This window comes from Campylobacter sp. Cr9, assembly GCF_020138295.1.
Classification (GTDB): domain Bacteria; phylum Campylobacterota; class Campylobacteria; order Campylobacterales; family Campylobacteraceae; genus Campylobacter_E.
The window spans coordinates 1-57,671 of the sequence record NZ_JACGBH010000012.1 but is presented as its reverse complement, the minus strand read 5'-3'; the positions used below and the strand labels follow the sequence as shown (position 1 = coordinate 57,671).

Below are 57,671 nucleotides of genomic sequence, written 5' to 3'. Positions count from 1 at the left end.
GAAGAAATTCCTTTAATATCATTTCGCTTTACTTACCTTACCCATTTCAATATATGGTCCAAATCTATGCTCATTTACATCAAAATCATCATCATAAGGTGGCACATCCATATCAAGTGGCTTTGTTCTTCTATCAGGAAAATCAGCTTCACGATTAGCCTTTATAGGTCTTTGTTTTGAATTAATATATGATGCTACATCAAAGGCTTCTTCATCGCTTAAAGTTGCATCGCCTTTTGGCATATTGCCTTTAATATACTGAGCAGCTTTTATTAATCTATACATACCAGCACCAGTATTATAACTATCATCTCCCCAAAGTGCAGGATATACATAATATCCACCCCTTTGCTCATCATTTACAACACCCTCTCCGTTTTCACCATGACAGGCTGAGCATTTGTCTTCATAGATAGCTTTACCTTTTTTAGGGTCTGCTGCTCTATTTAATAATTTTATTTTAGTAAGTCCTTGCCCTTCAACCTTAGCACCAACAGGAACACCTTGGCTTAAATAGTGCATATAAGTTACCATTGCTTTCATCTCAGGCGAATTAATAGGTAGTGGCTTACCATTCATAGAGCGTTCCATACAGCCATTTATTCTATTTTCAATAGTTGCGATTTGATCGCCTCTTGCTAAATATTGTGGAAATCTAGCATAAATGCCTACATATCCAGCTTCATAAGGCACGGTTCCACCTGCTGCATGACAACTACTGCAAGATAGGTTGTTTCCTGCATATCTTTTGCTCTCATCTTTTGCTTTTGGTCCTATGTAATACGAAGTTTCATTCATTATTTTATTACCTAAGATTACAGCTTCAATGTATTTTGAACCCTTTGGCAATTTGCTCTCATCTAAATATCCATCATCATCCATAGCACTTGGCACTACCCAAGGAACTACTTTTGGCTCTTGTCCGGTGGCTGATTTTATCTTTGCTACACTTGGGTCAATTGCAAATACAGCTGATGATAATAAAAGTATAAAACTTAATTTTGTTTTCATAACTTCTCCTTAAATTGATTTATTAAATCTTAAAAAACCTATGTGAATTTTTTGTGAAAAATGGAGCGAATTTAGAAAATTTATTACAAAGATATTACAATTTTACAAAAAATAAATAAAACAAAAAGAATTTGAAATAGGAATTTGAAATTAAAGTTTTTCATAAATATAACCATATTTATGAAAATAAATTTTAAGCTCTTTTATATTGATATTATGATTATCTTTAAAATACTTTTCAAGCTCGTGATATTTTTCAATGCTTAAGATATTTATAATCTTTTCATCTTGCAATAAAATTACCGAGTCCATTACCTTATAGTGTTTTAGTTTAAGCGTAAATATATAATAAAATAATTTAAGAATAAAATTTATAAAGTATTGCAAGATAGTAGCAGGCAATAAAAAAAGCCATAAAATTTGAATTACTTCATGGGGTTTTGCTAATGAACTACCGAAAAGCTTTTGTATATCTTAAAAGGCTTATATAACTTTCTAAAACTTCGCCATTATTTAGATAATTAATGGTATTTTTAGTAATTATGATTTCTCTTTTACACTTTACAAAAGGTCTTATGTAAGGTAGTGCTAAAAATGGCATAATTATAAAAACATTTCTATGAAGTGAAGCGCTAGGATTATCTGTTAGAAAATATGCAATATAACTTATTATCATACAAACAAAAGCAGGTAAAAAATCAAAAAATGTATTAATATCCTTGATAATTACCGGCTCTTTATCATAATCTCTTTGCATATATTAAATGATTATTCTTTTATTATTTCATCTATTACATATACTTTATAGCCGTCAATTGTTTCCCAAGCACCAGAAAGATTATAAACATCTAATATTTCTTTAAGAAGATTTATTACTTCTTTTTCGCTTAATAATTCATTGTTTTTAATATCAAAAATACTCCAAACTTTATCATATAAAACACCATTTATTGTTATATCAAAATCATAATCAAGTATAACTTCAATCAAATTACCTTTATAATATAAAACCCACAAGCCTTTGCTAAGTCTTGCTCGCTCTAATTCAGGGTCTAAAAAATTATAAGCTTGCATTATAAAACAATCTAATTCTTCATCTATTACTATTCTTTTTTCATCAGGCAACATACGATTTTGCTTATAGTATAAGCTATCTGTATAATTGCAAAAAATATCTGTCATTTTGTATTTTTCATCAAGTTCTTTTGTAACTATTGCGTTCTTAAAAGCCATTGTTTCTCCTTAATTTTAAAATTTATTGATTATATCAACTATCAATTTAAAATAATTTTATACTTATTAAAATATTTCTAATTCCTATTTCAAATTCTCATAATTTTTTAAGGAATTTGAAATAGGAATTAGAAGTTTTATAATTACTTTGTTATGAGATTTATTTTTGTCTATATAATGCTAATATTTATAAAATCACCATTTAAATCTAATCTAAAATTTGCCATGTTTTTTTTAAATTTATTTCACAACCAAAAATTTTAAATTTATTACATCTATTAAGAGTTTTTTCTGAATATGGTTGATAAATTACATTAGATACCATATCTAAAATATCAATAAAAGTTATATTGTAATAATTGTTATATCTAATATGATTTAAATTATTAAATTTATGATAATTTAAAATATAATCACTACCCTTATACTCTATAATAAAAGTTTCTTTTGCTTCTTCGTAATATTTATTTGACATTTTCATTTTATTAGAATTTTTTAAAAGTTCTAATAGATTTTTATTCTTCATAGGATGATTGCAAAAATCTTTTTCTATAAATAATATATTTCCAATTTCACCTGATAAAGCTAAGTAATTTTTATCATCTAAAACTACATCACTTATAGTTATACTTTTATGTTTTTCTATGTATTTTTTACCTTTAATTTTACTTATAATATAAAGCTCATTATTTTTATCAACTTCTATAAAACGATAACTGACATTATCATTGCTATCATCTGAACTATAATCTTTTATATACTTATAAACTTTTCTATCAAGCCCTAAATCCCAGCAGTATTTAAGAGTATCTTTTACTTCTTGGCTTGCGTAAGGCTTAGCATCTACAATTTTTGGCTTTATTTTTATATCCTTATATCTAAAAAAATCTTGCCAAAAATTATTGAGTTTTAGTAATTTTCTACATTTTTCTGGCTCATCAATAAATCGTCCATGCTCATATCGCATATAGTTATATTTGTTGCATTCTATTGAGTTTTCTTGAATTACTTTTATATGTTCTAATAATTCTTTAGGATAGGTTTTTGAATTTTCAAGACTAGTGCTAAGCTCTTTTATTCTAACTTTATAGGCATTTATAATGCAATTATTATCATCTTTGCAATCACTAATGTTTTTTAAAAAATCATCTTGGTCTTGCTTTATTTCTTTGGTAATATAAGGAAAGTTTTTATAAATACTATCTAGCTCTATTTTTAACTTATTTATTTGATATGAATAAATATTTGCGATTAGTAAAATAGCTAGTATATTAAGCATTCAAACTCCTTTATTTTTCATATCATAGCATTTAAAGTATTAAAAATATTTATCAATTTTAATTGTTTTGCTACTTTTTGTAAATATGAAATTCCTATTTCAAATTCCTTGAATTTTAATGGAATTTGAATTAGGAATTAGGAGTTGGTTTAAAGTGTTTTAATCTTTTATAGCTCTTTTAGTTAAGTCATTATAGTGTTCAATTCTTCTATCTCTTAAGAATGGCCACCAGCGTCTTATTTGCTCGCATTTTTTCATGTCAATTTCAATCACAATTTCTAGTTCATCGCTTGTATTGCTTCTAAAGATTTCTTTACCTTGAGCGTCATAAATAAAGCTATTACCCCAAAAATCAATTCCATTTTTAGAGTTTTCTTTGCTTTGTTTGGTGTGAGTTGCTTCATCTTGAGTAATGCTACTTTCTCCGCTTAAAGCTACATCTTCAAAGCCCACACGATTAACCCCAACTACTGGCAAGCAATTTGCTATCGCATGACCTCTTTGAACCCCTAGCCAAGCATTTAATTGATCTTGCATGGTTTCGCTATCATCACTAACGCCGTTTTCATAAAGCCAACCAATAGCCGTAGGATATATTAAAATTTGTGCGCCATCAAGTGCCATAAGTCTTGCAGCTTCAGGATACCACTGATCCCAGCAAACAAGCACGCCTAAGCGACCTACGCTTGTATCTATTGCTTTAAAGCCTAAATCTCCTGGGGTAAAATAAAATTTCTCATAAAAATGCGGATCATCTGGTATGTGCATTTTACGATATTTTCCTGCAATAGAGCCATCACTTTCAAAAACCACTGCTGTATTATGATATAAACCTTCTAGGCGTTTTTCATATAAAGAAGTTACTAAAACCACTTTATTTTGCTTTGCAACTTCGCTCCAAAACTTTAAATCATCTTCATAATTTGCTGCTAAATCAAAATTATTTGTATTTTGAACTTGGCAAAAATAAGCATTTTGGTGTAATTCTTGCAAAATTACTAATTTTGCTCCCTTGTTTGCTACATTTTTTATTTTTTCTTTAGTGATTTCTCTCATATTTTCACTATATTTTTGAGATACAAGTCCGATTTTTAACATAATCAATCCTTAAAAATATTCATACAAGAACAATGAAGCGAGCCATTTTGTCTTACAAATACGAGTGCATTTACCATTATGATTTCGTGATTTGGTAATGCAGCTTGTAATTTTTCTTTTACGATTTCATCGTTTTTATCATCATAACAAGGAATTATTAAAGCATTATTTACAAAAACAAAATTAGCATAAGTGCAGCCTAATCTTTTTCCTTCATAATACTTTTTGCTAGGAATTGGTAAAGAAATTAAATTATATTTTGTTTTCTTAAGCTCATCTTCCATTGCTTTTAAACTTGCGTAATTTTCATCGTTTAAATCTTCGCAAGAACTATAAGCTATGGTGTTTTCATCAATAAATCTTGCTAAAGTATCCACATGAGAATCCGTATCATCTCCTATAATAACGCCATTTTCAAGCCATAAAACTTCGCTAACCTTTAAATGCTCTTTTAAGGTATTTTCAATTTCTTCTTTGCTAAGTTTGTTACGATTATCGTTTAATAAACACTCGCTTGTAGTTAGCAATACCTTGCCATTTGTATCAATACTGCCACCTTCAAGAATAAAATCAATCTTCTTTAAATCCTTTTTAAGATAGTTTTTAAACAAACTTTCATTAAAAGCATTATCAAGATTTGAGCTAAATTTATTTCCCCACGCATTAAAGATAAAATCCAAATTATTATCAATAGGACCAAAATCTCTTATCCAAGTATCATTTGTATTAAAACAATAAAACTCAATATTATTAAGCTTTTTAAACTCAGTTAAATCAGCACTTTCGTGATGAACTAATAACACCTTACAATGTTTAGAAATTGCCTTTGCAAAATCTAAATAAGAGCTTAAAATCTCTTCTAAATAAGGCGACCAATCACTATTTTTGTGAGGTAACGCAAGTAAAATATATTCACATTTTTGCCATTCTGCTCTCATTAACAAAACACCTTTATATAAGCATAAGCTGAAACTATTAGCCAAACGCATAAAATAATAGCCATAATGAATGGTTTAAGACCAGCTTTACTTAACATATCCTTTCTTATATTTACTCCAAGTGCAACCATACTAAGACTTAGTAAAAATGTATCAAATACGGCTATATTTGGTTTTATTACGCTTAATGCAAAATCAGTATTTAAAATAGGCATACTAGATACACCACAAGCTATTAAAAACCATATAGCAAACCAAGGAATTTGATTTAGGAAACTGCCGTTTTTTTCTTCTTTTTTAAAACCAAAACTAAGCATTATCAAAAACGGAACAAGCATTAAAACCCTTACCATTTTTACAACAATACTACTAGTAGCACCCTCAGCACCTATGCTTGAACCAGCTCCAACTACATGTGCAACTTCATGTAAAGTCCCACCTACTAAAAAGCCAAAAAGTCTTTCATCTAAAGCAAAAAAACTTTGTGTTAAAGGCAAAAGAAACATTCCTAAACTACCAAAAACAACAACAGTGCAAACCGCAACGCCAACTCTAGCAGAACCACTTTTAAGCACACTTTCGCTTGCTAAAACTGCAGCAGCTCCGCAAATACTAGAACCACTTGCAATTAATGCTGATTGTAAAAAGTCTATTTTTAAAATTTTTCCAACTAATAAACCAAAAAAGAATGTAGAAAATACAATAAAAGCAGCAAGCCCTACTCCACTTAAACCTATGCTCTCAATATCACTTAAAGATATTCTAAAGCCATATAAAATAATTCCAAGTCTTAAAACTTGCTTAGTGCAAACCCCTAAAGCTCCTGTTTTTTTAAGTAAGCTTACATTATGATGTGCGAAATTTCCAATAACAGCTCCCAAAACAACTGCGATTATTAAAGCTGATATTCCAAATTTCTTAAAAAAACTAAGCTCTCCTATGGCATAAGAACAAAATGCTAAGACTATTAAAACTACATAACTTTCTATTTTTTTACTTTTATAAATTTTATTAATCCCCAAAGCTACTTGCTCTGGGGATTTATTGTGTTTTTTATGGCTCATTCTTTTTCCATTCTTGTTAGTGCATTAATTCCTATTAAATCAAAACCTGTTTTAATACTTAATGCCACTTGAGCAAAAATCTTTAAATATTGCTCTTCATTTTCATGACCTACTACTCTGGTTTCATTGTAGATTTTATGAAATGAGCTTGCAATTTGTTTTAAATAATCACAAACTTTAGAAAGAGTTCTGCTATTAAAAGCATCTTCTAAAACATCATTTAAAGTTAAAGAATCAAACAATAAATTAAGTGCATTTTCATCATTAAAATTACTTAAATCAATATTAATTACATCATCAAAGCTCTTATTCGCTTTTGCAAAAATTTGATGAATTCTAGCGTGTGCGTAGTTTATATAAAATACTGGGTTTGAGCTATCTTGTTTTTTAAACTCATCAACATCAAACTCAAGCGGGCTATCACAACGCTTACTTATAAAAATATAACGCAAAGCGTCTGCTCCAATATCTTCTAAAACATCGCTAAATAAAATTACATTGCCTTTTCTTTTACTCATTTTATAAGGCTGGCCATTTTTTAACAAATTAACCATTTGAGCAAGTATTACTTCAAGATTGTTTGCATCATGACCTAAAGCACTCATTGCAGCTTTTACACGAGCAATATATCCATGATGATCTGCTCCCCAAATATTAATTACCTTATCATAGCCTCTACTTAATTTATCATCATGATAAACAATATCAGCTGCAAGATAAGTGCCTCTTCCATCTTCACGCACAATTACTCTATCTAAATCATCGCCGTATTTAGTAGATGCTAAGAATAATTTACCTTCTTTTTCGTAAGTTGCATTAGCATTTTTAAGCTTGTTTAAAGTTTCATCTAATTTAGAATAATAAGAAGTTTCGCTTACATAATTATCAATTTCAATTCTTGCATTTGCTAATGTTTGCTTTATTTCTTTTAAAACTTCATCTTTAGCTAAACTTGCAATTTCAGCTTTTTTACTCTCGTAATCGTTTTTAAATTCTTCGTAAAATTTAAAAGCAAGCTCTTGCATATATTCGCCACCATAAAAACTTTCTGGATATTCAACTTTTTCTTTTAAAACAAAGTCTTTAATAGCTAAAATTACGCTAGTTCCTAATAAATCTATTTGATTTCCTGCATCATTTACATAATACTCGGTATCAAATGTATAGCCTAAATGTTTTGCAATTCTATTTAAACTATCTCCATATATAGCACCCCTTGCATGACCTATATGAAGTGGTCCTGTTGGGTTTGCGCTTACATATTCAAGTAGTATTTTATAATCTTTCTTAGGACTTTTTGCAAAATCTTTAGGATTATTTAAAGCGTTTTTACATAATTTATCTAAAAATTCATTTGATAATTTGAAATTAACATAAGCATTAACAGCTTCAACACTACTAAAAATATCACAATTTTTAAGCTTGTTTGCAAAATCTTGAGCTATTTGATTTGGAGATTTTCTAAGCTCTTTTGCAAAGCTAAAACACGGCATTGCAAAATGAGCTAAACTTCTGTCTTTTGGACTTTCTAAACTAAAGTTACAATCTAATTCTTTACTTAAATATTCTTTAACACTATCCTTTAGCATTAGGCTTTTTGCTCGCTTTTTATTTCATTAGCCTCTGTTTTTTTTGTATTATCAGCTAATTCATCAACTTCATTAATACTTTTTGCTGGAGTATCATCAGCCATTTCTTTTTTGAAAGTTTTAATTCCTTTTCCTAAGCCTTTTGCAAGTTCAGGTAATTTCTTACCGCCAAATAATAACACTATTACAAGTAAAACTATAATCCAGTGCCATCCGCTACCTATTCCCATTTTATTCTCCTTTTTTCCATTCTGAAATAAATTTTTTGATATCTTTATTTAACACTTTTAAGTTTGCTGCTTGGTAAAGCAATTTAAGTTCTTTATAAGCTTTATCTAAATCATCATTAATTATAAAAAAGTCATATCTTCCGATAGCTTGAACTTCTGCTGTTGCATTATGAAGTCTTTTTGATATTACATCTTCACTTTCTGTCCCACGACAAACCAAACGTTCTTTTAATACTTTTTCATTCTCAGGACTTATGAAAACTGATAAAAAGTCTTTACCTAATTTATCTTTAACAATTCTAAAACCTTGAACATCAATATCTAAAATAACATTTTTACCATTTTCTAAAGCATCATATATTGGTTTTAATGGTGTTCCATAATAATTACCATGAACATTTGCATATTCTAAAAACTCATCATTCTTAATTCCTAATTCAAATTCTTCATGGGTTAAATAATAATAATTTACACCTTCTTTCTCGCCTACTCTAGGAGCTCTAGTAGTAGCTGATATAGAAAAATAAAAGTCATTATAATCTTGTGCTAAACGCTCTAATAGGGTGCTTTTGCCCGCACCACTTGGGCCTGATATTAATAAAATTCCTGCCATAATTAATCTTTAAAACTTATGTTAATTGATATATTTATATCTTTTATACGATTTTTAGTACTCTTAGTGCTATTTATAATAGCTTGATTTACTGCCTTTGTTACATTCTCGCTAACTTCGCTTATATTATCATCTGAACTAACTTCAATATTATTCATTATTTCATTTTGCTTAGCTTCTTCTTTGCTTATTATAGGTTCATCTGAAGATATTTCTTCACCTAAAGCTTTTTTAATTTCAATTTCGTCTAATTCATCAAAATCGCTCACTTGCTCTTCTCCTATTTCATTTTTTTCTTTTAAATCTTCTAATTTTATCTCATCGCTAATTAAATCACTTTCTTGAATATCTAAATCATTAGCTATAATTTCTTCTTCAATATTATTATCATCTTCAAATTCTTTTAATTCGCTATCAAAATCATTTAAATTTTCAAAGCCTTCATTGTTTACATTTTCTTCATCAATATTGGCTAAATCTTCATTGAAATCTAATTCTTCGCTTAATTCTAAATTACTTTCATCTTTTAATAATTCTTCGCTTAAATTATCAAAATCTTCAGCTAAACCAAATTCTCTATTTGCTAAATCTTCATTTAATACTTCTTCATCTAAATTAAATTCATCTTCTAAATTTGATAATTTCATATCTTGATTAACATCTAAATCATCTAAACTTAAATCTTCATCTAAATTAAAATCATTATTTATTAAATCATCTTTTATTTCTAAATCTTCGCTTAAGTCTAAATTATTATCAACATCAAGTAATTCTTCATTTAAATCTAAATTTGTTTCTAAATCATCGCTTAAAATTGTTTCTTCTAATTTATCATCATCTTGCAATAAATCTTCATAATCTCTTCTTAATTCTTCAAAGCTTTCTGGCATTGAAAAATCATCTAAATTATGTAAATCATCTAATTCGTTTGATAATTCTTCATTGCTTAATTCGTTTTCTTCTAAATTATCAAATTCATTATCTAAAGCTAATTCTTCATCGTTAGAAATACCCAAATCATTTTCTAAAATATTTTCTTCTAATTCGTTATTATTTAAATCTTCTTCTAAAAAGTCTAAATTATCATCTAAAGGCTTATCTAAATTCTCTTCATTTAATTCAAAAGAATCATCTTCTGGTTCTTTACCATTATCATCGTCTAAAATATCTTCTAAAGAATCATTTTCTAAATCATCTAAATTTATTGGTTCTTCTTCAAAATTATTTTCTAATTTTTCTTCAATTTCTTCTAAAGTATCTAAATCATTAAATTCAAAATCTAAATCATTTTCTAATTTATTCTCATCTAAAAATGAAATATCTAGCTCATCGTTAATGTCATCAACTTTAAAATCTTCTAAATCAATAGTATCATTTAATAAATCAATATTTTCTAATTCATCATGTATATTTAATTTTTCTTCTTTAAGTTCATCTTTAAAACTATTTATTAAATCTATAAAATCAGTAGGTAAAAATGGCTTATGAATTACTAAAGCTTCATCGCTTGTTTCGTTTTTAGGTAACAATAATATAAGTTTTTTTGATATCTCTTTACATTTATCAATATCAATATCACACTCACTATCAGCTATTATAATATCGCACTCTTCAAGACCCTCAACACTATCTATTTCTTTATAAACAATATTTAATTTTTGCAAACTAAGACTAATCAATCTTGAAATTGCTGGATTTTTGTTTATTAATATAGCTTTCATTTCACCTTCCTAACTAATAAATAATTCAAGTTGTTTAAACACTTTCAATACTAATTCTTTAAAATAAAATAAAATTGTAGCTAAAATTGTCATCAAAACAATAAATGCGACAGTTATTTTTATAGGGTAGCCTACCACTAAAAGGTTAAATTGTGGCATAGTTTTCATAAGTAAGCCAAATACAAAATCACTAAGCATAGATATAGCAATAATAGGAAATGCCAAACTAAGCCCTATTAAATATATATCTTTTACCTCAAGCATAATTTGATTAAACCAAACATTGCTTAACATAAAATCACCTAATAAAACACTATCTAAGCTCTTAGCCCAAAACATTAAAACTAAATGATGTCCATCATAAGCTAAAAATAATAATAACGCTAAAAGTGAAATAAAATGTCCTATAATAGGTGTATTTGCACCAGTATTTGGGTCAAGCACGCTTGCCATAGAAAAACCCATAATAAAACTAATATGCTCTCCGCACATTTGCAAAATAGCAAATGTAAGCTGCAAACATAATCCTGCAATTAAACCAAAGATTAGCTCCATAACAATTGCATAGGTTATTAAATTAGGAGTTATGTTTGTATGGGCTAATGGATAAAAAAAGAAAACTAAAATCATAATAAAACTAGTTTTAATAATCACAGGAATTTGCAAATGTGAATAAAAAGGAAAAAATAAGCAAAGACCACTCATTCTTGCTAATAGCAACATAAACAAAACTATATTTTGTTCGCTAAATAATCTTACGAGTTCCATTCTTGAATAATTTGCTCTAATTCATTAATACATTCATCACAAGATTTGTAAATTACATTAGAAAATAAACTTTCATTTATATATTTATTTTTTTCTAAATTAATTAAAACATTTTTTGATTTTGCAAATCTTAGTAAATAATTAATATTTATAACTGCTCCACTTGTTCCTATAATAATAGCTAAATCATCTTCTTTAAGATTATAAAAAGTTGAATATAAATCAGTATAAAATGGTGCATGTTCTCCAAAAAATACAATGCTTGGTTTCATCATTTTGCTTTGACATTTTTTACAATTTCCGAATTCAAATTCCAAATCATCTTCAAGATTTAATCTAATTTCATCACCACAATTAACACAATGCAATTCTAATAATTTTCCATGCAAATGAATAACGTTTTTACAGCCTGCACGCTCTAATAAATCATCAACATTTTGAGTAAAATTAATAACTTCAAATCTATTTGATAATTCAGCTATTTTTTCATGCATTTTATTAGGTTTTACTTTTTTTAACTCTAGCCTTCTTTTATTGTAAAACTCATGAACTAAATCATAATTTTTAAGCCAAGTTTCATAATTACAAACCACATCTAAATCATACTGCTCCCAAAGACCATTATTATCTCTAAAAGTGCTTAGACCCGATGGAGCACTAAGCCCTGCTCCACTTAAAAACACTAATTTACCCATTACTAATCCTTAGGATATCATCGCACATTAAAGCTAAACTTTCATCATGTGTGATTAAAAATAATGCTGAATTATTATTTTTAACATAATCAATTAGCAACTTCATAGCTATTTTTGCATTGTTTGGATCGAGATTTCCCGTTGGCTCATCTGCAAAAATAATTTTAGGTTTTTTACAAAGAACTCTTGCAATGCTAATTCTTTGCTGTTCTCCACCACTTAATTCATTTGCTTTTTTGTTTAAAATATTTCTAATTCCCAAAAAATCAATAATATTTTCATCTATTTTTTGATTTGATAAAACACTTGCTAGTTCAATATTCTCGTAAGCTAAAAATCCTTTAAAAAGATAATGTTGCTGAAAGATAATTCCAAAATCATTTCTTCTTATTTTTATTCTTTCATCTTCGCTTATTTTATAAATATTATTACCTTTGTAAAAAACTTCGCCTTTATCTGGCTCTAAAAGTGTTGATAAAATATGTAATAAAGTAGATTTACCACAACCACTTCTGCCTAAAACCGCTAAAGTTTGTTGTGGCTTTAAAGTTAAATTTAAATTATCAAACAAAACGGCATCATATTTTTTATAAATGCCGTTTGCTTGTAGCATTAATTACCCATTTGAGCTGCAACTTCTGCTGCAAAATCTTCGTTTTTCTTCTCTAAGCCTTCGCCTACTTCATATTTAACAAAGCTTTCAATTACTAATTCATCTTTTAATTCAGCTGATTTATCAGCAATTACTTGTTCTACAGTTTTTTTATCATCCATTACATAAAATTGTCCCATTAATGTAAGGCGAGAATCAAGTATAGAGTTATCAGCTATAAATCTAGCCATTTGACCAGGAATGATTTTATCCCAAATTTGCTCAGGTTTATTTTGAGCTTTTAATTCAGCTTTAATGTCTTCTTCAGCTTGCTTTAAAACTGCATCAGTGATTTGTAATCTACTTGCAAATTGTGGAATTTTATGAAGTGGCTTTTTAAGGCGAACCAATTCTTCATTTTCTTTTTCAAGTTCAGCACATAAAGCTCTATATTCTGATTCTACGAAATCTTTATCTAATTCTTTATAGCTTAAAACACTTGGTTTCATTGCAGCAATATGCATGCAAAGTTGTTTTAAAAACTCTTCTACTTTTTCTTTATTTGCTGCGTTATTAAATTTAGCTTTTACGATAACACCTACACGACCATTTGTGTGTAAATATCCACTTAAAGCTTCATTTCCGCTAGCTTTTAAAGTAGCAAATCTTCTTACAACTAGGTTTTCTCCTATTGTTGCGATTTGGTTTTTTAAATAATCTTCAAATTTAGCACCATCAATAGAACTATTTAATAAGCCTTCAACATCGCTAACGCCACTTACTTGAACTTGTTCTACTGTTTTATTTACTAAATCCACAAATTTATCATTTTTAGCAACGAAATCTGTTTCTGAGTTGATTTCTACTAAACTAGCTAGATTAGCACTAATTTTAACGCCTACTAATCCTTCAGCTGCTAATCTATCTGCTTTTTTAGCTGCTTTACTTAAGCCTTTTTCTCTTAAGTATTCAACAGCTTTTTGCATATCTCCATCACACTCTTTAAGAGCGTTTTTGCAATCCATCATTCCAGCACCTGTGCTTTCGCGCAGGTCTTTTACCATAGCTGCTGTAATTTCTGCCATTATTCTTCTCCTTCCATCATAGCTTCTTCAAGAACTTCTTGCTTTTCATCTTCGCTAATTTCAGCTTTTTCAACTACTTCACCATCTTGCTCTCTTAAAGCTTTACCTTCTAGAATAGCTTCGCACATTTCTTGACAGAATAATTGAACTGAACGAATAGCATCATCGTTACCTGGGATAGGAAAATCTACAACATCAGGATCACAGTTAGTATCAATTGGTGCAACTACTGGGATTTTTAATCTATTTGCTTCTGCAACTGCAATTCTTTCTTTTACTGTATCAATTACAAAAATCATATCTGGGCGAGTTTTAAGATCTCTAATACCACCTAAATAGTCTAGTAATTTTTCTTTTTTTCTGTTTAACATTAATGCTTCTTTTTTAGTTAAAAGATTAATGCTTCCATCTTCTTGCATACTTTCAATAACTTCAAGTTTTCTGATTGATTGGCGAATAGTTTCAAAGTTTGTCATCATACCGCCTAACCATCTGTGATTTACATATGGCATTCCACATTTAATAGCGTATTCTTTAATAGCATCAGTAGCTTGTTTTTTTGTTCCAACAAATAAAATTGTTTTACCTTCAGCTGCTGCATCACGAACGATATTGTATGTATATCTAAAATATCTAATTGTTTTTTGTAAATCAATTACATAAATACCTTTTCTCTCACCAAAAATGAATTTTTTCATTTTAGGATTCCAGCGTCTTGTTTGATGCCCGAAGTGCACACCACATTCTAATAAATCTCTCATTGTAACCATAGGTTTCTCCTTAAAAAATTGTTTTTACCTCCACACCCAAATACAACTAAAGTTGCAACAAATAAGGATTGGTGTGTGTGAAATAAGCTGTTATTTTAACTATTTAAAAGTAAATATAGAGTTATTTTGTTATTTTTCTTCTTTTATTATACTTGTAAGATTGGTTATTGAAAAAATATTATATCCATTATCATGGCTATAATTTAATTTTAATTTATGAGCTTCTAAGATTGTATTTACAACATAAAGCCCTAAACCGAATGAATTTGAAGCTTTAGTTCCACCTTGCGTAAAAGGCTCAAGATAATATTCTATATTTTTTTCTAATTTTTTACCTTTATTATAAAATTTTATACTCTCTTGACAAATTATAACCTTTACAGCATTATCATCTGAATACTTAATTGCATTATCTAATAAATTTTTTACAGCAGTTGTAAATAATTTAAAATCCACATAAACTAAAAAAGTATTATCTATAATTATATTTATTTTTTCATTTTCTAATAAAAGCATTTCCTTAGCTTCGTTAAAAATATGAGTTATAGAGATTTTTTTTGGGTTTTTTGCTACTCCACTTGTGATTTGTTCTACTGCTGCTAACTCGTCAATTAATATAACCATTCTATCAAATACATTTATTAATCTTTGCTTAAATTTCGTGTCTTCAAGCATTTCAGCAGTAATTCTACCTTTTGTAATAGGAGTTTTTAATTCATGCATTATATTTCTTAAAAAAAACTGCCTTGAAGTATTTAAATCTTTAATTTTTTTAATAGCTTGATAAAAGGCATCGGAAACTTGAGAAATCTCATCGCTACCTTTACTAATATTTTCTATATTATCTAAATCATTATTTGCAAATTTTGTAATCTGTCTTTTTAGTCTTCTAATAGGTCTTAATTTTCCTATAACGAATATATAACTAATCAGTAAAACCAAGATAACAATACATAAAATAATTTGAATGCTCATATATCTATATGAATTAAAATTAGTATCTTCATATAAAAATTCTTTATCATTTGCCATAATATACAAGTAATTCTTTCCATTATTTGTAAGAATTTTACTAGTTCCTAGATTATTACTATCTTCTGCAAGTATAATTGAATCATTAATTATGTTTCTTTTATTGTCTTTACTAATTAGCTTTAATTTAAATTGCTTTTGTTTATTATTAAATTCTTCTTTTGTTATTGAATCGTTTAATTCTTGAAGTTTTAAGTTTGCTAGATAAGAGTATTTTGCATTTAGCTCATTTGAATAATTAATCTTATCATAATTAATAAGCCAAATAAACGCTACTCCTATCGTAGAACTTGCTAGTATAAAAATAAATGTTATTACATAAAAAATACTAGATTTCATTGTGTAAGCTTATAGCCAATTCCTCTAATTGCGTGAATATGAGTTGGAGTTTTGCTATCATCGCTTATTTTTTGGCGAATTCTTGAAATAATTACATCTATACTTTTATTTGAACTCTCTTCATTAATTGATGAACAATTATATATAAGCTCTTCACGGCTTACAACTCCACCTTCTTTTTTAATCAAATAGCTTAATATATCAAACTCTGCATTTGTTAGTACTAATTCTTTACCTTTAAAATAAATAGCATGTTTAAACTCATCGTATTCTAAAGTCTTGTTTGAATGTTCATTTGCACTTATTTGAATTTGCTCAAATCTTCTTAAATGAGAAGTAATTCTTGCTTTTAATTCTTTTGGATCATAAGGCTTTGGTAAATAATCATCAGCCCCTAGTTCTAAAGCCTCTACTTTATCATTTATATCATGTCTTGCTGATGAAACTATTATAGGACTTGTATGTTTTTTTCTAATCTCTTTACATACTTCAAGACCATCCATACCAGGTAAAGTCAAATCTAAAATAATTAAATCATAGGTAGTAAGATTTAATTTAGATAATCCTATATAAGGTTCATCTGCTACATCAACTTTCATATCGTATTGTTCTAAATACTCTTTTAAAATCTCTGCTAATTCTAAATCATCTTCTATCATTAATATTTTAGTCATTTTTGCTCCTTTAAAGAATTACTTTGTTAGAAATTACAATAATTTATATTCTCAAATTCCTATTTCAAATTCCGAGTAATTTTAATAATTAATTTCTAAAATATAAATTGTATAGAACTTAGTTAAATTATTGTAAATTTAAAAAGTTTTTAACCATATATAAATATGGTTAAAAATCAAAATTAGCTCTTAACTGCGCTTCCTAAATCCCACATAGGCATAAAAATACCTAAAGCAAGGAATAAAACCATACCTGCAATAAAAAGCATAAGAATAGGCTCAATATAGCTTGATAAGTTATCAATAATATTATTAAATCTTTCTTTGTAATATGCAGTTACTTTTTCAAGCATTGCATCTAGCTGACCGCTGGCTTCTCCTGCTTTAATCATTTGAATTAGCATATTTTCATATAATTCAGTTTCTTTAAAAGCCTCTGTTAAGCTAAGACCTCTTGAAATTGAAACCTTGGTTGCATTTAATTTATTTTTCATAGTTGTATTCGCTATCGTTCTAAGAGAAGTATCTAAGGCATCTGCAATAGGAATACCTGCTCTTACTAACTCAGTAAAAATTAGATTAAATCTACTCATAGTTGCAAATAAAATAATCTTACCTATTAAATAAGTCTTAAGTGCATATTTATCAACTAAAGCTTTATAATTATCATTAATTCTATAAAATCTTCTACTTGCAAATATCCCGCCTATTAAAACAGCTAAAACATATAAACCATAATTTCTTAAAGTATGTTCTATAAACAATAACGCCTTTGTTGCAGGTGGTAAATTAGCGCCTAATTGTTCAAATATTTCTTTAAATTGCGGAACAACAACAAGCATTAATATAGTAAATGCAATTGCAATTGCTGAAACAACTATAATAGGATATCTTAAAGCTTTTTTAAACTTTTGTTGATTGTCATATAATTCTTGTAAAATTTCTGCAAGTTTTTTTAAGCTCTCACCTAATTTACCAGTGCTTTCACCAAGTTTTACCATAGCTAGAGTAATATCTCCTAATTCGGCTTGAAAAGGTTCTAAAGATAAACTTATACTAAGACCTGCGTTTAAGTCTTCATAAACTTTAGAAAATATTTCTTTTACTCTTTTGTTAGCACTAGAATTTGCAACTTCTCTTACACTGTCATGAATAGAAATACCAGCACCTGCCATAACTCCTAATTGGTTTATAGAAGCTATTAAATCCGGTAGTTTTATTGTAGGTTTAAAAAAAGATAGATTTTTTAACCTATCAACTGCTCCTATAAGAGAAACGGTTTGAACTTCGCCAGCCTTTACAATACGACCTAAATTTCTATTTTTAGCTTGCTCTACTGCACTTGCTTTATTTTGTGCTGTTAGAGTTAAAACTTTCTTTTGTCCTTTACTTATATATTCAACTTGAAATTTCTTCATTTATTACTCTTTCGCAACTCTTAATACTTCATCAACACTAGTAACGCCTTTAGCAGCTCTTACAATGCCATCGTGAAACATATCAACAAAACCTTCTTCATAAGCTACTTTTCTAATCTCTTCTTTAGATGCACCAGCAGCAACCATAGATGATATTCTATCGCTTATAGGAAGAATTTCACTAATCATTTCACGACCTGTATAACCAGTCTGAGAGCATTTAGGACAGCCAACAGGCTTATAAAATTGTGGGCTTTCTACTTCGTGTAAATACTTTTCTATTCTTGAATAAAAATTATCAGGTATTTTAGTAACTTGCTTACAAGCAGGGCAAAGTTTTCTTACAAGTCTTTGCGCTTCAATAGCAGTTAATGCACCACTTACCATGTAAGGCTCAACCCCCATATCAACAATTCTAGTCACAGCTGATACAGCATCGTTTGTGTGAAGAGTTGAAAACACTAAGTGCCCTGTAAGTGCTGCTTGTATAGCAATAGTAAGAGTTTCAGCATCCCTAATCTCACCTATCATGATAATATCAGGGTCTTGTCTTAGAATAGATCTAAGCGCCGCAGCAAATGTAAGTCCTGCTTTTTCATTAACATGAACTTGCTGAATTAAATTAAGTTGATATTCAACAGGGTCTTCAACTGTAATAATCTTAGTTTCTACACTCTTCATATCATTAAGTGCTGCATAAAGTGTTGTTGTTTTACCACTTCCTGTTGGACCGGTTACAAGAATAATACCATAAGGAGCGTGCATTGCAGCTTGAAATCTTTCAAGATTAGTTGGGTGCATACCAAGATTGCCTAAACTAATCAAAATTTTTGATTTATCAAGAATCCTTAAAACTATACTTTCACCATTGATTATAGGCAGTGTTGAAATACGAAAATCATATTCTTTATCTAAAACCCTTGCTGAAAATCTACCGTCTTGTGGTTTTCTTTTTTCTGCAATATCCATATTTGATAATAATTTCATTCTTGAAACCATCGGTGGATAAATATCTTTATCAAATATAAAAATCTCGGTTAACATACCATCAATTCTTCCACGAACAATGCAGTTAGTTTCAGTTGGTTCTATATGAATATCACTTGAACGATTTACTATACAAGTTCTAAGAATTACTTCAATTAGTTTTAAAATACCCGAACTATCCTGATCTCCTCCAGAAGCCATTGTAGGATCAGAACTTAATTCTTTTCTAATATCATTGATAATATCTTTTATACTTTCGTTTAATTGAATTTTACTTAAATATCTCTCTATTTGAGCTGGATTTGCAACATAATTTTTAACTAATTTTCTATTAAATAAATGCTGAACCTTATCTTGTGCTTCTAAATTAAACGGCTCTTTATACGCTACATAAAGATTTATTTCATCTTCTTTGAAAGGTAAAAAACCAAAATTTGATAATACTGAATATTGAATTTTCTCAGAAATCTTATAGTTTATATCTACTGAATCTAAATCTATATATTCAAATCTTAATTTTTGAGCTACTTTTTCTAAAAAATCTCTATTGCTAATCTCAAAATACATAGCAATATCATCTAAACTTATTCCATTTGACCTATATAAATCCATCAATAAAGATTCTAAGGTGCTCTCATCTAATATACTTTTTAAATATTGTAATTTTTCTTCTGGATTTTCATAAGATGAAATAGTATCCTTTAATTCCATCTTTCTTCTATAAACTAAAACTCCTAAACGATCTACAAATTCCATTACCAGTACTCTTTCACATCTAAAATTTCATTATTTAAACTTTTTATTTTAACAACCATTTTTGTAAATGGCTTATCTTCTTTTAAACTTAGTTCATATATTTTATCATTATAGCTAAAAATATATTTATCATCTTGTTTAGTATAATTTTGACTAATATAATCATCGTAAATATCTGATAAAATATAATCACATTTAGGTAATTTAATAGCATTTATATTTAAACCATCTACCAAGGCAGAATGTAATAATTTTTTCTTATACAAAATTGTAGAATAATACACAGCATTAGCTCTTGCTTCTTTAGAATTTCTTAAAGCTATAATTACTGCTGATAATTTATTTATATAATCAGACTTTAAACAAGCAATGGCATATAAATTTAATAAACCATCATCTTTATTTTTTATAGCTATATCATAAATTGAATTATTACACACTTTTGAATATTCTTTATTTGCAATTGCTTTATTAATATCAGCAATATTAATAGCAAAGCTTTGAATAGCTATTATTAAGAATAAAAATTTTTTCATAATTGACCTTTTTTGATTAAATCTAAAGCATCTTTTATTTTTTTAGAATTACTATTTTTTAAATAATTATTTAAAGAATTAATAGCTTGTTCTTTAAAACCTAATTTGTAACTTGATTTAGCAAATAATATCCAGCTATCATCATTTTTAGGATTAATTTTATTTGCTGTTAAAGCCCAATCTCTTGCATCCTTATACTTAGCCTTAGAATAATATGTATTTGCAATATCTAATGCAAAATAAATGCTATTTGTCTCTGCAAATTTAAGTTTTAAGTATTCTAAATCATTTAATTCTTCTTTAGCATCTAATGTTTTTGTATTCAAATCAGTAATTACAATATTACCTGTATTTACTATTTTAGGTATTGCTTTTATTATCTGCTTTTGTGGTGTTTCTTGAGATTTTTTTAAAGTTGAATTCTTAACATCGATATTCATAATGTTTAAAGTTAAAATTTCATCACTATTATCGTCAATCATTTTATTTTCTTTAACCACAAGCTTTTCTTCTTTTATAGGTTCTATTATTTTATTTTCAATTTTTGTTTTACTTTCAAGTATTTTCTCTTTTTCAACTTTTACTTTTTTTTCATCTATTTGTCTTTTAATCTCTTGATTGCTTTTTTTAACATTCATTTCAAGTTCACTAGCACCTTTTGAATATGCATAAAAAATAATAGATAAAAGAATCAATACAAAGAAAATTGCCAACAATACATACAAAATAAAATATTTCTTTTTCTTTTTTTTGTTTGTATATGCAAGCCATTTATTTTCAAGCTCTATAACTTCATGTAAATTAAGCATGTAATAAACCTTTATCAATTGCAGCCATTTCTAAAACTTTTTCATTAATTTTAGGGTTATTAAATTCACTAAATCTTTCTTGCTCATAAAATTCATATATTTCAAAAGCTTTATATAATAACATATTTACAGTTCTTAGATTACCTTTTGTAATTTGATAAATGAACTTATAATTTTTGCTATTAAAAAATCCTTTATCTAAACCATTTTTTAAAGTTTCTAATTTTTTGTCTATGTATGTTTTAATTTCATCTTCACTAGATTCGCTAAGCTCAATACTTTCCCAAATTCTAGTTGTAAAGTGCTCTTGCGCTAATATGTCTTCATCTGCTATTGTTTTATGTACTGTAAATAAAAATTTAAACATCCTAGTATCTGATAATAATCTAATTTTTTCTAGCAAAATATTAGGATACATTTGAGCTTCATCAAGCATTATCATATAGCCATCATATTTTAATTCTTCTGGGGTTTGAGTTATTTTTGATTTAAATATATTTAAAAAATCTTCATATTTTTCAATTTCAATATATTCATTAAAAATTTTTTTATGTAGTTCCGTATAAAATCCTGATTCTGAGTAAAATGGCTGCTCTAATAATATAATTTTTTTATTTTTTTCTTTCAAGTCTTTTTCAATTTTATGCAATAAAAATGTTTTGCCACAACCTGGTTTTCCATAAAATAATACTAATTTTAATGGTTTTTCTAATGAAGTGATAATCTTATGATAAGCAATCTTAGATTTATCAAGATTAATAAATCTAAGACTTTCTAAATTATCTATAAATAATTCTTTTGCTAATGTATATTTATTCAAAACAAGCCTTTATTCAGCTTCATTTACTGAATCAAATTCTTCTGCTTTTTGTTTAAATACATTTTTGGTTGCAGTTGGTTTTAAATCTTCTTTATAATCAATTGCTAAAGTATATCCTAAATCTTCTAAAGATTTTTTAATATCTTCTTTATCTTTAGTAAAATCAACTATATGCGGAGTTATAACAAATACAAGCTCTGCTTTATCTTTAGATTTTTCTTTTGAACCAAATAATTTACCTACTAAAGGAATATCTTGTAAAACAGGAATTCCATTCTTTTTAAATGTATCTGAATCAGTTATTAAACCACCTAAAACAATAGTTTCGCCATCTCTTACTTGAACAACTGTTGATAATTTCTTTTGTCTTGTATCAGGTGCAACTTCTCTATAACCTTTAGCGCTATTTACCCTAGAATCTTCTGGACGTAACAACTCACTAATGCTTGGGTTAATTCTTAGCATAATCTTATTATCATCTGATATTTCAGGTAAGATATTTAATAAAATACCTACGAAAATTGATTTTTCTTCATCTGCATCACCGGTACTACCACTATCAGTTGTTGTGCTACTTCCTTTAAGTTTATAATTATAAGTATTACCTACTGTAATTAATGCTTGTTGATTATTTAATGTAGCTATTTTTGGACTTGAAACAACTTTAACATCTCCACTTTCTTTAAGAAAATTTATCATACCTGTTAAATTAACACCCATATTTAAAGCTATATTTTCTTTTCCAAACCATCTACCATTATGACTCTTACCAACAGTAAAACCTGTAAAATTAGCACTTTTATCTCTTATACTACCTGTTCCACCAAAGATAACATCATTTGGAATTATGCTTGAAATTCCTTGACCTGGTAACAATCCTGTCGTATCAAAACCTAAATTAAACTGAGTCCAATCTATACCGGTTTTATGTGATTTGTTTAGACTTACTTCAATAATTGAAACATCAATTATTACTTGTTTTTTAAGTGATTCTTGAACTTGATTTAAATATACTTCAATTCTATCTAATATTTCATTACTTGAAGTAACAGTTATTAAACCTGCATTTGAGTTAATCGTAGGCGGAACAATAGGAATATTTTGTCCTGAGTTTTGAACAATATCTGATATTTCTTTACCTATATTTTTCCAAAAATCAAATTCTTCTTTAGTCTCAATCATGTTGTCACTATCAGAGCTTGAGCTAGAATTTGAACTACTACTATCACTGCTTGAAGCTTGAGATTCAACATTTGCCTTAGTAATTGCACTACCTTTACGAACTGAGGTGATATAATCTAATTTAAAAGTTTTTGTCTGAAGACCTTGAATTTTTAAAATATTATTTGCAAATTCATAATCTAAACCTTGTTCTTTTATAAGTAAATCAAAAACATTATTAATATGCATATTTTTAATACTTATTCCATCTTGTCTTGTATTTAAAATATTCTTAGAATAAGAATCCTTATAAACAACACTAAAATCACAAACTTTTGATAATTGATTTATAATTTCATATGCTGATGTATCTTCTTTATTAACCTTTATATCAAAAGCTCTTTTTGAACAATCTGCTGCATTCAAAGAACTTGATAATATTAATGCTGTACTTATAGATAAAACTGTCTTATTTAACATTGATTTTAACATACTGATTATCCTTTAAATTAAGTTCTATATAATTAATTGAATTAGAAAGTCCTACTCTTTCTTTATTGATACTTACAACTCTATAACCTGCTGCAATTGCATCATTTAATCCATACCACTTTTGATTTATTTTCACTCTTTTATCAACTATAGCATGTAAAGTAAAAGTAATAACTTCATCTGATTTAATCTTATCTTTATAAAATGGGTCATTAGTTTTAACTATTTCACTATATTCAATAGTATCTCTAATTTCCACTAATTCACTAAATTTCTTATCTATTTCAGCTCTTGTCATAGCAAATAAAGCTTGAAAGCAAATAAGTATAAAAAATATTTTTTTCATTAGTATTTAATCCCCCATATTGAGATTTTAATATCTGCTTTAATATCACTAGTATATTTTACTTCAGAATTATTTGTTTGTTCATTTGATTCATTGTTAATATTAATTTTATCAAGCTTTAGCATATTAACATCAACAACATCGATTGATTGCTCTAAACTATTTACAAACTGTAAAATATTTTGGAATTTACCTACAATTGAGAAATTAACATTAAACACTTCTTCAACTTTTTGGCTTACTAAATCATTAACACTGCTATTTACATCACCTAAAACTACATTATATTTTCTTGAAATATCATCAATTTTAGCCATAAATTCAGACCAATTTTTTTGATTATAAAGAAGTCTTGAAGCATCTCTTAATTTTTCATCAAAATATAAATTCTCTGCATCAACTTCTTTCTTTCTTTTATCAACACTCATTATTTCTTGTGTTAATCTTTGAATTTGTGAATTTTGTCTTTCACGCTCAATAAAATCATCAAGTTTTTGCAATTCTGCTTTTGCATTATCTAACTTTTGTGTTTCGGTAGCTACATATTCTTCAGATGATTCATAAGTATAATCATAAATTAAATATCCAAACAGCATAAGAAATAAAAAAATAGTCATATAAAATACATTACTATTTGGTTGTTTCTCATAGTAGCTATCTATTTTATCAAATAAACTTGCTTGTTTCATTTTAATATCCTTATTACGATATTGCTTTCATATTCTTTTTCTTTATCTTCTGAATTTAAGAACTTAATTAACACATCTCTAGACTCTATTGTATAAGTATCATCAGCTCCTATTTCTTTTAAAAACGCAGTTACACCGCTAGTTGTTCCTTTTAATCTTAAGTTAATAATTTTATCGTTAAAAGTAATATTTGTAACTTTAATATGGCTTGAGTTTAAAATATTAGCTAATTTTACTGAAGCATTTGCTTTTGATAAATAATTAACCTTTTTATCATGTATATTATTTAAAAGCTCGTATCTAAATGAAAGAGTTCTTTCTGCCTCATTAGTCCTATCTCTTAAGTCATTTAATTGTGCTTGTAAGCTCTTAATCTCATTATCAATTCTTTCATACTCATTTTGTCTTGGTGGTATTTTTTCTGTTATCTCTTTTGTTTCAATTTCTAATAATTGACCTATTACATAATTATAAACAGGATAAATACTAGCTAAAATAACTATCGCAAGAATAGATAAGATTAATTTTCCCGAATACCTTTTAGCAAAAGGTGGTGGTCTTAAAAACATTGATATATTAAATACATCATTAGGTAATTTTAATTGTTCATTAGCTCTTAAAAAACTTAATAGTACAAAAGGATTAATCCTTAATTCTCCACCTTCCTTTTCTGGAGTACTAGTAAATTCTGAAGGCGAATTAACTTCTACGGTAAAATTTCTAATGTTTTTAAATAAATCATATTTAATTTTATGGATATTAACAAATTCTGTAACTTCTAAACTATTAATTCCAACTACAACTTTATTATTTAAAAGCATTTCAAGAATTTCATCATCATTTATGTTTTTAAAATTAGCAAATAATACTTCTACTTTTTTTAAGAAATTTTGACTTAATCCTATATCCGTTCCAACAAAAACTTTACTTATTGTAGCTTTGTCTAATTGAGCTGTTTTTAGAATAATTGCTAAATTTGAAGTTAAAAATTTAAATGCATCACCTAAAATCTTGTTTAAAGAAACTCTTTTGGCATCATCAATATGATCAAATCCATACTTAGATAATTCATTTAAGAACATATGCTCAGGAATTCTTTCTCCTAAATCATGAGAAAAACTACTATGCAACATATCGATACTTAATTTGCTAAGTATTTTATAATTAATTAGTTCTCCATCTTTATAAACAGTAAGCGTAGCATAAGTTTTATGAAAATATATGAATACTTGAACTCCATCACCTTCAATTATTTTACTTGTATAATAATTTTGATACATAAGAGGTTCCATATCAATATAATCAATATATTGTAATTTGTTTGCAACCTCTTTAAATTCTGATTCAATTTTTTCATTTTCTACAACAAATACATTATAAACTGTATTTATTCCCATACTTGCATTAGAAATACTATAAGAAATCTTATATTCCTTTTCTATATCCAATTCAAGTAACTCATAAGTTTTATTTGTAATTATACTGATTTCATCCTCTTCAGAACCATTAGGAACTTCAACAGAAACATACTTTACATTATCACCCGGCATATAAGTGATATTATAAGCTGAGCTAGCTCTTTCTTTAACTGTTATTTCGCTAAGGACATTATCAGCAAGTTTATAGAGTTTTTTGGTGCTTGAATCATAAGCAACTATTTCTCTTTTTTTCGCTGTTTTAGCCATATAAATACCTCTAAAAATTTATTGTTTTAAGCCTACTTTTTTCAAAAAGTTCTCATTATCATACCATTTTTTTTGAACTTTTACAATAAGCTTTAAATTGGTTTTTAATAAAAATAATTCAGAAATTCTCTTTCTTGCAACTATTCCTATACGCTTAATAGTATTAGCGTCACGGCCTATTAACATTGCTTTATGATTTTCTGAATCTGTAACAATATCTGCATAAATTGTTAAAGAATTATCCTTTTCTATAACTTTACTAATCAAAACTTCACAACAATATGGTAATTCATCACTTAAATTTTGATAAATACTTTCTATGATTAATTCTTTAATAACATCTTTAGTATTTTTATCAGTTGTATATTCAGGATCAAAAAAATACGGATGTTCTGGCAAATACTTGATAATTTCATCTAATAATTTAGTTTTATAAAATTTATTTTTTGAAGTATAAGGAATAATATTTGGAACTTTTTCTAAAGCATTAAACTCACTTAATTTTGCTAATAGTTTTTCTGGCTCTATTAAATCAACCTTATTTAAAACCACTAAATGCTCTACTTTAGGCTTTAATTCTAAAAATTTTTTATACTCATCAATTTTATCAAAAACACTCATAACAAATAAAATCAAATCGCATTCATCTATACTTTTTTTTGCTGCTTCGATTAATAATTGATTAAAACTTTTATTGCTTTCATGAAGACCTGGAGTATCCACTAATACAATTTGATTTTCTTTATGCATTATGACTACATTCATTTTTCTTCTTGTAGCATTTTCTTTATGTGATACTAGGCAAAGATTTTCGCCTAGTAATGAATTAATCATAGTGCTTTTTCCGGCATTTGTTCTGCCAACTACACTTACAAAACCACTTTTCATAAGATGTATCTTGCTATATCTTGATTTTCTATGATACTGCCTAATTTTTCATCTACTAATTTAGTATCAATTACACAATCTTTACCTTGATATTTATCACACTCGTATGAAATATCTTCAACTAATTTTTCAATAACAGTATGTAAGCGTCTTGCACCTATATCTTCCATGCTCTCATTAGCTTGAGCTGCAATTTTAGCAATTTTTTTAATAGCATCATCTTCAAATACTAAATTAACACCTTCGGTTTCTAATAATGCTTTATATTGCTTTAAAAGTGAATTTTTTGGTCTTGTTAAAATCTCATATAATTCATCAGCTCCTAAACTATCAAGCTCTACTCTTAATGGAAATCTTCCTTGCAATTCAGGGATTAAATCACTTGGCTTACTTAAATGAAATGCACCGGCTGCAATAAATAATATATGATCGGTTTTGACATTACCTAATTTTGTATTTACAACACTACCTTCTACAATAGGTAATAAATCTCTTTGAACGCCTTCTTTGCTTGGGTCTTGTCTATTTGAGCTACCGCTACTTACTGCAACTTTATCAATCTCATCAATGAAAATAATGCCTTCATTTTGCACTCTTCTTAAAGCTTCATCTTTAATACTTTCATTATCTAATACACTATCGGTTAATTCACTTTCTAAAACTTTTCTAGCATCTTTTATTTTTAGTTCTTTTTTGATTTTTTTATCAGCAATACCGATAACTTTTACCATTTCTTGCATACTTGCAAGTTCTGGTGGTAAATTTGGATTTGTTTCAAGTGAGCGTTGGGTTACAAAAATTTCTATAACTCTATCTTCAAATTCTTTATTTCTTAAACGCTCTTTCATTTTCTCTAAGCTTGTTTCATATTCAGCTTGTTTTTCTTCGCTCACTCCTTTTGGTAAAGGTGGTAATAATTTTTCTAATATTTTATTTTCTACTAATTCGCTTAATTTTGTTTTGTTTTTTTCTAAATGTTCGTTTTTTACCAAGCTTAAAGCTGCATTTGCAAGATCTCTTACCATACTTTCAACATCACGACCAACAAAGCCAACTTCTGTATATTTACTAGCCTCTACTTTAATAAAAGGTAAGCCCATTAATTTAGCAATTCTTCTTGCAATTTCTGTTTTACCAACACCTGTGCTTCCTATCATTAAAATATTTTTAGGAACAACATCATCTTGCATAGCTTCATCAAGCTTTAGTCTTCTATATCTATTTCTTAGAGCTATTGCTATAATTTTTTTAGCTTTTTCTTGACCTATTACATATTCATCTAAAAATTCAACTATTTCTTTAGGTAACATCTGCATTATTAATCCCTTAATTCATAAGTAGTTATATTAGTATTTGTATAAATACAAATCTCTCCTGCTATTTTAAGACTTTCTTTAACTAGACTTAATTCATCAAGATTTGCATGATTGTGTAATGCTCTTGCAGCACTAAGCGCATAAGCTCCGCCACTTCCAATAGCACAAATACATTCATCTTGCGGAACAACAACATCACCTGTTCCACTTAATAAAAATATTTGTTTTCTATTTAAAACTATCATCATAGCTTCAAGTTTTCTTAAGTATTTATCTTTTCTCCATTCTTTAGAAAACTCAATAACAGCTCTTTCTAAATCACCTTTTTTACTTTCAAGCATTTTTTCAAACATATCAAATAAAGTAAAAGCATCAGCAGTGCTTCCTGCAAATCCTGCCAATACCTTTCCTTCATAAAGCTTTCTAAGTTTTACAGCATTACCTTTTAAGACGGTGTTACCAAAGGTAACTTGTCCATCTCCACCAATAACTGAAGCCTCTTTGCCTTTATAAGCTAATATCGTTGTAGCGTGAAACATTAAGCACCTTTAACTACTACAACAAATTCAGCAACAATGCCATGACCTAATTTCGCACTAACTTTGTATTCGCCTTCTGCTTTTATTGAATAATCTTGTATGCTTTTTTTATCAAGCTCTAGATTATATTGTTCTTTAATAGCTTGTGAAATTTCATCTTTTGTAACTCCACCAAACAATGCTCCATTAGCTCCTAATTGTTTTTTAACGATTACTTTTTTATCAGCTAAACTCTCTTTTAATTTATTCATTAATTCAAGTTCGTATCTATCTTGCTCTTCTTTTTTCTTTACATCACTTGCATGTTTTCTTAAAACTTCTGTGCTAGCAACTTTTGCAAAACCTTTACCGATTAAGAAATTTTGTCCGTATCCATCTTTTACTTCTTTTACTTCTCCAGCTTTTCCTAAGCCTTTTACATCTTTAATTAATAGTACTTTCATTAATTCTCCTTTGATAATAATGTAGATTGTAATAAAAAAAGGTATTTTTTAACAAATTTATATAAGTTTTTATAGAATTTATTTTTCAAATTCCTATTTCAAATTCTTTTTGATATTTTATTAAATGGTATAAATAATAAAAACATTAAGCTAAAATTAGCTTAATTATTCTTTATTATCCTTTTGATAATTTTCTACAGCTTTATTCCACATTAGCTTATATTTACGCTTTAAATATTCTATCTCTTCTCTAGCGTCTTTTAATTCAGCATTTAAAGTATCAATTATTTTTCTATCTTCATCATAAAGTTCTTGCATAGAATAAAGTGCTTCCTTTAAAAAAGCATTTTCTCCCCTTAAAACATCTAGCGTTTCATCTTTTGCATCTAATACTTTTTCGTGAAGATTTAAAATAGTTCCAATAGTTTTTTCTATAAAATTACCGGCTGGTGTATTTGCAATATCTTGAACTTCAATGTTTTTATCCTTAACAGGAACGATAGCAAAAGTTCCTGCATTTGCTTCAATTAAAAGTCTATCGTTTTCATATTTATGTTTTAAAGAACCACTTTTAACCATAGCCATTACAACTTCTTCATTTAAATGAACTAATTTACAAAATTCACTAAGTTCAAGATATGTTTGCATTTTTATCCTTTATGCTCTTAAAAAACTAAACTCTGGTAATAAAGATGGACTTAAAATCTCATTTACATTACCGCTGTGTAATTCAATAAATTCTTTTTTATTTTCATTTATAAGTTTTTTAAACTTACAAAAATATTTATCATCACGCTTATAAATTTCGCCTATTTCATTGCTAACAAGCTCAATTTTTGCATTTAAAGGTGCAAAAATTTCATACTCAAAACCTGTTTTAATAACACCTTTACTAACAATGCTCTTACCATTTTCGCTAAATCCATGAACTTGCATAGTTCCTTGCATTATAGAAGTTTCGTGATTTTGGGTATCTTCTTTTTCATAAGGTCTTGCCATTAAATATCCATCTGTAAAACCACGAGATTTTAAGGTATTTAATTCATCATCATATTTTTTAGCATCAAATTGATTATTTAAAGTATCAAGAACTGCTTGTTTATAAGTTCTAGTAGCACATGCTACATAATACTCACTTTTAGTTCTTCCTTCAATTTTAAAAGCATTTATGGCGTTTTTTTCCATAATTTTATCTATATAATTAGCTAATTTTAAATCTTTTGAATTGAAAATATGAGTTCCTAAATCATCTTCTACAACTCTAAATAAAGCATTGTTTTCTGGGTTTTTAGCATACAACTCATAAGGAAATCTACAATCATTCGCACAAGCTCCTAGATTCGAGCGTCTGCCACTTTGAACTGCTGAGATTAAACATCTTCCACTATAAGCAAAACACATAGAACCATGAACAAAAGCTTCTATTTCAATATCTGCATTTTTTGCTATATCACAAGCGTCTTTTAAGCCTAATTCTCTAGCAATTACAACTCTTTTTGCTCCTAATTCTTTATAAACTAAAGCATCTTCATAGTTTAAAATATTTGCTTGAGTGCTTACATGTATAGGAATATTTGGTGCAATTTCTCTTGCTAATTTCATCGCACCTATACTAGCAATTATTAAAGCATCTGGCTTTAATTCAGCAAGCAATGCTAAGTGTCTTTTTAGCCCTTCAATTTGTGCGCTTACATGAAAACCATTCACAGTTGCATAAACTTGCACACCCCTATCATGAGCATACTTAATACCTTCTGCAAAGCTAGTTTCATCAAATTCCTTAGCAGCACGAGAACGCAAAGAAAACGATGAAAGCCCTGCATAAACAGCGTCAGCACCATAATTTACAGCAATTTTTAATTTTTTTAAATTACCTGCTGGAGCAATTATTTGTGGTCTTATCATTATTTTTTACCTAACGATGCAATTAATGCTTCAATATCATCGTTTGTTACTAAATCAGCCGTGTTATCACCTTCAATATGAACAGCACTACTAACTCTTTTCTCATCATCAATTCTACCCTCAAACAAGCTATTCATATATTTAGACAATGCTCTCATAACATTTATAACACGCTCAATCTTTTGTCTATGAATATCTTGGTATTGCATAGCATCCATTGCCATCATAGCTTCATCTTGACCCATAGCTAAATTATCTAACGCTTCATCAATGCTTGATAATTGATTTTTACAATCTTCTAAAGCTTCGCTAAATTTATTAACATTAGGAAACTTTTCATTTAAAGTTGTAAATAAATCAACTTGATTTTGAACTGACTTTTTAAATGTTTTTATAATCTTTTCAGCAGTTGCAAAATAATCCATCATTGTTTCAATTTTTTCAAGTAACTCAGTAGCCTTAACTTCGCTATCACGAGTAACATCATCTAATTGATTTACAACTTTGTGATCTTCTGTTGGTGGTGGTGGCGGCCATGATTTTCTTGAATCTGGTCTATATGATTTGTATTCTTCTTCTAAAGCTAAATCTTCATCTTCTATCTTTACTTCTTCTTGGATTTCATTAGCTTTTGGTTCATCAATGATTTCATCATCAAAATCATCAAGACCCCCCGCCATTAAAGCGTCTAATTCTTCTTGCGTCATTATTTTCTTCCTTAAAATAATACTTAATTAAAAAATATTAGTTAAAATCATAGCCTAACAAATCTAACTTAAGGTTAAAAAAATGGCTAAATTTGTAAATAATGTTACCGAATTCTTTGATTTTTGTATAAGCAATGAAATTAAGTTTGTAGATTTTAGATTTACTTCTCTTGATGGCACTTGGAATCATCATACCTATACAATGAAAAGCGTAGATGAAGATGTTCTTAAAAACGGAATACCTTTTGATGCAAGTTCATATAAAGGTTGGCAGCCTATTGAAAAAAGCGATATGATACTAATCCCTGATGTTACAACAACTTTTATTGACCCATTTACAAGCGATAATACCGTTATTGTAATTTGCGATATTTTTGATGTTTATAAAAATGATTTTTATGAAAAATGCCCTAGAACAATAGCAAAAAGAACACTAAAAATGCTAGATGAAAGCGGTATCGCTGATAAAGCTTATTTTGGAGCTGAGAATGAGTTTTTCATCTTTGATGATGTAAAGATTGTTGATACTATGAATCATTCTATGTATTTAATAGATACAGAAGAAGGCGAATGGAACGATGCAAAACACTACGATGATGCGTATAATACAGGTCATCGCCCTAGAAGAAAAGGCGGTTATACTCCAGTGCCACCAGTAGATAGTATGCAAGATTTAAGAGCTGAGATGGTTCAAGTATTAGAAAGAGTTGGGCTCGAGTGCTTCGTTCATCATCATGAAAACGCACAAGGTCAAGGCGAAATCGGAGTTAAGTTTAATACCTTAGTAGAAGCTGCTGATAATGTACAAATCTATAAATATGTTGTAAAAATGGTAGCTCATCTAAATGGTAAAACAGCTACATTTATGCCAAAACCACTTCATCTTGATAATGGTAGCGGAATGCATGTTCATATGAGTTTGTTTAAAAATGGCAAAAATTTATTTTATGATAAAAGCGGCTATGCAGGACTTAGCAAAACTGCAATTCATTATATAGGCGGTGTTTTAAGGCATGCAAGAAGTGTAACAGCATTTACAAATCCTACTACAAATTCTTATAAGAGATTAATACCAGGCTTTGAAGCTCCATCAATTCTAACCTACTCTTGCCAAAATCGCTCTGCAAGTTGTAGGGTTCCTTATGGAATTAATGAAAAAAGCGCAAGAGTTGAAATGCGTTTCCCTGATAGCTCTAGCAATGTATATTTGGCATTTTCATCAATGCTTTTAGCTGGTCTTGATGGTATCAAAAATGAGCTTACAGCAGCAGGTCCTATGGATGAAAACTTATTCAAACTAAGCCTTGATGAGATTAGAGAAAAAGGCATAGAGCAATTACCACACACTTTAAGAGGTGCTTTAGAAAGTCTTATTCGTGATAATGCTTACTTAAAACCTGCATTTACTGATGTTTGCATACAAGATTATCAACATATGAAGTTTAAAAATCAAGTTTGGCCAGTAGAACAACGCCCTACTGCTTATGAGTTTAAGACAACTTATTCTTGCTAATTTTTATAATTCCTATTTCAAATTCCAAAAAATTATGAAATAGGAATTTCAATTTTTAATTAAATATTTTTTAATGATTTTTTAAAATAAAATCAATAATGATTTCAAGTCTTTTATTTTTACTTAAATTGCAAAGATTATCAAAAGTATAACCGATATATTTATTCTTTACTTTCTTTAAATATTCATCGTAGTTAAAATTTAAATCAATATTATAAGCATTTATTTTTTCGTAATAATCGTTTAAAAGCTCATCATCAATCATAGAATTTTTTGCATTTGTAAAAAATATATTCATAGGAATATTTTTATTAAGCAAGCCTATTTCCATTGCAGAAATATCTGTAAATGCATGAAAAATCTTATAATTTTTAATATTTGTATTGTAATACCAACCTACTTTTTTTACTACAAATCCAAGTGATTTTAAAAACTTTTCTCCTTGCATTAAATATATTTTATATCTAAAATCTCTATGACCTGTATTTGGATGAGCTTGTAATAATATTTCATTACAAGCATGATTTTTAGCAAACTCTGCGATAATTTTAAATGATTTTAAATCTTTGCTAAGACTTGTATAACATTCAGACTTAAGCCCACCTTCCCAAGTAGGAGCGTATAAAATACTAAAACTTTTTAAATCTCTTTCGTAATTATTACAACCTACAAAGGTATCTCCAAGTTTTATGATTTTTTTGTTTTTTATATCTAATTCATTACAATTTTTATATTTTAAATGCCTTAAAATTCCTACATCTCCAGCACAAAAAATATAATCATAAATCCTAATAATAGGCTTAATGCTTGAGAGCTTATTGCTTTCTCCATGTGTAATAAAAATATGCTTAGCTTTATAATTTGCAAGCATTTTACAATTTGATTGAGCATTAAATGGATAAAAAATTATTTTTACATTTTCTAACTTAGGGTTTTTATAAAAGCAAATATATTTTATACCATATTTTCTAAGTTCCTTTTTATAATAAAAATAACTTTTAAAATAAAATTTAAACACCACCAAAGTTTTATCTTTATCAAAAATGCCTTCTAAAAAATAGCTTATTAGTTGATTTATGGCACCTTTGATTTTATTATCTAAATAAATTACTATCATTTTAAAACTTTGTATTTACATAAGCATATATTAAATCAATTATGTTTTTATCTTCACATAAATAAGAATTCTTAAACAAAATAATTTTCATTATAATATCCTTATAGCTTTTTTAATTTATTTATAAAAATATTATTTAGCAAAAAGCTTTTTCCTAAGTAATACTCTACGAAATTACCTAAAGCAACCTTATCATTATTATCAATGCTTAAAAATTCATCATATGTTTTATAAAATTGCAAATGTTTTAATAAATCATTTAATTTATTATCATTATTCTTGTAATAAACAATGACTTGAGCGTTATTTATCAAAAAATCTTCATTAAAACTAGCTTCATCGCAAATAATTTTGCTAGCTTCTTTTATATATTGCGCTTGAATACTTGTATCTAATTTACATTCTAAGTTGTTTGATTTTAAATAATCTTGTAATTCAGCAAAAGCAAAATAATCGTTTTTATTATTTTTTATAATTATCGTATCACTTGATTTTAAAGCATATCTTAATACCCTAATTTGCACATCATCAAAACTAGAGAAAATATACAAGCTTTTATCTTTAGTTTTTTTACTTAAATACTCTTTTGCACCTATTTTACCAACTAAAGAAATTTGCATTTTATCTAAAGGTAAATTAGCTGCTAGTTTATTATACTCTGCACGAGATTGAAGCCATAATTCATCATAAGCTTTTAACATATTAGTAACTATTGAATCTCTTTTATAATATCTTGAGCCTATAAAAATATGCTTATATTCGTTATATCTTAATAAATGAATATTATTAGTAGTATTACTCATATAAAAAATGGCTTTTAATTTTTGCAACTTCGCAAACAATTCATCAACATCAACAGCACTTTTTGCATAAAAAATATCTATTTCTAATTTTAGAGAATTTAACTTTTTAAATAATTTTTCATTTCTTACCAAAATAGCAAATTTAATATCGCTGAATTGAAAAATCTTTAAAAAATATTTAATATGATTTAAGCCTTTTATTTCATTTTCTCCACTTGCAAGTATTATCATTTTATATCCTTTAAATTATGAAGTTCTTTTATAAAAGTATTGTTTAATGTATCTTTAATATTTAGAATATACTCAATTGCTCTTTGCCTATTAGTCTTTAAATAATCATCGCCATTTACAACTCTTCTAAATACGATTTTAAATTCTTCTAAATTAGAAAATACATAGCAATACTCACAATAATGCATATTTGATTTTGCTATTTTGATAACTTTGTCTTTTGGCATGTATAAAAATATAGGGCAATCAAGTGCTAAAACACTTGTAATAACTGATGAAATATCGCAAATAAAATAATTGTAATCATTTATAACATCACTTAATTTGATTTTTCTATCTATTACATTAGCATTTTGTATCTTTTCTTCTAAGTCTTTATACTCTTTTATCTTTTTACCTGTAAAAGGATGTAGTTTTATTGATATTTTAAAATCAATACAAGAAATAATATCTTGAATATGTGCTAAAGAAGAATAATCTTGTTCAAAATAAAGTCCTTCCCAAGTAGGAAGATATAAAAGCTTCTTATCTTTTATAATGGCTTTTTTCTCTAGTATTTCTAACATTGCAGGTTGTCCTACTTTTTTAAACTCTAAACCGTTTAGATTAAATCTAGCATTTTTAATCCTATCAATATGAGCATCACCAGCTACCCAAATCTCATCATAAACTCTAAAAAATTTATGAGCGCTTGAACTTTTATCGCTATCTCCATGCCCTATAAAAATATGTTTTAAATGAGTTTGATATAAAAAATTAGCAATATTACCAGTATTGGAAATATAAAAAATCGCCTTAAGTGTAGTATAACGAGTGAAAAAATCATCTATTTTACTTTTATTATCAAGTAAAATAAAATTAGCCAAAGGATACGATGCTTTAAGCATTAACAAGGCTTCTTCATTGCTTAAAAGGATTAAAAAATTCATATTTGATTTTTCAAATTCTTTATACCAAATATTAATATGAGAAAAGGCATTCTCCCCTACTTCTCCAGAAAAAACAGCAAATTCAAAATCTTTAAAGATACTAGGTTCTTTATAATTATTTACTATTTCTTTTTGCTCAATTTTTTTTAATTTTTTAAATAATCTTTTAAGCATTTTTTACCCCAATATCAACAATTAGGCCGGTTAGTTCGCTTATTAAAGTATCTAAAGAAATTTTTGCTACATGTTTTGCATCCAATAAAGTAGCAGGGTCTTCCTTGCCAAAAGCTCTTATTCTCATAGGAGTTAGTGTTCTTTGTGGGTTTATGCAATTTATTTTAATATTATCTAAAATATATTCTTCACTTAAGGCTTGAGTAAGATTTACAATAGCAGCTTTTGAGCTTGAATATAAGGCATAATTTGACCTACCTCTTGTATAAGAGCTTGATGTAAAATTAAGAATAGAGCCTTTAGTTTTATATAAATATTCATAAGCAATCTTACAAATATTAATAGCACCTAAATAATTAGTATCAATTATCGTTTTAACATCTTCAAAATCAGTATGATTTAAAGCAGATTTAATCAAAATAGCTGCTGAATTAACAACATAATCAATTTTTCCAAATTCATTATAAGTATCTAAAAATGCTTTTTTAACATCATTAATGTTTGCGATATTTGTATTTGTTGTACTTCTTGAAAAGACTTTTACATTAGCTTTATAAGATTTAGCAAGCGTTGATATTTCTTTGCCAATACCTGATGAGCCACCAAAAATCATAATAACTTTATCTTCTAACTTTTCAAGACAACTATTTTCACTACTAATATTTTGGGTATTTAATTGAAATATCTTATCAGCAAAGAGTAAGTCTTGTTGATAAGTGATTTTGATATTTTTAACATCGCCTTTTACTACTAATATTTTTTCATCAGGCAAAAACTTCTTTATTATTCCGCAATCATCAGTAAAGATAAAATCTTTATCAATATTTGCTAATTCATGAGCTTGTTTTATAGTCTGCAATCTAAAAGCTTGCGGTGTTTGTCCTTGCATTAAATCATTACGATTAGGGATTGATTTTATAAACTCATTTTGTGTTTGTATAATAGTATCTGATGCATTAATAGCTACATCTATTGCGTTATAATTTTTCAAAGCCTTGATAACATTTGTTATAATTTCACTAGAACAAAATGGTCTTACAGCGTCATGAAAAATCAAATTAACATCTAAATCACCATAAGATACAATTGCATTATATGATGAATCTTTTCTCTCTTTTCCACCTGCTATGATTTTTTTAATTTTTTTAAATTGATTTTTAATGCTTAATTCTTCAATTTTATTAATATATTCTTTTTTACATACAATACAAATCTCATCAATTTGCTTATGCTTTTCAAAAATTTCTATTGTATGTTCTATAATTGTTTTACCTGCTAATTTTACAAACTGCTTAGGATAATCAAGGCCAAACCTACTCCCACTACCACCTGCTAAAATAACTGCAATATTTTTTCTCATTCCTTACCTTTAACTTGAAATCTTTTATTTTCAATATTTTTTAAACTTCTAATAAAGGTTTTTGTCTGTTATTAAATAAAAAACATAACTATTTGTTAAATCTTTATCATTAAATTTTGCGAGTTTTATTTTTGAAATAAAATAATGTGGATTACCCCCCCCCATTGACAATATTAAATTATTTATTGTGATTAAATGAGAATAAATATTTATATTTTTTTATTTGAAAATAAAAGATTTCAATATTTAAACAAAAATCAATATTTATTATTTTCTAGTTAAAAATACTTTTAAATTCCTATTTCAAATTCCAGAAATTTTACAAGAATTTGAAATAGGAATTTGACTTTTAATTTTTAAGTTTTTATGTAGGTTGTGTGATTTGTTTTAAGAAGTTTTAGGAATTTCAATTAAGAAATTCCTAAAAAGTAAGGATTAAATCCTAATTAGACTAGTTTGTTTGTTTTTTACTCTACTTCAGCATCTACTGCGTCGTCTTTTTCGCTCTTTTTAGTGTCTTTGTTTTCATCTTTTTTGTAAAGATTTTCAGCTAATTTATGACTTGCATCGCTTAGCTTTTTCATTTTTTCATCAATTTGAGCTTTAGTTGCGTTTTCATTATTAATCACATCATTTAGCTCATTTATAGCACCTTCAATTTCTTGTTTAGTAGCAGCTTCTACCTTATCACCTAATTCTCCTAGGCTCTTTTGAACTTGATGAACTAAGCTTTGAGCTTGGTTTTTAGCATCTACTACTTCTCTTCTTTGTTTATCAGCTTCTTTGTTTTTCTCAGCTTCATTTATCATATTTTTAATTTCTTCATCACTTAATCCACTTGAACCTGTGATTGTAATGTTTTGAGCTTTACCACTTGCTTTATCTAAAGCACTTACTGTTAAAATACCATTCGCATCAATATCAAATGTTACTTCAATTTGTGGCACACCTCTTGGGGCTGCTGGAATTCCTTCAAGGTTGAAATTACCAAGTGATTTATTATCACGGCTAAACTCACGCTCACCTTGTAAAACATTGATTGTAACTGCACTTTGATTATCTTCTGCAGTTGAGAAAGTTTGACTTTTCTTAGTTGGAATTGTCGCACCTTTTTCAATAATTTTACTCATAACTCCACCTAAAGTCTCAATTCCAAGGCTAAGTGGTGTAACATCAAGTAAAAGCACATCTTTTACATCGCCTTGAATAATTCCTGCTTGAGTAGCAGCTCCCATCGCAACAACTTCATCAGGATTTACGCTCTTATTTAGTTCTTTTCCGAATACTTTTTTAACTTCTTCTTGAACTAAAGGAACACGAGTTGAACCACCTACCATTACAACTTCTTTAATTTCGTTTTTGCTAATTCCTGCTTCACTTATAACTTCATTAATTTTTTTGATAGTTTCAGCCACAAGTGAATCAATCATTCCTTCAAATTGAGCTTTTGTAATAGTTTTTACAAGGTGTTTTGGACCTGTTGAATCTGCTGTAATGAATGGTAAATTCACTTCAGTTTGGTTTGTGCTTGAAAGCTCTTTTTTAGCATTTTCTGCAGCTTCTTTTAATCTTTGTAAAGCCATTTTGTCATTTCTTAAATCAATACCTTGCTCGTTTTTAAACTCAGTTGCAAGATAATCAATTAATTTATTATCAAAATCATCTCCACCTAAGAAAGCATTACCACCAGTTGCAAGAACCTCAACTACGCCATCACCAGTCTCAAGAATTGTAACGTCAAATGTTCCACCACCTAGGTCATATACTGCGATTTTTTCAGCACTTACTTTATCAAGACCATAAGCTAGAGCTGCTGCTGTTGGCTCGTTTATAATTCTTAATACATTAAGACCTGCGATTTGTCCTGCTTCTTTAGTCGCTTTTCTTTGAGCGTCGTTAAAATATGCAGGAACAGTAATAACTGCATCAGTTACAGGTGTTCCTAAATAACTTTCAGCATCTTCTTTAAGTTTCATTAAAACTTTTGAAGAAATTTCTTGTGGAGTATAAACATTACCTGCAATCTCAATAGCGCAAGCACCATTTCTATCAACTATTTTATAAGGTAAATGCTTTGCTGCTTCTTTTGCATTTTCTTCATTCATCATAAGACCCATAATTCTTTTGATTGAATAAATTGTCTTTTCTGGGTTTGCTACTGCTTGACGCTTAGCACTATCTCCAACTAAAATTTCACCTTTATCTGTAAATGCAACAATTGATGGAGTTGTGTTTTTTCCTTCTTTGTTTGGAATTACTTTCTTTTCTCCACGCTCAAAAACTGCCACACATGAGTTTGTTGTTCCTAAATCTATACCTATTGCTTTTCCCATAATATTCTCCTTTTATTTTGATACGCTAACTTTGCTAGCTCTTATAATTCTTTCGTTTAACATATAGCCTTTTTGAAACATAGCTGCAACGCAATTTGGCTCTAAATCAGCTTCTACATGCATCATTGCTTCGTGATAATTTGGATTAAATTCATCTCCAACATTAGCTACGATTTCAGCAATTCCATGTTTTGCTAAAATGTTTTTAAATAAACTTAAAGTATTTTCAATACCTTGCTTAAGCTGCTTTGAAAACTCATCATCTGCTTCAAAATTGCAAGCATTTTCTAAAGCATCTAAAACAGGAATTAAATCCTTTAATAATCCTTCTTGTGCATAAAGCACAGCACTTTGCTTATCTTTTTCTAAGCGTTTTTTATAATTATCAAAATCCGCATTTGCTCTAAGATAAGCGTCTTTTAATTTCGCAACTTCTTCATTTGCTTTATCAAGCTCTGCTTTTAAAGCAATTTCTTCATTGCTTAATTCGTTTTGTTCGCAAGCACAATCTTCATTGCATTCGCAAACTTCTTCGTTATTTTCTACAATTTCTTCTTGCGTGGCTTTTTCGCTCATATTGCCTCCCTTAACTGATTTAAAACATTTTCATAATCTGTAAAAATACTACCTGCTAATACAAGAGTGCTTTTATTTTGTTTAAAATTACAATCAATTTTAACTCCCATATATTCAGGTAAAAATAACTCATCATAAATTAAACTGCTTGTAAAATAATCAAGCAATTTCGCATTCATAATAGAGCTAAATGAAGAAAGTTTTACAATATTTGCAAAAATCTTTTCTCCACAAATAAATTTAATTTTATTTTTAAAAGCATTTTCTATTTCATCTAAAATATTTAAAAGATTTAGCCTATATAAAATAGTTTTAATATCATTGATTTCGTATCCTTTTATTTGGTTAAATAAAACATTTAACTCATCATTAAAATTAATTAAAACTTGCTTTTGGCTAAAGTCTAAAATAATAAATCTATTATCAATATTCAAAACTTCATTTAAAAACACTTTATTATTATCAACCACAAGACAAAATAAATCATTTTCGCTAGCAACTTTTAAAAGTTCTAAACTTGAATTAATTTCTAGCTCAGTATTAAAAGTATAGTTAAAAAACTGATGCCAATAATACTTCATAGCTTTTTGAGTAGGAATTCTTCCACCACTTGCATGAAGTTTAGAAATATAACCATCACTATCAAGTTGTTTAAAATAAACCCTAATAGTGCTAGCAGGAACATTCAAACTATCTTGCAATAACATAGAGCCGATAGGATTTTGCTCGTTTAAGTAAGCTTTAATCATTTGCTCTAGTATATAATCAGTTTTCTTACTCATTGTCACTCTTGCCTTAAAATTGATAAGCGAATTATATCACTTGAGTTGTTAACTATCAAGTAACTATTTAGCCACTTACACTCAACTTTCTTAAATAAAATTATTTATAGTAAAAATTATTGTATATTTTATACATTATTTAGTATTAAAAAGATAATTTTAGGTATTATTAAAAATATTTTTAGTATTTTTTATATTTTTTCTCAAATATTAACTTCGTTTTAGCGAAGTTTAATTTTTCATATCGTATAATTTATAAATGTTAGAGACGAACGATATATTTAATTTATTACATAATGCGATTGAAAGTAAAGAAAATGGGAAAAAAATCTCATTACAAGCAATGTCGCAGCGTTTAGGATTACCTATGCGAACATATCAGGATTGGCGTTTAGGCAATTCTAAACCGCAAGCAGTAAAGGCTGTATTTACTATGCTTTGTGAATTAGATGATGATGAGCTATTGTTTTTAATGTCTCGTATAAGAAAACAAATAAAGGATTAAAGGTGATAACTGAAAAGGAAAGAATTGAGCTTGATATGATATTTAATAGCATAAGAACAAGCAAAAAAAATATGATTAAAAAATATTTTAAAAACTTTTATAAAAAATTTTTCTTCACTCGCAAAAAACAATATAACCATCAATATAGCTAATGTCCTATCTTTTATAAATAGGACTTTTTCTTCTATCATAAATTATTATTAGTAGCAAAATACCTAAAGAAGTAAATAGTTCGCTTAAAGGCTTTATAACACCTTCACTACTTGCAAAATAACTATGTGCAAAATCTATAAAATAATGAAATATCAAAGGCATTGACAATAAAAACAAATAAATACTTCTAAGCCTTATGCAAACTGAAATTATAAGTAAAATCAAAAAAGAAACTAAAATATAAAAAATATCTATTAGCTCATAAAGAAGTAATGAACAAGTAAGATATAAAATAATGCTAAAAAAATAATGCATATTTTCTTTAGCAATTACAAATAACAATATAGATATAAAAACAAACGCTATTAAACAAATAAAGAAAAGTTCATTAGATTGAGTAATAAAACTTAAAGCAAAAAATATGCAAAATACAAATATAAAAGCATAAAACAAAGCTTTGAAAAAATCTTCTAATTCACAAGCAAGATTGATTTTATCTTTATCAATTAATAAGTTAAATAAAATCACTATAAAAGATGGAATAAATACCACTAAAGAAATAATCTGAAGTCCTGCAAAAGGAATTAATAAAAATATATCATCATAGACTGCTTTTTCATCTATAAATACACGAAACATTTTAGTGATATTATCAGGTTTTATAAGCAAGTATAAAGCAAAAAATAAATAATAATAAATATTTAATTTTTTAACAGAAAAAGAAAAAGCTATGAAAGATTTTTCATTTGATTTAATTTCACTTATTAACCAGTTTAAAAAAGTCTTCATAACTATCCTTTATTATAAATATTCTTTACTCAAATTCCTATTTCAAATTCCTTTAAAAATTTGCGGAATTTGAAATAGGAATTAGCTTTAAAATATAATCTTTACACTACAAAAGCTCTTCAAATATTCCTTCTCTTACATAAATTGTACATTCTTCTTTCTCATCTAAGCTTCCATCCCATTTATAAACAGCTAATATTTCTTTTAATAAAGCTATTATTTCTTTTTCACTTAATGTTTTATTATCACTTATAGAAAGTATTTTATAGACTTTGTCATAAACTACATTATCAATCTCTTGGCTAATATCATAATCTAAAATTATCCTTATATGCTCGCCTTTATAATATAAAATCCACAAAGATTTATTAAGCTTTGCATGGTCTAGCTCAGGGTCATCAAAATACATACAATTCATAAACCAGCAGTCTAATTCTTCATCTATTACAATATACCAATCATAAGGAAATTTATGACATTGTCTGCCATACCAACTATTAGTATGTTCTCCGTAGATATAAGAAAGTGAGTATTTTTTATCTAATCTATCATCAATAATTGCATTTTTAAAAGCCATTTGCTTACCCCATTTTTAACCCAAATTCCTAATTCAAATTCTTATCTAAAAATCTGAAATGTAAAGAACTCTGAAGTATATTCATCATTCATCTTTTCGTATTGTGCTATGGCTGATTCGTAATTTTTCGCTTCATGATATAAAAGAGCTAAAGCCAATCTTGATTCAAGATTATTAGGGTTATTTACACGAGATAATTCAAGTAAAGCAATGGCTGAATTATTATGACCTGCACCAATAGCTGCAACACTTGCTAAAAATAAAGTATCCGAATCATTAATATCATAATCATCTATAAGACTATTGTAAAGTGCGAAACTTTCTTCAAATTCATTTGCGTAAATATCAATATAAGCTAAAGCTTTTAATGCTCCTAAATCTTCGTTAGTTTTTAGGTATTTTTTTAATTTTTCTCTTTCTTGCTGTAAAAGACCTGAGATTTGCATTAATTTTACATAGTTATATCCTACGATTTTTGCACCACCAAAAAGTGAGCGATAATCAAGCTTTTTATTTAAAAAATACATTTGAACATCTTTTGCATAAGCTTTAACATCTTTTTGATTATTTTTAAGCGAGAAATAAAGTATATTAGCGATTATATCATCATTACTCAAATCTATTAAAAGCTTTGATCTATCAATCATTTTTTCATACTCACCTTGAATATAATATCCTAAAATTTCAAGACTAATATTGCTTATATTATTTACATTATCTTGCTTTAAAAAAGCTTGCATATTTACATAATCTTTTCTTTTAAGCGATAAAAGTGCTAGATAATAATTTTTGTCTTTTTCATCTTCAATATAATTTAAATTATATTGCAAGTCTTGCTCAAACTTCACAACATCATCATATAACAAATCAGAACAAAATAAAGCATAAATCCCAGCTCTTAAATTCTTTGGATCAAGATGATAACTTGCCAAAAAGTGTTTTTTTGCTAAGTCATATTTTCCTAAAAGTGCATAAGCTAATCCTAAATCATATTGCAAAATGCTATGTTGTGGATATTCTTTTACTAATTCGCTTAATAACTCGCTTGCACTTTTTACATCGTAATTAAAGGCATAATTTAAAGCCTTTGTGATTTTTATATTTATTCTTGATAATGTTTGGCTATTTTTAAGATATGTTGAGCTTTTGCCTAAATCATCTAAATAAATATTTACATTTGCTTTATTTATCATTTTCGTTGCACTACTTGCATCAAAAACCTTAAAAGGTGAAAAATAAAAAATCAAATCATATTTTTGTTTTTTTGAATCTATAAACTTTTTTTCATAAGTATTTTGCGCGTAGTTAATATCAAATATTCTATCATCAATAGTAGTTTTTAAATTATAGCTTGACTTAAGCCACTCAGCATCGCTTTTTTCTAATTCTTTTAATAGTTTTGCTGCTTCTTGGTATTCAGCTAATTTTATATCAACTAAAGCTAAAGCTAGTTTAGTTTCTTTTGGTTTTATTCTTTTTTCTAAGGCATTTTTTAAATAAAATCTAGCTTTGTTATACTCTGCATTTCTTGCATGTAATAAGCCTAAAGATAAATTTTTATCATAAGAATCTTGAAAATTTAATTCTTTTATAGCTTCTGAACTTTTATTAAATGAGCTTAAAATTTTTGCTCTTAAATATTTCGCATCATTCTGATACAAAGGATGAATTTGTTTATCTAAAGCTTGTAAAGCTTCAGGATAAAAACCTTTATAATAATTTACTAAGCCAAGATAATAATAATAAAGGCTTGAGTTCTTTTCGCTACTTAAATAAGAATATGCTAAATCTATATAATAATTAAACTCTTTTGTTTTTTCTAATTTTAAAGCACAAACAGCCGCATTTAGTGCTGCTACTGTGTTATTTTCGTTATTTTCTAAAGCCTTTTGAAAACTCTCTAAAGCCTCTTTATAATTTAACTGTTTCATTCTAGAAACACCTAAATTATAATGAGAAAAACTTTCGTTGTATTTAGCTATGTTTTCATATATTTTTAAAGCTTCGTTTTTATTGCCGTTTTCATATAAAGCATTAGCTTTTGCTACCATTAAATCTAATTTTTGGCTTTTAAATTGTTGTATGCTTATTTTTGGCTCTATTAATTCATTTTGCTCTACTTTGATTTCTTGTGTATCATCTTTTGTAAAAATTAAAAACAATAAAACAGCAAGTAATATAATAATCAGCAAAACAAGCCCAGCAATTAATATTATGCTTTTTTTACTGAACTTACTTTGCTTAACTGGAAGAGTGCTTTCTTCTTCTATTACTATTACTTGCTCGTTAGCCATAATCTATCTTACATATATTTTTGTAAAACTTCAGGAATTGCTATGCTTCCGTCTTCTCTTTGGTAATTTTCCATAATAGCTACTAAAGTTCTTCCTACTGCTAAGCTTGAGCCATTTAGCGTATGAGCTAATTTGTTTTTACCATTTTCATCTTTATATCTTATTTTTGCTCTGCGTGCTTGAAAATCATAGCAATTACTAACCGAGCTAATCTCTCTATATTTTCCTTGAGCTGGAAGCCATACTTCTAAATCAACGGTTTTTCCTGCACTAAAGCCTAAATCCCCACTACAAAGCATTAAATGTCTATGCGCTAAACCTAAACTTGTTAATAAATCACTAGCACAACTAAGCATATCTTCAAAAACCTTATCACTATCTTCTTGAGTACTAATACTTACAAGTTCAACTTTTCCGAATTGATGTTGGCGAATAATTCCCCTTGTATCACGCCCTGCACTTCCTGCTTCTTTTCTAAAGCAAGGAGAATAGCAAGTCATTTTTATAGGTAATTCATTCAAAGGTATTATTTCATCATTATATAAGTTTGTTACGCTAACTTCACTTGTAGGAATTAAATATAATTCTTCATCTTCAATCTTAAATAAATCTTCTTTAAATTTAGGCAATTGTCCTGTGCCAAACATAGTATTAGCATTTACTATATAAGGAGTATTTACGAACTCAAATCCTCTTGAGCGGTTAAAATCTATCATATAATTATACAAAGCTCTCTCAAGTCTTGCACCTTCGCCACGCAAAGCTACAAAACGACTTTTAGCAACTTTAACCCCACGCTCAAAGTCAAGCCAACCAAGTGCTACACCTAAATCGTGATGATCTTTTGGAGTGAAATTAAATGTTGGAGGGGTTAAAACTCTTTTAATTTCCACATTCTCATCTTCATCATTTCCAATAGGCACACAATCAGCTATTAAGTTTGGAATATTTGCTGCGATTTCATTTAATTTTGTTTCGCTTATGCTTACTTTTTCGCTTAATTCTGCGATTTTTTTCTTATTTTCTTCTAAAGATTTTTTAAGTTCGCTTATATCTTCGCCTGATTTTGCTTTAAGTCCCATTTCTTTTGAGAATTTATTTTGAAAGCTTTGTGCGTTTTCTAATTCTATTTTTATACTTTTTGTTTCATTATAAGTATCTAATAAGTTTTTTAAAACACCTTCATCAACTTTTTTTGCTTTTAATTTTTGATTAAAAACTTCATAATTTTCTTCAATTTTTCTTAAATCTATCATTTTAACTCCTTATAAATATAAAGCTTTATAAACTTGTTGCATTTTGTTTTGTGCTAATATACTAGCTTTTTTTGCACCATCGCTTAATATATCTTCTATTTCATTGCTAGATAATAATCTTTCGTATTCATCTCTTGCTTTAGCAAAATATTCCCAGATTACATCACATAAATATAACTTAAAGTGTCCATAACCTTCTCCGCCTTTTTCATATCTTGCTCTAAGCTCAGCTAATTTACTTTCATCTAAAAATAATTCAGCAATTTTATAGATATTACAATTTTTCCAATCTTTTGGCTCTTCAATAGGTGTGCTATCGCTCACTATTTTATTTACTTGTTTTTTGAGTTGTTTATAGCTTGTAAAAATATCAATAGTATTGCCATAACTTTTACTCATTTTAGCTCCATCGGTTCCAACTATTGTTTGAGTATTTTCACTAACTAAAGCCTCAGGGATAACAAAAACATCTCCAAATTCATTATTGAACTTAATAGCTATATCTCTAGTAATTTCTAAATGCTGGATTTGGTCTTTTCCAACAGGAACAAGCTTTGCATCAAATAATAAAATATCAGCTGCCATTAAAACAGGATAAGAAAATAATCCATGATTTGCACTAATACCTTTTGCTACTTTATCTTTATATGAATGTGCGCGTTCAAGTAATCCCATAGGAGTAAATTGCGAAAGTATCCAATAAAGCTCTAAAACTTCTTTTACATCGCTTTGTAAATAAAATATGCTTTTATTTGGATTTAGTCCTAAGGCTAAAAATGCTGCCGCAGCTTTTTTAATATTATCTTTAAATAAACTAGCTGTATTTTTATCTTTTAATACGCTTGTCATAGCGTGGTAGTTTGCAATAAACATTATCATTTCGTTATCATTTTGTCTTTGCATCATTGGTGCAATTGCTCCAAAATAATTACCTATATGCAAATCTCCACTAGGCTGAAGTCCTGTAAAAATTCTCATTTATTCTCCATCTTTACTTGTAATTAAAAATTTATGCTTAATATAGATAAAAAAAATTAATAAGGAGCTTAAATGCTATATGATTTAGTGGTTATTGGAGCAGGCCCTGCAGGTATTGCAAGCGCCGTAGAAGCAAATAAAAATGGTTTAAAAAATGTGTTATTAATAGAAAAAGCAAGTGAAAATTGCCAAACTTTTAGAACCTATTATAAAGACGGAAAAAGAGTTGATAAAGTTTATAATAAAATAGATATTCCAAATGAAGGAACAATACCATTTGAAGATGGTAATAAAGAAGGAACTTTAGAATTATTTACAAGTCTTTGCGATGGAAGTTTTGAAGTAATGCTTTCAAATGAAGTTGAAAAAATCAAGCAAGTTGATGGTAATTTAGTAGTATATTCAAGCAAAGGCGAATTTAAAACAAAAAATGCAATTATAGCAATAGGAAGAATGGGAAAACCAAACAAGCCTAGCTACAAACTTCCTTCTAAATTAAATAAAGTTATAAATTTTAACGCAAACGATGCTAAAGATGGTGAAAAAATCTTAGTTGTAGGCGGTGGAAATAGTGCTGTTGAATACGCTGTGGATTTAAGCAAAAAAGCAAATGTTACATTATGTTATAGAAGAGCTGAATTTAGCAGAATTAACGAAACAAATCATAAAAATGTATATGAAGCAAAACTTACTTTAAAACTAGCAACTGATATAAACGAAGTAAATGAAGTAGATAATAAGCCAGAAGTTACTTATACAAATGGCGAAAAAGAAGTGTTTGATAGAATAATTTATGGAATCGGCGGTTCAACTCCTGTTGATTTTCTTACAAATAGTGGCGTAGAGATTGATGATAAAGGCGTTCCTACATTTGATGCTAATATGCAAACAAATGTATCAAATATTTTTGTAGCTGGAGATATTGCTAGCAAAAACGGAGAAAGCATTATCACAGCACTTAACCACGCTAAAAAAATTGCTGATTTTATTACTAAGGCTTAAAATTGCTGAAGAAAAATTTAACATTATATAGCTTAGGTGCTTGTGCTGTTGTTTTAGGTGGGATTTATTTTACAATCCCATCTACCAAAAAAGAAGAAGTTGTAAATACAAAACCAGTTGAAACAAAAATAGAAGAACAAAAAACAACTAACATAAAGCTACCAAAATTAGAAGAACAAAATTATAAGATTTTAAACGATAGAATAGTAAAGCTAACAAGACAGCTTGAAAGCATAAAAAATAGTTCAACAAACGCAGATGAAATAAAGAATTTGTATCAGGAAATTGAAAAATTAAAAACTCATAACGAACAATTAGAAACTAAAAATAACGAATTAGTTCATCGCCTAAATAACGAAAGTTTATTAGTAAATGAAAATAATAAAATCTCATTCCAGCAAATGATTGATAAATTAAACGAAGATTTAGCAAATTATAAAAGCGAGAACGATAGCCTAAAACTTAGTTTAAATGATAAAGAAAATGCAGTAAAAAACCTTAACTCTTTATTAGGAACTTTAAGCAATCAAAAACAAATGGACGAATTTGAACACGATAATTTAGCTAGAAAATTACAAGATGAACTTGATAAAGCAAACGCTAAAATCGTAGCAAATCAAAAAAATTACACCGATGTAGTAAAAGAAAATGATGTCTTAAAACAAAGGGTAAAAAATCTTGAGAACTTAGAAAGTGTTAATACAGAGCTAAGCAAAACAAATAATGATCTTAATTTAAAAAATTTAGAATTAAGCAAAGAAATAAAAGCAGCAAATAAACTAAACGAAGAACTAAAGAGCAATAATAATTCAGATTTTGTAAAGCTTAATTTAGATAATAAAAATCTTCAAGCAAAATTAGATGATGCAAAAACTTCAATTTTAAAACTAAATCAAGTAAAAGATGATTTAGAGCAAAAGCTTAGTGGTTTAAAAAACATTGAAAAACAAAGAGATGAATTAAAAAATGAAGTTTTTCAAGCTAAATTAGAATTAGAAAAAACAAAAAACGAACAAACAAAAGCCATAAAAGAATTAAGCGATAAAAACCAAAAATCTCTTGATAATCTAACAAAAGAGCTAAACAAAGTTAGCGAAACAAATGTAAAACTACAAGAAAAAAACACAAAAACAGAAGTAGCTTTAAAAGACATTGAATTAAAAAACAAAGATTTAGAATTAAATATCAAGAAAAAAGAAAAAGATTTAAATGAAGCTTTAGCAAAATTAAACAAAATTGATAATGAGTTTAATACAACTAACTCAAATAACAAAGACTTAAAAGCTAAATTAGACACTTTACAAAAAGAAAAAATTGACCTAACAACTCAATTAAACAAAATAAACAATGAGTTTTTAAAATACAAAAACGATAGTTTAAACAATAAGCAAAATGATATTAAGTCTTTAAATGATAAATTATTTGAAAGTTCAAAAGCTTATGATGAATTAAATGCAAAATATATAGCTTTAAAAGAAGATTTAACAGCAAAAGAGCTTGAGCTAAATAGAAATAAACAAGAAAAAACAAGCCTAGAAAACGAAATAGAGCAATTAAAACTAGCAATTAGCAAAGACACTAATTCAGAAAAAGTCATAGCTTTAGAAGAAGAAAAAGACAAATTATTAAAGCAATTAAATGAACTTAATTTAAAAACACTAAATAATTACAACCAAGAAAACAATGAATTAATTGCTAAAAAAGAAAAAATTCAAGAGCTAGAAAAAAAGCTTGAATTAGCACAAAAAGGCAGCTCATTAAATACTGCAAGTCTAAAATTACAAGATACTTTTATTTGTGATGATATTAAATCAGGAGTTATAGGACTTAGCAAAACTTGTAGTTTAGCACTTGATAAATTCTTAAGCAAATATAATCAAAACTACTTATATGAAATTACTCCTATAATAGATGATAGTGGCTTTAAGAGTTTAAGTGCTATTGATGGCGTTCATATGGCTACAAAAGAAGTGCAAAGACTTACTCGCTTAGCAAATTTTGGACTTTCTAAAGATAGAACAAAAAGCGCAGCAAATTACATAAAATCAAAAGTTCCTAATGCTTTAATTAGCTCTAGTTTAGAGCCTGAGTATTCAAAAGATAACAAAAAAGGCTTTATTTTAAGAGTTTATAAATGATAATTTATCAATATAAAAATGGCTATCGCTACAATAGTGATAGCTTAATTTTATATGATTTTATAAGAGTTGATAAACTAAAAGGCTTAGGGCTTGATATAGGCACAGGTAGTGGAATATTAAGCATATTAATGAGCGAAAACAAAAATATCAAAATAGACGCACTAGACATTCAAGAAGAAAATGCGAAATTATGCGAACTTAATTTCAAAGAAAACAATATAAATTATCAAGTAATTTTAAGCGATATTAAAGATTATAAAGTTTATAACCACTATGATTTTATAATCTCTAATCCGCCGTTTTATTCAAAAATGCAAGCAAGTAACAAGCACTTAAATACTTCAAGGCATATTGATTTTATGCCTTTAGACATATTTTTAAAAAGCTGTGATAAATTATTAAAACCGCACGGATTTTTATATTTTTGTTATGATGCTAAAAAAATTGATTTGATATTTCAATTTATGCAAAATACAAAATTAAAATGTGAAAAAATAAGATTTATTCATACTAAAATAGACAAAAACGCAAACTTAGTATTAATAAAAGCAAGAAAACTTAGTAAAAGTGATATACAAATATTACCCGCTTTAATCTGCCATGAAGATAATGGCTTAAGCGAAGAATTAAATAATATTTATCAAAATATCAAGGTGCATAGTTATGATTTACAATAAAGATTATCCTTACTCATTTGATGAGACTAAATGCGAAAGTTGTGGCGGTAAATGCTGCACTGGTAAGAGTGGATATATATTTTTAACAAGCGATGAAATAATACAATTATCACAGCTAAAACAACTTAATTTTAATGATTTTGTAAATAAATATTGCATTAAAGTTGGGGTTAGATTTAGCCTTATAGAAAAGCCATATAAAGATGGTTTTGCTTGTATATTTTTTGATGAAGTGAATAAAAATTGTGGCGTTTATGAAGCAAGACCAAATCAGTGTAGAACCTTTCCTTTTTGGGAATATTTTAAAAGTAATTTAAAGGAGCTTAAAAAAGAATGTATTGGAGTAAAATAATATTAATATGTTTTTCTACTTTACTTTTAGCAAGTAACCTTGATGAATTAAGACTAGAGGCTTTATTAAACGAATCTATAAATCCTAAACAATCAAATCAAGCTTATAAAGAACTTTATAATAAAACAAAGCTAAAAGCCTATTTAGAAGAAGCTATTAGACAAGCATTTTTAGGGAATTTGAATTCGGAATTTGAAATTGAAGAATTAAGAAAAATTGATAGTAATAATGACTTAATCAAAAAAATTGATATAGTAAAATTAATTGAGAAAAAAGACTATAAAAACGCTAAAAAACAATATTTTGAATTCATTAACAAAAACGAAGATTATAATCTAGCAAACGCTATGAGTAAAGAATTATTTAATCAAGGTCTTACAAAAGATGCCTTAGAAATTAGCAAAAAATACTATAAAAAATATGAAAATCCATACTCTTTATATCTATACCTTGAAATGCTAAATGCAAATAAAAATTATAAAGAAGTTGTAAAGCTAACCGAAAATATCAATAAAATTGCCGAAGCAAACAACAAAGCCGATGAAGAACAAGCACCATTTTTAGCCCTTAGGTTAAACGCTTTAAAAGAGCTTGGTATGTGGGATAAAATAGTAAGGCTTGACCCTAAATCATATTCTGATTTTATTATGAAACTAATTAAAGAAAAAGATTTTAAAAATGTAGAAAAATATACTAGAAATATTCCAAATGAGCCTGATTATTCTTTATTTTTACTTTATAGATTTAATGCTTTATATGAATTAAATAATAAAAAATATTTAAAAGAATTTAACACCCTTGGACTTAGTCTTTATGAATATACTAAAAATATAGATATTTTATCAAGCCTAGCGCAAAAATTACTTGAGAATAATAAAAAAGATGAATTATTAAAAATTGCAAATTTAGATGAAGATTTGGCATTAAAAATATATTTTAATCTTAAAGATTATAAAAAACTAAGCAAATCATTTATGCAAAAAGCCTTAAAGACAAGTAATAATTCATATTTGGTTGAATCATACATCTATGAAATGCTAGATAATCCTTTTGATTTTGATTATTTTAAGCTTGATGAATTAGTAGCAAAAGGCGGAGTAAGTGCTAATATGCTAAATATTTATGCTTATACAATAATTGATAAAAAAATTGATATTAATAAAGGCATAAAATTAGTTAAAAAAGCTTTAGAAAGCGAACCAAATAATGCTTATTTTCTTGATACTTTAGCTTGGGGATATTATTTAATCAACGATTGTAAAAACGCTAAAATAATAATGCAAAAAGTAATGCAAAACGAAGAAGTTAATAAAGAAAACGAAGTAATTTTACACAATAACAGGATAAACAAATGCAAGAATTAAGCAAAGATATATTAATAAAAAGTCTTAGTTTTAACCTATTTTATCCAAAGGATTTAAGCAATTTTAAAGCTAAAATAATTAATTTTTCTTATGATTTAAATGATCTTAATGATGCTTTTATTACGAGTGATTTTGATGAGTTAGGATATGCTAGAAGATATAGCAAAAAGCATTTGTTTTTTTATTCTAATAATTTAAGCGAAGATGAGCTTATTAAAGCTAGTGTTTATGGAGCTGATGGAATTATTTTGGATAAAATATGTGATAAAGATTTATTAAATTTAGCTAAAAATTGTGGTTTTAGCTTAGCGTTTTTAGCAAAAAATAATATTGATTTATTCAAAGCTACCATAAAGCAGTTTGATATTTTTGTAGCTAATATTGATTTATTAAAAAACGTTCCAGATACTAAATATAAAGGAATTTTACATGCAATATCTTAATGCTCCTTGGAGAGATAAATACTTTAACGAAGATAGAAGTTTATGCCCTTTTTGCGAAGATAGCGAAGTTTTAGTTTATGAAGATGATGATTGTAGGGTTTTGATGAATAAATACCCTTATTCTCCAGGACATATTCTAATAACACCTAAAAAACATTGCGAATTTTTAAATGAATTAGATGAAAATACTTGGCTTAAAATGGCAAAAATCGCAAGATTTGCAGAAAACATAATGCTAAAAACCCTAAAAGCTCAAGGTGTAAATATAGGATTTAACCTTGGAGATGCAGCAGGTGCTGGAATTGCAAAGCATTTGCATTTACATGTATTGCCTAGATGGTATAAGGATACTAATTTTATTACTACTATTTGTGATACTAGAGTGCTAGGAACTAGCAGCGATGAATTATATTTAAAAATAAAAGAGAGTTTTAAAAACTACAATGCAAATAATTAATGCAAAAGATTTTTTTAATTTAGATAAAAATATTTTAATAGACGCAAGAAGTCCTAGCGAATACAAAAAAGCTCATTTAAAAAAGGCTTTTAACTTTTACGCACTAAATGATAATGAGCATGAAATAGTTGGGACAAAATATGCTAATAATAAATTTCATGCAAAGTTATTAGGAGCTAGTTTAATATGTAAAAACACTAGCATTCATCTTAAAAAGATTGAAAAACTAGCAAATCCACATAAAGACAAAATCTACATATATTGTGCTAGAGGCGGTCAGCGAAGTGGTGCGATAGGTCATATTTTAAGCGAAATCGGATATGAAGTTTATAAGTGTGAAGGTGGTTTTAAGTCTTTAAGAAATGAGATGATAGATTTTTTAAACACTTATAAAAATCCTAATTTTGTGAGCTTATCAGGCAATACAGCTTGTGGAAAAACAAGGCTTTTAAAAATACTTGATAATAAAATTGATTTAGAAGGCTTAGCTCATCATTTAGGCTCAACCTTTGGTTCTCGTGGCTTTTCTCAGCCTAGCCAACAGCAATTTGACATTAATCTAATTTCAAAACTAAAAGCCTTAAAAAATGAAAAAGTCTTCATAGAAGCAGAGAGTAAAAACATAGGTCAAATAGTATTGTTTAATAATTTTTACGAGCAAATGAATAGTGGGATTAAGGTATTTTGTGAAGCTAGTTTAGAAACTAGAATAAATAATTGCGTGAGTGATTATAAAAGCATTAGTAAGGAGTTTTTTTATTTTTGCCTTGAGAGATTAAAGCAGTATTTAGGAAATGCCTTAGTAAATGATTTAAGCTCGTTTTATGAGAAAAACGACTTAGAAAATGTAGCAAAAATCCTTTTAGTTAATTATTATGATAAAGTTTATAAAAAGCCTAAAGATTATGATTTTGTCTTAAATCTTGATGATTTAGAAAAGGCAAAACAAGAACTTTTAAAACTAAATAATCAAAAATCATAATTCCTATTTCAAATTCTTTGCAAAATTTCTGGAATTTGAATTAGGAATTTGAATTAAAATTATTTTAAACACTAATAAAAATATTATTAAAATCAATCACAAACGATAATCATAATGCAAGTAGCTTTTGAAATATTATTTTTTAACTTTTTAAAATTTTAAGATACAAATAAAAAATCAAAATAAGAATTAAAATTTTTAATATTAAATAGGTAGGGATAAACCCTACCTAGCTTTTTACAAGAAGGAAAAACGAATAATATTAGAATGTATATCTAATAGTAGTATTTACTTCATAATCTTTTTTGAACTTACTTCCGAAGCTCTTTTCTACACCTAAGTTGATTCTTAGATTATCATTTACTTTATAGCTACCGCCAACGCTTACAAATCCGTGATTATTGCTATTTAACTTAGTTTTAGCTTTAGCATCAATTCCATTTACGATATTGTTGATTACTATATCAGCTTCTTGTTTTTTCGCATTTACCACAGCACCAACTCCAGCTCTAAATACAAAGTCTTTATGTTCTATACCTGTATAAACTTGAGGCTTAATCATAATTGGTGTAAATGATTTAACGCTTATTGTATTTGCTTTGCTCTTAGCTTCATACTTGCCTACATGACCTGTGATTACTTCTAAACTTGGCTCTACATAAGCTTTATCGTTAATCTTAGCTCTATAACCACCCTCAACGCTTAATAATACTGAGTTTTGTTTTTTGAACTCTACACCAGTCTTTTTAAAGCTTGTATTTGCATATTTTAAAACGCTATCAACAAATAGACCATTATTATGGATATAACTTCCGTATAAGCCTATATTAAAGCCTTTTGCTTTAGTATCAGCATTAACTTTATCAAATCCTAATACAGCACCAGTAATAACATCAGCATCGCTTAAATTAGTCATCTTATCAGCACCAAATTGAGTTGAGTAGAAATTAATATGCTTGCTATTATCGCTAAATCTTCCGCCATAAGCTCTAAACCAAGTTCCAATCTCGCCATTTAGACCTCTAATCTCACCTAAACGCTTGTTCATATTGTTAATTTGAACATTAAATGCACCTAGAGCGTTGCTTGCGATATTTGTTTTTTCATTATCAATTACTTTTGCTGCTACTGTATTTGCTGCATCTTGAACTTTTGCTTTTGTAGTAGCGTCTAATTTATTTGCATCAAATGTTGCTAAATCTTTTACTCCACTATCTACTAGAATTGTTACAAGCTTACTTACTGCATCTTTTGCCATATTTCCTAAATTGCCTAAATTTTTCACAATTTCTTCTGTTTGCTTGATTAATTGCTCTTTTTTAACTTCTTCAGGACTTGGCTCTGGCTTAGTTTCTGGAGTGCTTACATCAGGCTCGGTTGGTTTAGTAGCTTCATCTTTTTTGCTATCTTCTTCACCTTTGCTTGTATCTTCTTTATTTGCATCTTCTTTACCTGATTCTGGCTCTTTAACTTCTTCTTTTTTATCTTCAGTTTTTGGAGTTTCATCTACATTTGAGCCATCACCTTTACCAGCTTCACCTTTTTGGCTTTCATCTACCTGCTCTTCTTTCTTCGGCTCATCAGGATCTTTTGTCTCTACTGAAGGTTCTTTGTTTTCAATTGAAGGTTCCTTATTCTCTACTGAAGGTTCTTTG

At 27.6% G+C, this 57,671-nt stretch carries 59 protein-coding genes; 11 read left to right on the top strand and 48 right to left on the bottom strand.

All coding sequences use genetic code 11. From position 1 onward, the window contains the following. Window positions 1-18: 18 nt before the first annotated feature. The 35 genes from AVANS14531_RS07020 to AVANS14531_RS06850 all read right to left on the bottom strand — a co-directional run bounded on the left by AVANS14531_RS07020 (window position 19) and on the right by AVANS14531_RS06850 (window position 32,228). On the bottom strand, window positions 19-1,011 hold the full coding sequence (locus AVANS14531_RS07020; RefSeq protein ID WP_336611838.1) for a c-type cytochrome: 993 nt from the start codon (window positions 1,009-1,011) through the stop codon (window positions 19-21). Between the two features lie 150 nt (window positions 1,012-1,161). Then, entirely contained in the window at window positions 1,162-1,323 is a 162-nt protein-coding gene (locus AVANS14531_RS07015; RefSeq protein ID WP_336611837.1) for a hypothetical protein, read from the bottom strand. A gap of 139 nt (window positions 1,324-1,462) precedes the next feature. Further along, window positions 1,463-1,768 (bottom strand): hypothetical protein, encoded by a 306-nt coding sequence (locus tag AVANS14531_RS07010; protein ID WP_336611836.1) that lies wholly within the window; start codon window positions 1,766-1,768, stop codon window positions 1,463-1,465. 11 nt (window positions 1,769-1,779) lie between these two features. Further along, on the bottom strand, window positions 1,780-2,244 hold the full coding sequence (locus AVANS14531_RS07005) for a hypothetical protein (RefSeq protein WP_336611835.1): 465 nt from the start codon (window positions 2,242-2,244) through the stop codon (window positions 1,780-1,782). Window positions 2,245-2,452: 208 nt separating this feature from the next. Beyond that, complete coding sequence (locus AVANS14531_RS07000) at window positions 2,453-3,523, bottom strand: hypothetical protein (protein ID WP_336611834.1); 1,071 nt, start codon at window positions 3,521-3,523, stop codon at window positions 2,453-2,455. A gap of 159 nt (window positions 3,524-3,682) precedes the next feature. After that, window positions 3,683-4,621, bottom strand: a complete 939-nt coding sequence (locus tag AVANS14531_RS06995) for a carbon-nitrogen hydrolase (protein WP_239817000.1) — start codon at window positions 4,619-4,621, stop codon at window positions 3,683-3,685. A 2-nt stretch (window positions 4,622-4,623) separates the two neighbouring features. Next, entirely contained in the window at window positions 4,624-5,559 is a 936-nt protein-coding gene (locus AVANS14531_RS06990; protein WP_336611833.1) for an agmatine deiminase family protein, read from the bottom strand. Beyond that, entirely contained in the window at window positions 5,559-6,623 is a 1,065-nt protein-coding gene (locus AVANS14531_RS06985; protein ID WP_336611832.1) for a YeiH family protein, read from the bottom strand. Before AVANS14531_RS06985 ends, AVANS14531_RS06990 begins: the two co-directional genes overlap by 1 nt. Beyond that, the gene (argS, locus tag AVANS14531_RS06980; protein WP_336611831.1) at window positions 6,620-8,212 is read right to left on the bottom strand and encodes an arginine--tRNA ligase; all 1,593 of its coding nucleotides are present in this window, start codon (window positions 8,210-8,212) and stop codon (window positions 6,620-6,622) included. Before argS ends, AVANS14531_RS06985 begins: the two co-directional genes overlap by 4 nt. Further along, window positions 8,212-8,442: a twin-arginine translocase TatA/TatE family subunit gene (gene tatA / locus AVANS14531_RS06975; protein WP_239817004.1), complete on the bottom strand. Its 231-nt coding sequence runs from the start codon at window positions 8,440-8,442 to the stop codon at window positions 8,212-8,214. Before tatA ends, argS begins: the two co-directional genes overlap by 1 nt. Before the next feature lies 1 nt (window position 8,443). Further along, window positions 8,444-9,055: a guanylate kinase gene (gene gmk / locus AVANS14531_RS06970; protein ID WP_239817005.1), complete on the bottom strand. Its 612-nt coding sequence runs from the start codon at window positions 9,053-9,055 to the stop codon at window positions 8,444-8,446. 2 nt (window positions 9,056-9,057) lie between these two features. Next, window positions 9,058-10,776: a hypothetical protein gene (locus AVANS14531_RS06965; RefSeq protein ID WP_336611830.1), complete on the bottom strand. Its 1,719-nt coding sequence runs from the start codon at window positions 10,774-10,776 to the stop codon at window positions 9,058-9,060. A 9-nt stretch (window positions 10,777-10,785) separates the two neighbouring features. After that, on the bottom strand, window positions 10,786-11,544 hold the full coding sequence (gene fliR / locus AVANS14531_RS06960) for a flagellar biosynthetic protein FliR (RefSeq protein WP_336611829.1): 759 nt from the start codon (window positions 11,542-11,544) through the stop codon (window positions 10,786-10,788). Continuing rightward, the gene (locus tag AVANS14531_RS06955; RefSeq protein ID WP_336611828.1) at window positions 11,532-12,239 is read right to left on the bottom strand and encodes an SIR2 family NAD-dependent protein deacylase; all 708 of its coding nucleotides are present in this window, start codon (window positions 12,237-12,239) and stop codon (window positions 11,532-11,534) included. The genes fliR and AVANS14531_RS06955 overlap by 13 nt, the downstream gene beginning before the upstream one ends. Next, window positions 12,232-12,852, bottom strand: a complete 621-nt coding sequence (locus AVANS14531_RS06950; RefSeq protein ID WP_336611827.1) for an ABC transporter ATP-binding protein — start codon at window positions 12,850-12,852, stop codon at window positions 12,232-12,234. The genes AVANS14531_RS06955 and AVANS14531_RS06950 overlap by 8 nt, the downstream gene beginning before the upstream one ends. Further along, complete coding sequence (gene tsf / locus AVANS14531_RS06945) at window positions 12,852-13,916, bottom strand: translation elongation factor Ts (RefSeq protein ID WP_336611826.1); 1,065 nt, start codon at window positions 13,914-13,916, stop codon at window positions 12,852-12,854. Before tsf ends, AVANS14531_RS06950 begins: the two co-directional genes overlap by 1 nt. Further along, a complete protein-coding gene (rpsB, locus tag AVANS14531_RS06940; RefSeq protein WP_336611825.1) occupies window positions 13,916-14,686 on the bottom strand; it encodes a 30S ribosomal protein S2 in 771 nt (256 codons plus the stop codon). The genes tsf and rpsB overlap by 1 nt, the downstream gene beginning before the upstream one ends. Window positions 14,687-14,815: 129 nt before the next feature. Continuing rightward, complete coding sequence (locus AVANS14531_RS06935; protein WP_336611824.1) at window positions 14,816-16,057, bottom strand: ArsS family sensor histidine kinase; 1,242 nt, start codon at window positions 16,055-16,057, stop codon at window positions 14,816-14,818. After that, entirely contained in the window at window positions 16,054-16,731 is a 678-nt protein-coding gene (locus tag AVANS14531_RS06930) for a response regulator transcription factor (RefSeq protein ID WP_239817013.1), read from the bottom strand. Before AVANS14531_RS06930 ends, AVANS14531_RS06935 begins: the two co-directional genes overlap by 4 nt. A gap of 182 nt (window positions 16,732-16,913) precedes the next feature. After that, window positions 16,914-18,149, bottom strand: coding sequence for a type II secretion system F family protein (locus AVANS14531_RS06925; protein WP_336611823.1), 1,236 nt, complete (start codon window positions 18,147-18,149; stop codon window positions 16,914-16,916). Window positions 18,150-18,152: 3 nt separating this feature from the next. Further along, window positions 18,153-19,847: a GspE/PulE family protein gene (locus AVANS14531_RS06920; protein WP_239818539.1), complete on the bottom strand. Its 1,695-nt coding sequence runs from the start codon at window positions 19,845-19,847 to the stop codon at window positions 18,153-18,155. A gap of 44 nt (window positions 19,848-19,891) precedes the next feature. Beyond that, the gene (locus tag AVANS14531_RS06915; protein ID WP_239817015.1) at window positions 19,892-20,428 is read right to left on the bottom strand and encodes a hypothetical protein; all 537 of its coding nucleotides are present in this window, start codon (window positions 20,426-20,428) and stop codon (window positions 19,892-19,894) included. Next, on the bottom strand, window positions 20,425-21,237 hold the full coding sequence (locus AVANS14531_RS06910; protein WP_336611822.1) for a CDC27 family protein: 813 nt from the start codon (window positions 21,235-21,237) through the stop codon (window positions 20,425-20,427). Before AVANS14531_RS06910 ends, AVANS14531_RS06915 begins: the two co-directional genes overlap by 4 nt. Next, the gene (locus tag AVANS14531_RS06905; protein WP_336611821.1) at window positions 21,230-22,057 is read right to left on the bottom strand and encodes an ATP-binding protein; all 828 of its coding nucleotides are present in this window, start codon (window positions 22,055-22,057) and stop codon (window positions 21,230-21,232) included. The genes AVANS14531_RS06910 and AVANS14531_RS06905 overlap by 8 nt, the downstream gene beginning before the upstream one ends. A gap of 9 nt (window positions 22,058-22,066) precedes the next feature. Further along, window positions 22,067-23,710, bottom strand: coding sequence for a pilus (MSHA type) biogenesis protein MshL (gene mshL, locus AVANS14531_RS06900; protein WP_336611820.1), 1,644 nt, complete (start codon window positions 23,708-23,710; stop codon window positions 22,067-22,069). Beyond that, complete coding sequence (locus AVANS14531_RS06895) at window positions 23,688-24,056, bottom strand: hypothetical protein (protein ID WP_336611819.1); 369 nt, start codon at window positions 24,054-24,056, stop codon at window positions 23,688-23,690. Before AVANS14531_RS06895 ends, mshL begins: the two co-directional genes overlap by 23 nt. Next, the gene (locus AVANS14531_RS06890) at window positions 24,056-24,745 is read right to left on the bottom strand and encodes a hypothetical protein (protein WP_239817020.1); all 690 of its coding nucleotides are present in this window, start codon (window positions 24,743-24,745) and stop codon (window positions 24,056-24,058) included. The genes AVANS14531_RS06895 and AVANS14531_RS06890 overlap by 1 nt, the downstream gene beginning before the upstream one ends. Continuing rightward, the gene (locus AVANS14531_RS06885) at window positions 24,742-26,430 is read right to left on the bottom strand and encodes a hypothetical protein (RefSeq protein WP_239817021.1); all 1,689 of its coding nucleotides are present in this window, start codon (window positions 26,428-26,430) and stop codon (window positions 24,742-24,744) included. Before AVANS14531_RS06885 ends, AVANS14531_RS06890 begins: the two co-directional genes overlap by 4 nt. Window positions 26,431-26,448: 18 nt before the next feature. Then, entirely contained in the window at window positions 26,449-27,318 is an 870-nt protein-coding gene (gene era / locus AVANS14531_RS06880) for a GTPase Era (RefSeq protein ID WP_336611818.1), read from the bottom strand. Next, a complete protein-coding gene (hslU, locus tag AVANS14531_RS06875; protein WP_336611817.1) occupies window positions 27,315-28,634 on the bottom strand; it encodes an HslU--HslV peptidase ATPase subunit in 1,320 nt (439 codons plus the stop codon). The genes era and hslU overlap by 4 nt, the downstream gene beginning before the upstream one ends. A gap of 2 nt (window positions 28,635-28,636) precedes the next feature. Further along, window positions 28,637-29,173, bottom strand: coding sequence for an ATP-dependent protease subunit HslV (gene hslV / locus AVANS14531_RS06870; RefSeq protein WP_239817024.1), 537 nt, complete (start codon window positions 29,171-29,173; stop codon window positions 28,637-28,639). Next, window positions 29,173-29,616 carry a 50S ribosomal protein L9 gene (gene rplI, locus AVANS14531_RS06865; protein ID WP_239817025.1) on the bottom strand — a complete coding sequence of 148 codons (444 nt, stop codon included), beginning with the start codon at window positions 29,614-29,616 and terminating at the stop codon, window positions 29,173-29,175. The genes hslV and rplI overlap by 1 nt, the downstream gene beginning before the upstream one ends. A 165-nt stretch (window positions 29,617-29,781) precedes the next feature. Then, window positions 29,782-30,264 (bottom strand): DUF3972 domain-containing protein, encoded by a 483-nt coding sequence (locus AVANS14531_RS06860; protein WP_239817026.1) that lies wholly within the window; start codon window positions 30,262-30,264, stop codon window positions 29,782-29,784. 9 nt (window positions 30,265-30,273) lie between these two features. Continuing rightward, the gene (locus AVANS14531_RS06855; RefSeq protein ID WP_336611816.1) at window positions 30,274-31,521 is read right to left on the bottom strand and encodes a peptidase U32 family protein; all 1,248 of its coding nucleotides are present in this window, start codon (window positions 31,519-31,521) and stop codon (window positions 30,274-30,276) included. Beyond that, window positions 31,521-32,228 (bottom strand): chemotaxis protein, encoded by a 708-nt coding sequence (locus AVANS14531_RS06850; protein WP_336611815.1) that lies wholly within the window; start codon window positions 32,226-32,228, stop codon window positions 31,521-31,523. The genes AVANS14531_RS06855 and AVANS14531_RS06850 overlap by 1 nt, the downstream gene beginning before the upstream one ends. Window positions 32,229-32,310: 82 nt before the next feature. Between AVANS14531_RS06850 and glnA the strand changes: the two genes are divergently transcribed. Beyond that, complete coding sequence (gene glnA, locus AVANS14531_RS06845) at window positions 32,311-33,741, top strand: type I glutamate--ammonia ligase (protein ID WP_239817029.1); 1,431 nt, start codon at window positions 32,311-32,313, stop codon at window positions 33,739-33,741. A 70-nt stretch (window positions 33,742-33,811) separates the two neighbouring features. On the opposite strand, the gene AVANS14531_RS06840 is transcribed toward glnA, so the two are convergent. From AVANS14531_RS06840 to AVANS14531_RS06810, 7 genes are all read right to left on the bottom strand, one after another. After that, window positions 33,812-34,858 carry a hypothetical protein gene (locus AVANS14531_RS06840; protein ID WP_336611814.1) on the bottom strand — a complete coding sequence of 349 codons (1,047 nt, stop codon included), beginning with the start codon at window positions 34,856-34,858 and terminating at the stop codon, window positions 33,812-33,814. A gap of 101 nt (window positions 34,859-34,959) precedes the next feature. After that, window positions 34,960-35,892: a hypothetical protein gene (locus tag AVANS14531_RS06835; protein ID WP_336611813.1), complete on the bottom strand. Its 933-nt coding sequence runs from the start codon at window positions 35,890-35,892 to the stop codon at window positions 34,960-34,962. Next, window positions 35,889-36,995, bottom strand: a complete 1,107-nt coding sequence (locus tag AVANS14531_RS06830) for a CDP-glycerol glycerophosphotransferase family protein (RefSeq protein ID WP_336611812.1) — start codon at window positions 36,993-36,995, stop codon at window positions 35,889-35,891. The genes AVANS14531_RS06835 and AVANS14531_RS06830 overlap by 4 nt, the downstream gene beginning before the upstream one ends. Next, window positions 36,988-38,355: a 2-C-methyl-D-erythritol 4-phosphate cytidylyltransferase gene (gene ispD / locus AVANS14531_RS06825; protein WP_336611811.1), complete on the bottom strand. Its 1,368-nt coding sequence runs from the start codon at window positions 38,353-38,355 to the stop codon at window positions 36,988-36,990. Before ispD ends, AVANS14531_RS06830 begins: the two co-directional genes overlap by 8 nt. A 467-nt stretch (window positions 38,356-38,822) precedes the next feature. Next, complete coding sequence (gene dnaK / locus AVANS14531_RS06820; protein WP_336611810.1) at window positions 38,823-40,688, bottom strand: molecular chaperone DnaK; 1,866 nt, start codon at window positions 40,686-40,688, stop codon at window positions 38,823-38,825. A gap of 12 nt (window positions 40,689-40,700) precedes the next feature. Then, window positions 40,701-41,264 carry a nucleotide exchange factor GrpE gene (gene grpE / locus AVANS14531_RS06815; protein ID WP_336611809.1) on the bottom strand — a complete coding sequence of 188 codons (564 nt, stop codon included), beginning with the start codon at window positions 41,262-41,264 and terminating at the stop codon, window positions 40,701-40,703. After that, a complete protein-coding gene (locus tag AVANS14531_RS06810) occupies window positions 41,261-42,046 on the bottom strand; it encodes a hypothetical protein (protein ID WP_336611808.1) in 786 nt (261 codons plus the stop codon). The genes grpE and AVANS14531_RS06810 overlap by 4 nt, the downstream gene beginning before the upstream one ends. Before the next feature lie 259 nt (window positions 42,047-42,305). Between AVANS14531_RS06810 and AVANS14531_RS09270 the strand changes: the two genes are divergently transcribed. Both AVANS14531_RS09270 and AVANS14531_RS06800 read left to right on the top strand, forming a co-directional pair. After that, the gene (locus tag AVANS14531_RS09270; protein WP_239817036.1) at window positions 42,306-42,551 is read left to right on the top strand and encodes an XRE family transcriptional regulator; all 246 of its coding nucleotides are present in this window, start codon (window positions 42,306-42,308) and stop codon (window positions 42,549-42,551) included. Between the two features lie 2 nt (window positions 42,552-42,553). Continuing rightward, a complete protein-coding gene (locus tag AVANS14531_RS06800; RefSeq protein ID WP_336611806.1) occupies window positions 42,554-42,703 on the top strand; it encodes a hypothetical protein in 150 nt (49 codons plus the stop codon). 4 nt (window positions 42,704-42,707) lie between these two features. Here the strand turns inward: AVANS14531_RS06800 and AVANS14531_RS06795 are convergent, their stop codons facing one another. From AVANS14531_RS06795 to trpS, 5 genes are all read right to left on the bottom strand, one after another. Further along, a complete protein-coding gene (locus AVANS14531_RS06795) occupies window positions 42,708-43,493 on the bottom strand; it encodes a hypothetical protein (protein WP_336611805.1) in 786 nt (261 codons plus the stop codon). A 106-nt stretch (window positions 43,494-43,599) separates the two neighbouring features. Beyond that, entirely contained in the window at window positions 43,600-44,070 is a 471-nt protein-coding gene (locus AVANS14531_RS06790) for a hypothetical protein (RefSeq protein ID WP_336611804.1), read from the bottom strand. A gap of 41 nt (window positions 44,071-44,111) precedes the next feature. Continuing rightward, window positions 44,112-46,364, bottom strand: a complete 2,253-nt coding sequence (locus AVANS14531_RS06785) for a tetratricopeptide repeat protein (RefSeq protein ID WP_336611803.1) — start codon at window positions 46,362-46,364, stop codon at window positions 44,112-44,114. A gap of 8 nt (window positions 46,365-46,372) precedes the next feature. Beyond that, window positions 46,373-47,620, bottom strand: coding sequence for a serine--tRNA ligase (gene serS / locus AVANS14531_RS06780; RefSeq protein ID WP_239817041.1), 1,248 nt, complete (start codon window positions 47,618-47,620; stop codon window positions 46,373-46,375). Between the two features lie 9 nt (window positions 47,621-47,629). Next, the gene (gene trpS, locus AVANS14531_RS06775) at window positions 47,630-48,598 is read right to left on the bottom strand and encodes a tryptophan--tRNA ligase (protein ID WP_239817042.1); all 969 of its coding nucleotides are present in this window, start codon (window positions 48,596-48,598) and stop codon (window positions 47,630-47,632) included. 72 nt (window positions 48,599-48,670) lie between these two features. Here trpS and AVANS14531_RS06770 point away from each other — a divergent pair, with 72 nt between their 5' ends. The 8 genes from AVANS14531_RS06770 to mnmH are packed head-to-tail and all read left to right on the top strand — an operon-like array spanning window position 48,671 to window position 56,016. After that, on the top strand, window positions 48,671-49,600 hold the full coding sequence (locus AVANS14531_RS06770; RefSeq protein ID WP_336611802.1) for an NAD(P)-binding domain-containing protein: 930 nt from the start codon (window positions 48,671-48,673) through the stop codon (window positions 49,598-49,600). Between the two features lie 2 nt (window positions 49,601-49,602). After that, a complete protein-coding gene (locus tag AVANS14531_RS06765) occupies window positions 49,603-51,738 on the top strand; it encodes a hypothetical protein (RefSeq protein WP_336611801.1) in 2,136 nt (711 codons plus the stop codon). Continuing rightward, window positions 51,735-52,418: a tRNA1(Val) (adenine(37)-N6)-methyltransferase gene (locus tag AVANS14531_RS06760; protein ID WP_336611800.1), complete on the top strand. Its 684-nt coding sequence runs from the start codon at window positions 51,735-51,737 to the stop codon at window positions 52,416-52,418. The genes AVANS14531_RS06765 and AVANS14531_RS06760 overlap by 4 nt, the downstream gene beginning before the upstream one ends. Further along, window positions 52,405-52,770 (top strand): YkgJ family cysteine cluster protein, encoded by a 366-nt coding sequence (locus tag AVANS14531_RS06755; protein ID WP_239817046.1) that lies wholly within the window; start codon window positions 52,405-52,407, stop codon window positions 52,768-52,770. The genes AVANS14531_RS06760 and AVANS14531_RS06755 overlap by 14 nt, the downstream gene beginning before the upstream one ends. Beyond that, window positions 52,752-54,134: a hypothetical protein gene (locus tag AVANS14531_RS06750; RefSeq protein WP_336611799.1), complete on the top strand. Its 1,383-nt coding sequence runs from the start codon at window positions 52,752-52,754 to the stop codon at window positions 54,132-54,134. The genes AVANS14531_RS06755 and AVANS14531_RS06750 overlap by 19 nt, the downstream gene beginning before the upstream one ends. After that, window positions 54,122-54,577 (top strand): hypothetical protein, encoded by a 456-nt coding sequence (locus tag AVANS14531_RS06745; RefSeq protein ID WP_336611798.1) that lies wholly within the window; start codon window positions 54,122-54,124, stop codon window positions 54,575-54,577. The genes AVANS14531_RS06750 and AVANS14531_RS06745 overlap by 13 nt, the downstream gene beginning before the upstream one ends. Continuing rightward, window positions 54,564-55,034 (top strand): HIT family protein, encoded by a 471-nt coding sequence (locus tag AVANS14531_RS06740; RefSeq protein ID WP_336611797.1) that lies wholly within the window; start codon window positions 54,564-54,566, stop codon window positions 55,032-55,034. Before AVANS14531_RS06745 ends, AVANS14531_RS06740 begins: the two co-directional genes overlap by 14 nt. Next, complete coding sequence (mnmH, locus tag AVANS14531_RS06735) at window positions 55,021-56,016, top strand: tRNA 2-selenouridine(34) synthase MnmH (RefSeq protein WP_239817050.1); 996 nt, start codon at window positions 55,021-55,023, stop codon at window positions 56,014-56,016. The genes AVANS14531_RS06740 and mnmH overlap by 14 nt, the downstream gene beginning before the upstream one ends. Window positions 56,017-56,278: 262 nt before the next feature. Here mnmH and AVANS14531_RS06730 read toward each other — a convergent pair. Further along, window positions 56,279-57,671 (bottom strand): autotransporter outer membrane beta-barrel domain-containing protein (locus AVANS14531_RS06730; protein WP_336611796.1); only part of this gene is annotated, 1,393 nt, incomplete at its 5' end.

Excerpts from the sequence above, each read along its gene's own strand:
- AVANS14531_RS07020 (WP_336611838.1), bottom strand. The coding sequence starts at position 1,011 with ATGAAAACAAAATTAAGTTTTATACTTTTATTATCATCAGCTGTATTT.
- AVANS14531_RS07015 (WP_336611837.1), bottom strand. The coding sequence starts at position 1,323 with ATGGACTCGGTAATTTTATTGCAAGATGAAAAGATTATAAATATCTTA.
- AVANS14531_RS07010 (WP_336611836.1), bottom strand. The coding sequence starts at position 1,768 with ATGCAAAGAGATTATGATAAAGAGCCGGTAATTATCAAGGATATTAAT.
- AVANS14531_RS07005 (WP_336611835.1), bottom strand. The coding sequence starts at position 2,244 with ATGGCTTTTAAGAACGCAATAGTTACAAAAGAACTTGATGAAAAATAC.
- AVANS14531_RS07000 (WP_336611834.1), bottom strand. The coding sequence starts at position 3,523 with ATGCTTAATATACTAGCTATTTTACTAATCGCAAATATTTATTCATAT.
- AVANS14531_RS06995 (WP_239817000.1), bottom strand. The coding sequence starts at position 4,621 with ATGTTAAAAATCGGACTTGTATCTCAAAAATATAGTGAAAATATGAGA.
- AVANS14531_RS06990 (WP_336611833.1), bottom strand. The coding sequence starts at position 5,559 with ATGAGAGCAGAATGGCAAAAATGTGAATATATTTTACTTGCGTTACCT.
- AVANS14531_RS06985 (WP_336611832.1), bottom strand. The coding sequence starts at position 6,623 with ATGAGCCATAAAAAACACAATAAATCCCCAGAGCAAGTAGCTTTGGGG.
- argS (WP_336611831.1), bottom strand. The coding sequence starts at position 8,212 with ATGCTAAAGGATAGTGTTAAAGAATATTTAAGTAAAGAATTAGATTGT.
- tatA (WP_239817004.1), bottom strand. The coding sequence starts at position 8,442 with ATGGGAATAGGTAGCGGATGGCACTGGATTATAGTTTTACTTGTAATA.
- gmk (WP_239817005.1), bottom strand. The coding sequence starts at position 9,055 with ATGGCAGGAATTTTATTAATATCAGGCCCAAGTGGTGCGGGCAAAAGC.
- AVANS14531_RS06965 (WP_336611830.1), bottom strand. The coding sequence starts at position 10,776 with ATGAAAGCTATATTAATAAACAAAAATCCAGCAATTTCAAGATTGATT.
- fliR (WP_336611829.1), bottom strand. The coding sequence starts at position 11,544 with ATGGAACTCGTAAGATTATTTAGCGAACAAAATATAGTTTTGTTTATG.
- AVANS14531_RS06955 (WP_336611828.1), bottom strand. The coding sequence starts at position 12,239 with ATGGGTAAATTAGTGTTTTTAAGTGGAGCAGGGCTTAGTGCTCCATCG.
- AVANS14531_RS06950 (WP_336611827.1), bottom strand. The coding sequence starts at position 12,852 with ATGCTACAAGCAAACGGCATTTATAAAAAATATGATGCCGTTTTGTTT.
- tsf (WP_336611826.1), bottom strand. The coding sequence starts at position 13,916 with ATGGCAGAAATTACAGCAGCTATGGTAAAAGACCTGCGCGAAAGCACA.
- rpsB (WP_336611825.1), bottom strand. The coding sequence starts at position 14,686 with ATGGTTACAATGAGAGATTTATTAGAATGTGGTGTGCACTTCGGGCAT.
- AVANS14531_RS06935 (WP_336611824.1), bottom strand. The coding sequence starts at position 16,057 with ATGAAATCTAGTATTTTTTATGTAATAACATTTATTTTTATACTAGCA.
- AVANS14531_RS06930 (WP_239817013.1), bottom strand. The coding sequence starts at position 16,731 with ATGACTAAAATATTAATGATAGAAGATGATTTAGAATTAGCAGAGATT.
- AVANS14531_RS06925 (WP_336611823.1), bottom strand. The coding sequence starts at position 18,149 with ATGAAGAAATTTCAAGTTGAATATATAAGTAAAGGACAAAAGAAAGTT.
- AVANS14531_RS06920 (WP_239818539.1), bottom strand. The coding sequence starts at position 19,847 with ATGGAATTAAAGGATACTATTTCATCTTATGAAAATCCAGAAGAAAAA.
- AVANS14531_RS06915 (WP_239817015.1), bottom strand. The coding sequence starts at position 20,428 with ATGAAAAAATTTTTATTCTTAATAATAGCTATTCAAAGCTTTGCTATT.
- AVANS14531_RS06910 (WP_336611822.1), bottom strand. The coding sequence starts at position 21,237 with ATGCTTAATTTACATGAAGTTATAGAGCTTGAAAATAAATGGCTTGCA.
- mshL (WP_336611820.1), bottom strand. The coding sequence starts at position 23,710 with ATGTTAAAATCAATGTTAAATAAGACAGTTTTATCTATAAGTACAGCA.
- AVANS14531_RS06895 (WP_336611819.1), bottom strand. The coding sequence starts at position 24,056 with ATGAAAAAAATATTTTTTATACTTATTTGCTTTCAAGCTTTATTTGCT.
- AVANS14531_RS06890 (WP_239817020.1), bottom strand. The coding sequence starts at position 24,745 with ATGAAACAAGCAAGTTTATTTGATAAAATAGATAGCTACTATGAGAAA.
- AVANS14531_RS06885 (WP_239817021.1), bottom strand. The coding sequence starts at position 26,430 with ATGGCTAAAACAGCGAAAAAAAGAGAAATAGTTGCTTATGATTCAAGC.
- era (WP_336611818.1), bottom strand. The coding sequence starts at position 27,318 with ATGAAAAGTGGTTTTGTAAGTGTAGTTGGCAGAACAAATGCCGGAAAA.
- hslU (WP_336611817.1), bottom strand. The coding sequence starts at position 28,634 with ATGCAGATGTTACCTAAAGAAATAGTTGAATTTTTAGATGAATATGTA.
- hslV (WP_239817024.1), bottom strand. The coding sequence starts at position 29,173 with ATGTTTCACGCTACAACGATATTAGCTTATAAAGGCAAAGAGGCTTCA.
- rplI (WP_239817025.1), bottom strand. The coding sequence starts at position 29,616 with ATGAAAGTACTATTAATTAAAGATGTAAAAGGCTTAGGAAAAGCTGGA.
- AVANS14531_RS06860 (WP_239817026.1), bottom strand. The coding sequence starts at position 30,264 with ATGCAAACATATCTTGAACTTAGTGAATTTTGTAAATTAGTTCATTTA.
- AVANS14531_RS06855 (WP_336611816.1), bottom strand. The coding sequence starts at position 31,521 with ATGATAAGACCACAAATAATTGCTCCAGCAGGTAATTTAAAAAAATTA.
- AVANS14531_RS06850 (WP_336611815.1), bottom strand. The coding sequence starts at position 32,228 with ATGACGCAAGAAGAATTAGACGCTTTAATGGCGGGGGGTCTTGATGAT.
- glnA (WP_239817029.1), top strand. The coding sequence starts at position 32,311 with ATGGCTAAATTTGTAAATAATGTTACCGAATTCTTTGATTTTTGTATA.
- AVANS14531_RS06840 (WP_336611814.1), bottom strand. The coding sequence starts at position 34,858 with ATGATAGTAATTTATTTAGATAATAAAATCAAAGGTGCCATAAATCAA.
- AVANS14531_RS06835 (WP_336611813.1), bottom strand. The coding sequence starts at position 35,892 with ATGATAATACTTGCAAGTGGAGAAAATGAAATAAAAGGCTTAAATCAT.
- AVANS14531_RS06830 (WP_336611812.1), bottom strand. The coding sequence starts at position 36,995 with ATGCTTAAAAGATTATTTAAAAAATTAAAAAAAATTGAGCAAAAAGAA.
- ispD (WP_336611811.1), bottom strand. The coding sequence starts at position 38,355 with ATGAGAAAAAATATTGCAGTTATTTTAGCAGGTGGTAGTGGGAGTAGG.
- dnaK (WP_336611810.1), bottom strand. The coding sequence starts at position 40,688 with ATGGGAAAAGCAATAGGTATAGATTTAGGAACAACAAACTCATGTGTG.
- grpE (WP_336611809.1), bottom strand. The coding sequence starts at position 41,264 with ATGAGCGAAAAAGCCACGCAAGAAGAAATTGTAGAAAATAACGAAGAA.
- AVANS14531_RS06810 (WP_336611808.1), bottom strand. The coding sequence starts at position 42,046 with ATGAGTAAGAAAACTGATTATATACTAGAGCAAATGATTAAAGCTTAC.
- AVANS14531_RS09270 (WP_239817036.1), top strand. The coding sequence starts at position 42,306 with ATGTTAGAGACGAACGATATATTTAATTTATTACATAATGCGATTGAA.
- AVANS14531_RS06795 (WP_336611805.1), bottom strand. The coding sequence starts at position 43,493 with ATGAAGACTTTTTTAAACTGGTTAATAAGTGAAATTAAATCAAATGAA.
- AVANS14531_RS06790 (WP_336611804.1), bottom strand. The coding sequence starts at position 44,070 with ATGGCTTTTAAAAATGCAATTATTGATGATAGATTAGATAAAAAATAC.
- AVANS14531_RS06785 (WP_336611803.1), bottom strand. The coding sequence starts at position 46,364 with ATGGCTAACGAGCAAGTAATAGTAATAGAAGAAGAAAGCACTCTTCCA.
- serS (WP_239817041.1), bottom strand. The coding sequence starts at position 47,620 with ATGATAGATTTAAGAAAAATTGAAGAAAATTATGAAGTTTTTAATCAA.
- trpS (WP_239817042.1), bottom strand. The coding sequence starts at position 48,598 with ATGAGAATTTTTACAGGACTTCAGCCTAGTGGAGATTTGCATATAGGT.
- AVANS14531_RS06770 (WP_336611802.1), top strand. The coding sequence starts at position 48,671 with ATGCTATATGATTTAGTGGTTATTGGAGCAGGCCCTGCAGGTATTGCA.
- AVANS14531_RS06760 (WP_336611800.1), top strand. The coding sequence starts at position 51,735 with ATGATAATTTATCAATATAAAAATGGCTATCGCTACAATAGTGATAGC.
- AVANS14531_RS06755 (WP_239817046.1), top strand. The coding sequence starts at position 52,405 with ATGATTTACAATAAAGATTATCCTTACTCATTTGATGAGACTAAATGC.
- AVANS14531_RS06750 (WP_336611799.1), top strand. The coding sequence starts at position 52,752 with ATGTATTGGAGTAAAATAATATTAATATGTTTTTCTACTTTACTTTTA.
- AVANS14531_RS06745 (WP_336611798.1), top strand. The coding sequence starts at position 54,122 with ATGCAAGAATTAAGCAAAGATATATTAATAAAAAGTCTTAGTTTTAAC.
- AVANS14531_RS06740 (WP_336611797.1), top strand. The coding sequence starts at position 54,564 with ATGCAATATCTTAATGCTCCTTGGAGAGATAAATACTTTAACGAAGAT.
- mnmH (WP_239817050.1), top strand. The coding sequence starts at position 55,021 with ATGCAAATAATTAATGCAAAAGATTTTTTTAATTTAGATAAAAATATT.